The sequence below is a fragment of the Pseudomonas rosaeacicularis genome (assembly GCF_057128745.1).
Genome location: NZ_JBSKHT010000017.1, coordinates 134,758 through 192,073, shown reverse-complemented (window position 1 = coordinate 192,073; position 57,316 = coordinate 134,758). Strand labels below are relative to the sequence as shown.

The 57,316-nt window shown below is 58.5% G+C and carries 52 protein-coding genes (1 of these 52 cut by a window edge); 41 read left to right on the top strand and 11 right to left on the bottom strand.

From position 1 onward, the window contains the following. On the top strand, positions 1-950 hold the 3' portion of the coding sequence (locus ACWKWM_RS22195; protein ID WP_483848200.1) for a tRNA dihydrouridine synthase. 10 nt of this gene lie to the left of the window's left edge; only the last 950 of its 960 coding nucleotides appear in the window; the start codon falls outside the window, past its left edge; its stop codon occupies positions 948-950. 55 nt (positions 951-1,005) lie between these two features. Here the strand turns inward: ACWKWM_RS22195 and ACWKWM_RS22190 are convergent, their stop codons facing one another. Then, positions 1,006-1,890 (bottom strand): LysR family transcriptional regulator, encoded by an 885-nt coding sequence (locus ACWKWM_RS22190; RefSeq protein ID WP_483848199.1) that lies wholly within the window; start codon positions 1,888-1,890, stop codon positions 1,006-1,008. Between the two features lie 157 nt (positions 1,891-2,047). On the opposite strand from ACWKWM_RS22190, the gene leuC reads away from it, so the two are divergent. From leuC to asd, 4 genes are all read left to right on the top strand, one after another. After that, positions 2,048-3,472, top strand: coding sequence for a 3-isopropylmalate dehydratase large subunit (leuC, locus tag ACWKWM_RS22185; RefSeq protein WP_483838467.1), 1,425 nt, complete (start codon positions 2,048-2,050; stop codon positions 3,470-3,472). Between the two features lie 10 nt (positions 3,473-3,482). Further along, a complete protein-coding gene (leuD, locus tag ACWKWM_RS22180; RefSeq protein ID WP_483848198.1) occupies positions 3,483-4,121 on the top strand; it encodes a 3-isopropylmalate dehydratase small subunit in 639 nt (212 codons plus the stop codon). 166 nt (positions 4,122-4,287) lie between these two features. Further along, positions 4,288-5,370 (top strand): 3-isopropylmalate dehydrogenase, encoded by a 1,083-nt coding sequence (gene leuB, locus ACWKWM_RS22175; protein WP_483848197.1) that lies wholly within the window; start codon positions 4,288-4,290, stop codon positions 5,368-5,370. A 103-nt stretch (positions 5,371-5,473) separates the two neighbouring features. Then, entirely contained in the window at positions 5,474-6,586 is a 1,113-nt protein-coding gene (asd, locus tag ACWKWM_RS22170; protein ID WP_483838470.1) for an aspartate-semialdehyde dehydrogenase, read from the top strand. A gap of 69 nt (positions 6,587-6,655) precedes the next feature. On the opposite strand, the gene ACWKWM_RS22165 is transcribed toward asd, so the two are convergent. Continuing rightward, positions 6,656-7,819: an acyltransferase family protein gene (locus tag ACWKWM_RS22165; RefSeq protein ID WP_483848196.1), complete on the bottom strand. Its 1,164-nt coding sequence runs from the start codon at positions 7,817-7,819 to the stop codon at positions 6,656-6,658. Between the two features lie 325 nt (positions 7,820-8,144). On the opposite strand from ACWKWM_RS22165, the gene ACWKWM_RS22160 reads away from it, so the two are divergent. From ACWKWM_RS22160 to ACWKWM_RS22140, 5 genes are all read left to right on the top strand, one after another. Next, positions 8,145-9,149: a 2-dehydro-3-deoxygalactonokinase gene (locus ACWKWM_RS22160; protein WP_483848195.1), complete on the top strand. Its 1,005-nt coding sequence runs from the start codon at positions 8,145-8,147 to the stop codon at positions 9,147-9,149. Between the two features lies 1 nt (position 9,150). Continuing rightward, positions 9,151-9,789: a 2-dehydro-3-deoxy-6-phosphogalactonate aldolase gene (locus tag ACWKWM_RS22155; RefSeq protein ID WP_483848194.1), complete on the top strand. Its 639-nt coding sequence runs from the start codon at positions 9,151-9,153 to the stop codon at positions 9,787-9,789. Between the two features lie 179 nt (positions 9,790-9,968). Beyond that, a complete protein-coding gene (dgoD, locus tag ACWKWM_RS22150) occupies positions 9,969-11,117 on the top strand; it encodes a galactonate dehydratase (RefSeq protein WP_349802386.1) in 1,149 nt (382 codons plus the stop codon). A gap of 166 nt (positions 11,118-11,283) precedes the next feature. Next, complete coding sequence (locus tag ACWKWM_RS22145) at positions 11,284-12,597, top strand: MFS transporter (RefSeq protein ID WP_483838474.1); 1,314 nt, start codon at positions 11,284-11,286, stop codon at positions 12,595-12,597. A gap of 65 nt (positions 12,598-12,662) precedes the next feature. Beyond that, positions 12,663-13,469: an IclR family transcriptional regulator gene (locus ACWKWM_RS22140; RefSeq protein WP_483848193.1), complete on the top strand. Its 807-nt coding sequence runs from the start codon at positions 12,663-12,665 to the stop codon at positions 13,467-13,469. A gap of 142 nt (positions 13,470-13,611) precedes the next feature. Here the strand turns inward: ACWKWM_RS22140 and ACWKWM_RS22135 are convergent, their stop codons facing one another. Beyond that, the gene (locus ACWKWM_RS22135; RefSeq protein WP_483848192.1) at positions 13,612-14,664 is read right to left on the bottom strand and encodes an NAD(P)-dependent alcohol dehydrogenase; all 1,053 of its coding nucleotides are present in this window, start codon (positions 14,662-14,664) and stop codon (positions 13,612-13,614) included. 177 nt (positions 14,665-14,841) lie between these two features. Between ACWKWM_RS22135 and ACWKWM_RS22130 the strand changes: the two genes are divergently transcribed. Further along, positions 14,842-15,747, top strand: coding sequence for an AraC family transcriptional regulator (locus ACWKWM_RS22130; RefSeq protein WP_483848191.1), 906 nt, complete (start codon positions 14,842-14,844; stop codon positions 15,745-15,747). Between the two features lie 110 nt (positions 15,748-15,857). Here ACWKWM_RS22130 and ACWKWM_RS22125 read toward each other — a convergent pair whose 3' ends face one another. Further along, the gene (locus tag ACWKWM_RS22125) at positions 15,858-17,522 is read right to left on the bottom strand and encodes an electron transfer flavoprotein-ubiquinone oxidoreductase (RefSeq protein ID WP_483848190.1); all 1,665 of its coding nucleotides are present in this window, start codon (positions 17,520-17,522) and stop codon (positions 15,858-15,860) included. A gap of 526 nt (positions 17,523-18,048) precedes the next feature. Here ACWKWM_RS22125 and ACWKWM_RS22120 point away from each other — a divergent pair. From ACWKWM_RS22120 to ACWKWM_RS22080, 9 genes are all read left to right on the top strand, one after another. Continuing rightward, on the top strand, positions 18,049-18,798 hold the full coding sequence (locus ACWKWM_RS22120; RefSeq protein WP_483848189.1) for an electron transfer flavoprotein subunit beta/FixA family protein: 750 nt from the start codon (positions 18,049-18,051) through the stop codon (positions 18,796-18,798). 2 nt (positions 18,799-18,800) lie between these two features. Continuing rightward, positions 18,801-19,730, top strand: coding sequence for an electron transfer flavoprotein subunit alpha/FixB family protein (locus ACWKWM_RS22115; protein WP_483848188.1), 930 nt, complete (start codon positions 18,801-18,803; stop codon positions 19,728-19,730). A 153-nt stretch (positions 19,731-19,883) separates the two neighbouring features. Beyond that, positions 19,884-20,705, top strand: a complete 822-nt coding sequence (locus ACWKWM_RS22110) for a substrate-binding periplasmic protein (RefSeq protein WP_483848187.1) — start codon at positions 19,884-19,886, stop codon at positions 20,703-20,705. Positions 20,706-20,715: 10 nt separating this feature from the next. Continuing rightward, positions 20,716-21,069 (top strand): DUF4398 domain-containing protein, encoded by a 354-nt coding sequence (locus ACWKWM_RS22105; protein WP_483848186.1) that lies wholly within the window; start codon positions 20,716-20,718, stop codon positions 21,067-21,069. Further along, on the top strand, positions 21,066-21,881 hold the full coding sequence (locus ACWKWM_RS22100; RefSeq protein WP_483848185.1) for an OmpA family protein: 816 nt from the start codon (positions 21,066-21,068) through the stop codon (positions 21,879-21,881). Before ACWKWM_RS22105 ends, ACWKWM_RS22100 begins: the two co-directional genes overlap by 4 nt. A gap of 218 nt (positions 21,882-22,099) precedes the next feature. Beyond that, positions 22,100-23,539, top strand: coding sequence for an aminotransferase-like domain-containing protein (locus ACWKWM_RS22095; protein ID WP_483848184.1), 1,440 nt, complete (start codon positions 22,100-22,102; stop codon positions 23,537-23,539). 297 nt (positions 23,540-23,836) lie between these two features. Further along, complete coding sequence (locus ACWKWM_RS22090; RefSeq protein WP_483848183.1) at positions 23,837-24,325, top strand: translation initiation factor 2; 489 nt, start codon at positions 23,837-23,839, stop codon at positions 24,323-24,325. Between the two features lie 93 nt (positions 24,326-24,418). Further along, complete coding sequence (locus ACWKWM_RS22085; RefSeq protein ID WP_483848182.1) at positions 24,419-24,676, top strand: YkgJ family cysteine cluster protein; 258 nt, start codon at positions 24,419-24,421, stop codon at positions 24,674-24,676. Positions 24,677-24,725: 49 nt separating this feature from the next. Then, positions 24,726-25,331: an START domain-containing protein gene (locus ACWKWM_RS22080; protein WP_483848181.1), complete on the top strand. Its 606-nt coding sequence runs from the start codon at positions 24,726-24,728 to the stop codon at positions 25,329-25,331. Between the two features lie 81 nt (positions 25,332-25,412). Here the strand turns inward: ACWKWM_RS22080 and gltA are convergent, their stop codons facing one another. Then, positions 25,413-26,702: a citrate synthase gene (gene gltA, locus ACWKWM_RS22075; protein ID WP_483848180.1), complete on the bottom strand. Its 1,290-nt coding sequence runs from the start codon at positions 26,700-26,702 to the stop codon at positions 25,413-25,415. Between the two features lie 363 nt (positions 26,703-27,065). Between gltA and sdhC the strand changes: the two genes are divergently transcribed. From sdhC to brnQ, 10 genes are all read left to right on the top strand, one after another. Next, entirely contained in the window at positions 27,066-27,440 is a 375-nt protein-coding gene (sdhC, locus tag ACWKWM_RS22070; RefSeq protein WP_483838489.1) for a succinate dehydrogenase, cytochrome b556 subunit, read from the top strand. After that, entirely contained in the window at positions 27,434-27,802 is a 369-nt protein-coding gene (sdhD, locus tag ACWKWM_RS22065) for a succinate dehydrogenase, hydrophobic membrane anchor protein (RefSeq protein WP_483838490.1), read from the top strand. The genes sdhC and sdhD overlap by 7 nt, the downstream gene beginning before the upstream one ends. Positions 27,803-27,805: 3 nt before the next feature. Beyond that, a complete protein-coding gene (sdhA, locus tag ACWKWM_RS22060) occupies positions 27,806-29,578 on the top strand; it encodes a succinate dehydrogenase flavoprotein subunit (protein ID WP_483848179.1) in 1,773 nt (590 codons plus the stop codon). Positions 29,579-29,589: 11 nt separating this feature from the next. Further along, entirely contained in the window at positions 29,590-30,294 is a 705-nt protein-coding gene (locus ACWKWM_RS22055; protein WP_483848178.1) for a succinate dehydrogenase iron-sulfur subunit, read from the top strand. 272 nt (positions 30,295-30,566) lie between these two features. Next, positions 30,567-33,398 carry a 2-oxoglutarate dehydrogenase E1 component gene (locus ACWKWM_RS22050; RefSeq protein WP_483848177.1) on the top strand — a complete coding sequence of 944 codons (2,832 nt, stop codon included), beginning with the start codon at positions 30,567-30,569 and terminating at the stop codon, positions 33,396-33,398. A gap of 41 nt (positions 33,399-33,439) precedes the next feature. Continuing rightward, complete coding sequence (odhB, locus tag ACWKWM_RS22045; protein ID WP_483848176.1) at positions 33,440-34,690, top strand: 2-oxoglutarate dehydrogenase complex dihydrolipoyllysine-residue succinyltransferase; 1,251 nt, start codon at positions 33,440-33,442, stop codon at positions 34,688-34,690. A gap of 173 nt (positions 34,691-34,863) precedes the next feature. After that, positions 34,864-36,300 carry a dihydrolipoyl dehydrogenase gene (gene lpdA, locus ACWKWM_RS22040; RefSeq protein WP_483848175.1) on the top strand — a complete coding sequence of 479 codons (1,437 nt, stop codon included), beginning with the start codon at positions 34,864-34,866 and terminating at the stop codon, positions 36,298-36,300. Between the two features lie 206 nt (positions 36,301-36,506). Continuing rightward, positions 36,507-37,673, top strand: a complete 1,167-nt coding sequence (gene sucC / locus ACWKWM_RS22035; protein WP_483848174.1) for an ADP-forming succinate--CoA ligase subunit beta — start codon at positions 36,507-36,509, stop codon at positions 37,671-37,673. Further along, positions 37,673-38,560, top strand: a complete 888-nt coding sequence (gene sucD, locus ACWKWM_RS22030) for a succinate--CoA ligase subunit alpha (RefSeq protein ID WP_483838497.1) — start codon at positions 37,673-37,675, stop codon at positions 38,558-38,560. Before sucC ends, sucD begins: the two co-directional genes overlap by 1 nt. A 415-nt stretch (positions 38,561-38,975) precedes the next feature. Further along, positions 38,976-40,289 (top strand): branched-chain amino acid transport system II carrier protein, encoded by a 1,314-nt coding sequence (gene brnQ / locus ACWKWM_RS22025; protein WP_483848173.1) that lies wholly within the window; start codon positions 38,976-38,978, stop codon positions 40,287-40,289. 96 nt (positions 40,290-40,385) lie between these two features. Here brnQ and ACWKWM_RS22020 read toward each other — a convergent pair whose 3' ends face one another. Next, the gene (locus tag ACWKWM_RS22020; RefSeq protein WP_483848172.1) at positions 40,386-40,640 is read right to left on the bottom strand and encodes a hypothetical protein; all 255 of its coding nucleotides are present in this window, start codon (positions 40,638-40,640) and stop codon (positions 40,386-40,388) included. A gap of 319 nt (positions 40,641-40,959) precedes the next feature. Between ACWKWM_RS22020 and htpG the strand changes: the two genes are divergently transcribed. Further along, entirely contained in the window at positions 40,960-42,864 is a 1,905-nt protein-coding gene (gene htpG / locus ACWKWM_RS22015; RefSeq protein ID WP_483848171.1) for a molecular chaperone HtpG, read from the top strand. A gap of 86 nt (positions 42,865-42,950) precedes the next feature. Next, positions 42,951-43,676, top strand: a complete 726-nt coding sequence (locus ACWKWM_RS22010) for a dienelactone hydrolase family protein (RefSeq protein ID WP_483848170.1) — start codon at positions 42,951-42,953, stop codon at positions 43,674-43,676. Between the two features lie 104 nt (positions 43,677-43,780). Here the strand turns inward: ACWKWM_RS22010 and ACWKWM_RS22005 are convergent, their stop codons facing one another. From ACWKWM_RS22005 to ACWKWM_RS21990, 4 genes are all read right to left on the bottom strand, one after another. Next, positions 43,781-44,662 carry a pirin family protein gene (locus ACWKWM_RS22005; protein WP_483848169.1) on the bottom strand — a complete coding sequence of 294 codons (882 nt, stop codon included), beginning with the start codon at positions 44,660-44,662 and terminating at the stop codon, positions 43,781-43,783. Between the two features lie 233 nt (positions 44,663-44,895). Then, positions 44,896-46,116, bottom strand: coding sequence for a beta-ketoacyl-ACP synthase I (gene fabB, locus ACWKWM_RS22000; RefSeq protein WP_483848168.1), 1,221 nt, complete (start codon positions 46,114-46,116; stop codon positions 44,896-44,898). Positions 46,117-46,126: 10 nt separating this feature from the next. Beyond that, positions 46,127-46,642 (bottom strand): 3-hydroxyacyl-[acyl-carrier-protein] dehydratase FabA, encoded by a 516-nt coding sequence (gene fabA, locus ACWKWM_RS21995; RefSeq protein WP_483848167.1) that lies wholly within the window; start codon positions 46,640-46,642, stop codon positions 46,127-46,129. Positions 46,643-46,855: 213 nt separating this feature from the next. Next, positions 46,856-48,778: an ATP-binding protein gene (locus ACWKWM_RS21990; protein ID WP_483848166.1), complete on the bottom strand. Its 1,923-nt coding sequence runs from the start codon at positions 48,776-48,778 to the stop codon at positions 46,856-46,858. A gap of 315 nt (positions 48,779-49,093) precedes the next feature. Here ACWKWM_RS21990 and ACWKWM_RS21985 point away from each other — a divergent pair, with 315 nt between their 5' ends. The 9 genes from ACWKWM_RS21985 (at position 49,094) to ACWKWM_RS21945 (ending at position 55,965) form a co-directional block, all read left to right on the top strand. Beyond that, positions 49,094-50,119, top strand: coding sequence for an NAD(P)H-dependent glycerol-3-phosphate dehydrogenase (locus ACWKWM_RS21985; RefSeq protein WP_483848165.1), 1,026 nt, complete (start codon positions 49,094-49,096; stop codon positions 50,117-50,119). A gap of 22 nt (positions 50,120-50,141) precedes the next feature. Then, positions 50,142-50,486, top strand: a complete 345-nt coding sequence (locus tag ACWKWM_RS21980; protein WP_483848164.1) for a DUF4389 domain-containing protein — start codon at positions 50,142-50,144, stop codon at positions 50,484-50,486. Continuing rightward, complete coding sequence (gene sixA / locus ACWKWM_RS21975; protein ID WP_483848163.1) at positions 50,483-50,941, top strand: phosphohistidine phosphatase SixA; 459 nt, start codon at positions 50,483-50,485, stop codon at positions 50,939-50,941. Before ACWKWM_RS21980 ends, sixA begins: the two co-directional genes overlap by 4 nt. A gap of 190 nt (positions 50,942-51,131) precedes the next feature. After that, the gene (locus ACWKWM_RS21970; RefSeq protein ID WP_483848162.1) at positions 51,132-51,575 is read left to right on the top strand and encodes a hotdog fold thioesterase; all 444 of its coding nucleotides are present in this window, start codon (positions 51,132-51,134) and stop codon (positions 51,573-51,575) included. A 119-nt stretch (positions 51,576-51,694) separates the two neighbouring features. Next, on the top strand, positions 51,695-52,015 hold the full coding sequence (locus tag ACWKWM_RS21965; protein WP_483848161.1) for a hypothetical protein: 321 nt from the start codon (positions 51,695-51,697) through the stop codon (positions 52,013-52,015). A 120-nt stretch (positions 52,016-52,135) separates the two neighbouring features. Beyond that, positions 52,136-52,969 (top strand): alpha/beta fold hydrolase, encoded by an 834-nt coding sequence (locus ACWKWM_RS21960; protein WP_483848160.1) that lies wholly within the window; start codon positions 52,136-52,138, stop codon positions 52,967-52,969. Beyond that, positions 52,966-53,820, top strand: a complete 855-nt coding sequence (locus tag ACWKWM_RS21955) for an alpha/beta fold hydrolase (RefSeq protein WP_483848159.1) — start codon at positions 52,966-52,968, stop codon at positions 53,818-53,820. The genes ACWKWM_RS21960 and ACWKWM_RS21955 overlap by 4 nt, the downstream gene beginning before the upstream one ends. A gap of 151 nt (positions 53,821-53,971) precedes the next feature. Then, on the top strand, positions 53,972-54,802 hold the full coding sequence (locus ACWKWM_RS21950; RefSeq protein WP_483848158.1) for a DUF4892 domain-containing protein: 831 nt from the start codon (positions 53,972-53,974) through the stop codon (positions 54,800-54,802). Between the two features lie 110 nt (positions 54,803-54,912). Further along, a complete protein-coding gene (locus ACWKWM_RS21945; protein WP_483848157.1) occupies positions 54,913-55,965 on the top strand; it encodes an AI-2E family transporter in 1,053 nt (350 codons plus the stop codon). A gap of 76 nt (positions 55,966-56,041) precedes the next feature. Here ACWKWM_RS21945 and xopAW read toward each other — a convergent pair whose 3' ends face one another. After that, positions 56,042-56,800 carry a XopAW family type III secretion system calcium-binding effector gene (gene xopAW / locus ACWKWM_RS21940; protein ID WP_483848156.1) on the bottom strand — a complete coding sequence of 253 codons (759 nt, stop codon included), beginning with the start codon at positions 56,798-56,800 and terminating at the stop codon, positions 56,042-56,044. Positions 56,801-57,316 lie beyond the last annotated feature (516 nt).

Here is a 57,316-nt window from a genome sequence, read left to right as displayed (position 1 = left end):
CCCTGGCGCCCATGGAAGGCCTGGTCGACGATATCCTGCGCGATGTGCTGACCCAGGTCGGCGGTATCGACTGGTGCGTGACCGAATTCATCCGGGTGACCGAGCGTTTGCTGCCGGCTCACTATTTTCACAAATTCGCTTCTGAACTCCTGACCGACGCCAAGACCCGCGCCGGCGTGCCGTTACGTGTCCAGCTGCTGGGTTCCGACCCCGTGTGCCTGGCAGAAAACGCGGCCTTCGCTGCCGAATTAGGCGCACCGGTGATTGACCTGAACTTCGGTTGCCCCGCCAAAACCGTCAATCGCTCCCGTGGCGGGGCGGTGCTGCTCAAAGAGCCCGATCTGCTTCACGACATCATCAGTCAGGTCCGTCGTGCGGTCCCTGCGCACATTCCGGTCACGGCCAAAATGCGTCTGGGCTTTGAGAACACCGATCCGGCGCTCGATTGCGCGAGGGCTCTGGAAGCCGGCGGCGCCGAGCATATCGTGGTGCATGCCCGCACCAAGGTCGACGGCTACAAACCACCTGCGCATTGGGAATGGATCGGCAAGATTCAGGACGTGGTAAAGATCCCGATCATCGCCAACGGCGAAATCTGGACGGTCGACGACTGGCGCCGCTGCAAGGAAATCTGTGGCGCGCGGGACATCATGATCGGTCGTGGTCTGGTGGCACGTCCCGATCTGGCGCGACAGATCGCCGCCGCCCAAGCGGGCAGGGAAGTGGTCCCAATGACTTGGGAGCAATTGCAGCCGTTGATGCGCGAGTTCTGGCAGCAGGCCATGGACAAGATGACGCGCGTTCAAGCGCCGGGCCGTCTGAAGCAATGGGTGGTGCTGCTGACCAAAAGCTACCCGCAAGCGGTGGTGTTGTTCGACGCCTTGCGCCGTGAGACTGACTGCGAGCGCATTAGCCAGATGCTCGGGGTCGAGCAACGGGAAGTTGCGTAACGCACCTGGCCGCTAACCCTGGCGTTGGCGCAACACCTCGAATAATCCCATCCGTTCACAACGGCCGGCTGTCGACCTGCCCATCGAGCAGCGCCATAAATGCCCGGGCGGCGTTCGACAGCGTGCGTTCTGTGTGAACGATGTAACCCAGCTGGCGATTGAGCTGAATGCCCGGCAATGGAATACGCGCCACTTGCTCGTCCAGCATGGTCCGGGGCAGTACGCTCCAGGCCAGGCCGATGGAGACCATCATCTTGATCGTCTCCATATAGTTGGTGCTCATGGCAATGTTTGGCTTGATCCCCTGCGCTTCGCACAGCCCGCTGACGATGTGATGGGTGAAAGTGTTGGAGCCGGGAAACACCGCCGGATAGGCGGCAACGTCCGCCAGGGTCACTTCGCCGCTGTTGACCAGCGGGTGCTCGGGCGCAGCGACGAAATCCAGCGGGTCATCCCAGACCGGCACGGCCTTGACCAGCCCATGGGGTTGCGGCGCCAGGGTGATGACAGCCAGTTCCGCGCGGCCATGGAGGATTTCTTCGTAGGCCACTTCCGAATCGAGGAACTGAATATCCAGCGCGACCTCGGGATAAAGTCGGGTGAAAGCACGTAACAACGGTGGCAAGCGGTGCAGGCCAATGTGATGACTGGTCGCCAGCGTCAGGCGCCCGCTGACTTCGCCCGTCAGATTGGTCAGGGCGCGGCGGGTATCATCCAGTACGTTGAGGATCTGGTAGGCCCGGGGCAGCAAGGCCCGGCCAGCCTCGGTCAAACTCACTTCCCGGCCCAGGCGGTCGAACAGTCTGACTTTCAATTGCTGCTCAAGCCCGGCAATGCGTTTGCTCACTGCAGGTTGGGTCAGGAACAAGCGTTCGGCCGCTGCCGAAAAGCTTCCGGTTTCAGCGATGGCGATAAAGGCGTTGAGGTTGGCCAGGTCCATTCTCGGATTCCAGTTGGTTATGCAAAGCATAAAAAATATGAATTTGAGTTATTTAAGCATATTCCTTAGGATCTCCCTCACAAGCCAAGGGTTATTGTTCAGCGATGCGTTCAGCAACGACCGCGGCATAGAAACAAGCTGATGAGGAATACGTCTGATGGCCGGCAAAACGCTCTACGACAAGCTCTGGGATTCGCATTTGGTCAAGCAGCGCGACGACGGTTCGGCGCTGCTTTATATCGATCGTCACATCATTCATGAAGTGACCTCGCCGCAAGCCTTCGAAGGCCTGCGTCTGGCAGGGCGCAAGCCTTGGCGCATCGATGCCAACATCGCGACCGCAGACCACAACGTACCGACTACCCCTGAGCGCAAGGGCGGCGTAGAAGCGATTGTCGATCTGGTTTCGCGTCTGCAGGTCAAGACCCTTGACGACAACTGCGACGAGTACGGCATCACCGAATTCAAGATGAACGACGTGCGTCAGGGCATCGTTCATGTCATCGGCCCCGAGCAGGGCGCCACGTTGCCGGGCATGACCGTGGTCTGCGGTGACTCTCACACCTCGACTCACGGCGCGTTCGGCGCACTGGCTCACGGCATCGGTACCTCCGAAGTCGAGCATGTGCTCGCCACCCAGTGCCTGGTCGCCAAGAAAATGAAAAACATGCTGGTGCGCGTCGAAGGCAAACTGCCGTTTGGCGTCACCGCAAAAGACATCGTCCTGGCGATCATCGGCAAGATCGGCACCGCTGGCGGCAATGGCCACGCCATCGAATTCGCGGGCAGCGCGATTCGTGATCTGTCGGTCGAAGGCCGCATGACCATCTGCAACATGTCCATCGAAGGCGGCGCCCGTGTCGGGCTGGTTGCGACCGACGAGAAAACCATTGCCTACGTCAAAGGCCGTCCGTTCGCGCCAAAAGGCGAGCAGTGGGACATGGCGGTAGAAAACTGGAAAGACCTGGTCTCCGATGACGATGCTGTGTTCGATACAGTGGTCGAGCTCGACGCTACCCAAATCAAGCCGCAAGTCAGCTGGGGCACTTCCCCGGAAATGGTTTTGGCGGTCGATCAGAATGTGCCCGATCCTGCGCAAGAAGCCGATTTGGTCAAGCGCGGTTCCATCGAGCGCGCCCTGAAGTACATGGGCCTCAAGGCTAATCAGGCGATCACCGATATTCAGCTGGACCGTGTGTTCATTGGCTCCTGCACCAACTCGCGGATCGAAGATTTGCGCGCTGCGGCAGACATCGCCAAGGGCCGCAAAGTGGCCTCGACCATCAAGCAGGCCATCGTGGTGCCGGGTTCAGGGCTGGTGAAGCAGCAAGCCGAAGACGAAGGCCTGGACAAGATCTTTATCGAAGCCGGTTTTGAATGGCGTGAGCCGGGCTGTTCGATGTGCCTGGCGATGAACCCGGACCGCCTGGAAAGCGGCGAGCATTGCGCGTCCACCTCCAACCGTAACTTCGAAGGCCGTCAGGGCGCCGGTGGTCGTACGCATCTGGTCAGCCCGGCGATGGCGGCAGCGGCTGCGGTCAATGGTCGTTTCGTCGATGTTCGCAGTATGACCCAGGCATAAGGAGCCCAGCATGAAAGCCTTTACTCAACACACCGGCATGGTGGCTCCGCTGGATCGTGCCAACGTCGACACCGATCAGATCATTCCCAAGCAGTTCTTGAAGTCGATCAAACGCACGGGTTTCGGCCCGAACCTGTTCGATGAGTGGCGCTATCTGGATGTGGGTCAGCCGTATCAGGACAACTCCAAGCGTCCACTGAACCCTGATTTCGTGCTCAACAACGCCCGCTATCTTGGCGCCAGCGTACTGCTGGCCCGAGAGAACTTCGGTTGCGGTTCGAGCCGTGAACACGCGCCTTGGGCACTGGAAGAGTATGGTTTCCGGGCGATCATCGCGCCGAGCTACGCCGATATCTTCTTTAACAACAGTTTCAAAAACGGCTTGCTGCCGATCATTCTCGATGAAGCGGACGTGGACGAGCTGTTCAAGCAGGTCGAAGCCAACCCCGGCTACGAGCTGAATGTGGACCTGGCGTCGCAAACCGTGACCCGTCCCGACGGCAAGGTGCTGAGCTTTGAGATCGATGCGTTTCGCAAGCACTGCCTGTTGAACGGCCTGGATGACATCGGCTTGACGCTGATTGATGGCGACTCCATCGCGACGTTCGAAACCAGGCATCGCGCAAGTCAGCCGTGGTTGTTCCGGTGACGTGGATGCACTCAAAAATCGTTCTGTAGGAGCCAACTTGTTGGCGAGGCGTTAGGGGTGGCGTGTCAGATCCATCGTCTCGCGAATAAATTCGCTCCTACAGATCCAGGTATTCGCAGTTTGTCGGCGCTCTTTGCAGCGCCGCAGTAATTTCAAAGAGGACATTATGAGCAAGCAGATTCTGATTCTCCCCGGCGACGGCATTGGTCCGGAAATCATGGCCGAAGCGGTCAAGGTGCTTACCCTTGCCAACGACAAGTACGCCCTGGATTTCGAACTGACCCATGACGTGATCGGCGGCGCGGCCATCGACAAGCATGGGGTGCCGTTGGCTGATGAGACGCTGGATCGCGCACGTCAATCCGACGCTGTGCTGCTGGGCGCTGTCGGCGGACCGAAGTGGGATGCCATCGAGCGTGACATTCGTCCGGAGCGCGGCCTGCTGAAGATTCGCTCGCAACTGGGCCTGTTCGCCAACCTGCGCCCGGCCATTCTGTATCCGCAACTGGCTGATGCTTCGAGCCTGAAACCGGAAATCGTCGCAGGCCTGGACATCCTCATCGTTCGCGAACTGACCGGCGGCATCTATTTCGGCTCGCCACGGGGCACCCGTGAGCTGGAGAATGGCGAGCGTCAGGCGTACGACACGCTGCCGTACAGCGAAAGCGAAATCCGCCGTATCGCCCGCGTCGGCTTCGACATGGCCCGCGTGCGTGGCAAGAAGCTGTGTTCGGTCGACAAAGCCAACGTGCTGGCCTCAAGCCAACTCTGGCGTGAAGTGGTCGTGGAACTGGCCAAGGATTACCCGGATGTCGAACTGAGCCACATGTACGTCGATAACGCCGCCATGCAACTGGTGCGCGCTCCCAAGCAGTTCGATGTGATGGTCACCGACAACATGTTCGGCGACATCTTGTCGGACGAGGCCTCGATGCTCACCGGCTCCATCGGCATGCTGCCATCGGCGTCGCTGGATTCGAACAACAAGGGCATGTACGAGCCTTGTCACGGTTCGGCGCCGGACATCGCGGGCAAAGGCGTGGCCAACCCGTTGGCGACCATCTTGTCGGTGTCGATGATGTTGCGTTACAGCTTCAATCAGCACACCGCAGCGGATGCCATCGAAAAGGCGGTCAGTCTGGTGCTGGACCAGGGCTTGCGCACCGGCGACATTTGGTCGGCGGGCAATGCCAAAGTCGGTACGCAGGAAATGGGCGATGCCGTAGTCGCCGCGCTGCGCAATCTGTAATATCCCGGGCCCACTACCACGAGTTCGAGTCGAGGCGGCGGAACACAAGCGCATTTCGATTCGCTCCGTAAGGGGCCCCACTTTTAGTTAAGGTGTAGTTGCGATGAAACGTGTAGGTCTGGTCGGTTGGCGCGGTATGGTTGGTTCCGTGCTCATGCAGCGGATGCTGGAAGAGCAGGATTTCGATCTGATCGAGCCGGTTTTTTTCACCACCTCTAACGTCGGTGGGCAGGGTCCATCGGTGGGCAAGGACATTGCGCCGCTCAAAGATGCTTACAGCATCGACGATCTAAAGACTCTCGACGTAGTGTTGACCTGCCAGGGCGGCGACTACACCAGCGAGGTATTCCCCAAGCTGCGTGAAGCAGGCTGGAAGGGTTACTGGATCGACGCAGCCTCTTCCCTGCGCATGCAGGACGACGCGGTGATCGTGCTGGACCCGGTGAATCGCAAGGTTATCGATCAGCAACTGGACGCCGGCACCAAGAACTACATCGGCGGCAACTGCACCGTCAGTCTGATGCTGATGGGGCTGGGCGGTCTGTTTGAAGCTGGTCTGATCGAGTGGATGAACGTGATGACTTATCAGGCGGCCTCAGGGGCTGGCGCGCAGAATATGCGTGAACTGATCAAGCAGATGGGCGCGATCAACGCATCGGTAGCCGATGAGCTGGCCAACCCTGCGAGCGCGATTCTGGACATCGACCGCAAAGTGGCCGAAGCCATGCGCAGCGAAGGTTTCCCGACCGAGAACTTCGGCGTGCCATTGGCCGGCAGCCTGATCCCTTGGATCGACAAGGAACTGCCTAACGGCCAGAGCCGCGAAGAGTGGAAAGGCCAGGCCGAGACCAACAAAATTCTCGGTCGCTTCAAGAGTGCGATTCCGGTTGACGGCATCTGCGTGCGCATCGGCGCCATGCGTTGCCACAGCCAGGCGCTGACCATCAAGCTCAACAAAGATGTGCCGATTGCCGACATCGAAGGCATCATCAGCCAGCACAACCCGTGGGTGAAGCTGGTGCCGAACAACCGTGAAGCCAGCATTCAGGAACTGAGCCCGACGTCAGTCACCGGCACCCTGAACATTCCGGTCGGTCGTCTGCGCAAGCTGAACATGGGCTCGCAATACCTTGGCGCGTTCACTGTCGGTGATCAGCTGCTATGGGGCGCTGCAGAGCCACTGCGCCGTATGTTGCGGATCCTGCTGGAGCGTTGATTCAACGCCCTGCGCCAGAGACAAAAAAACCGCCTCAAGGGGCGGTTTTTTTGTGCGTATAAAACGTATTCAGACAGAACTGCTGGCGTCCGGGGCCTGGCGCCTGTCATGCAATCTTCCGGCCTTCCAGCGCTTGCCGAAATCAATGCCCCATAGCTCGACATGGCGATAAGTGAACATCGACGCCACGACCACCGCCACCATCACCAATACCAGAAGCAGGTTGTCATTCACCGCCGACCCCGTGCTCACGTAGCGCATCACTATGCCTGCCGTTTCGCCGGGCACGTCGGCGAACAGCGTGACGCCGGTGCGCTTGGCGATGACCTGCAGGGCGGTGCCGACCACGAAGATCACCGCTGCGTGGGTCATGTAGATCGAGAACCACAGCTTGCCGACGCTGGTGAAGACTTTGAGCCGCAGTAACTGCGAGACGGCTCCGGCTTCGAACGCGAAGATCAGGATGGCCGCGCAGGACAGTATCGCGACGTTGAGGGTCTGTGGTTTTTCGCCCTCGGTGAGGACGAAGTAAAGCGCGCCGAGAACAGCTACTTCCAGCAGGCTCGCCAGTGTGCGCCCGGGCATCAGGTCATGCAGCCGGGCATACAAGCGATAGGTCATCGCCCCGCCGAAGAAAGCAGCCGCGCCCCACAGCACGTTGGGCGTAAGCAGCGGACTTTGGTTGAACAACGCTGCGCAGGCCACGAGCGCCAGCACAGCAACCGCGACGCGAGCCAGGCTGGGCAGTGCAAACACGATCAGCGCGAAAAGCAATGCCAGGTAGTACTGCACGCTGACAATCCACGATGGGTAATTGAAAGACAGCGCATTGAAGCCCGACCACCAGGACTGGATCAGCAGCAGGTTCGGCAGGATTTCCTGAGGCGCGCGGTCGCCACTGAACGCCGGGCCGTTGAGCAGCAGGCCCTTGCGTTCAAGTATCAGCTTGGCGCACTCAAAACCGATGAACACCAGCAGCATCAAAACATGCAGCGGATAGACCCTGCATGTCTGCGTGATCGCAAAGTCACGTAACTGACGGGGTGTGGCGAGACGGTTCATGTATTGCCGATAGAGCAGAAAGCCGGTGATGGCGAAGAACAACTCGACCAGATAACTGGCATTTTTGAACAGCGCCAACTCGGAAAAGCTGCGCTCGATATGAGTGTGGTGAGCAATCAGCGCCAATGCGCACAGCCCGCGCAAACTGTCGAATACGGGAAATCGCTTCATCTTACGGGTCCTTTTGCAGATGGAGCCCAGCCGATTGCACAGCACGACGACTCGCAACGAGCGAATGGCTCATCACAAGCAGCAGGAATACGGAGGGGGTGAGGAATGCAGCGGGGTAGTTACCACCTTCCGCACTGAAGGCGGATGGACAAGAGGTGGCTGACGCAGTATGCCCCAGCGCACTTCAAAGCGGTGTATTGATCTGACGATCTGCAGCATTGGCGATATCCCATAATATGAGACGCAAAGTTATATATTGAGATTTCTCGCCAATCAGGTTTATAGTCGTCACGCACTCACTCAAAAAAACAAATCAGGTGAAGCGATGCAGGCGCAATTGATCGCGCTCGATTGGGGGACGACCTCCCTTCGTGCTTATCGTCTCGGCGAACATGGCCGGGTATTGGAACAACGGGCGTTCAGCGCGGGCATCATGCAATTGCCCACCGCGCCTCGCGAAATCGCAGGCCAGATGTGCAGCAACGGCTTTGAGCTGGCGTTTGATGACGCATGCGGCGACTGGCTCGACGCACAGCCGGATCTTCCGGTCATCGCCTGCGGCATGGTCGGCAGCGCCCAGGGTTGGCGCGAAGCGGTGTACCGCGAAACACCGGCCAGTGTTGCAGCGCTCAGTTCGGCACTGGTCACCGTGCGCAGCGTGCGTGGCGTTGACGTGCACATCATCCCCGGCGTGCTTCAGCGCTCGGCCTTGCCCAATGTCATGCGCGGCGAAGAAACGCAAGTACTTGGCATCCTCAGTTCGCTCGGTGGTCAAGCCGCGAACACCCCTCTATTGATCGGCCTGCCGGGCAGTCACTCGAAGTGGGTGAGGGCCGTCGACGGTTGCATCGTTCATTTCGACACCTTCATGACCGGTGAGGTCTTCGCTGCGTTATCTGCCCATACCATTCTTGGCCGCACGATGCAGCGCAGCGAGGTCTTCGACCAGGCAGCGTTCGACCGTGGCGTGGCGGTGGCGTTATCGCCCAACGTCGCTGCCGGGCCGCTGTCTACCATCTTCAGTTGCCGCACGCTGGGCCTCACGGGCGAGCTGTCCGGCAGCGCCCAGCCTGATTACTTGTCCGGCCTGTTGATCGGTCACGAACTGGTCGCCCTGCGCACGATGCTGCAAGTCTCGGGCGAGCCATTGCCTGCGGTCATCCTGATCGGCAGCGACCAGTTACTGGCGCGGTATCAGCGCGCGCTGCAAGCCTGTGGCTTTGCGCACGTCACTCAAGCGCAACAAGCCACCGAACACGGTCTCTGGCAGGTCGCGGTTCAAGCCGGCTTGCTAGCCTCCACTCAACAGCCTTATCACGTAGAGAACTGACATGCTCAAGCAAGCCCTCGTGCAAAACGGTCTGGTGGCCATCCTTCGCGGCCTGCGCCCTGAAGAGGCCCCGGCCATTGGCGACGTCCTGTATCAAGCCGGTTTTCGGGTCATCGAAGTCCCGCTCAATTCTCCACAGCCGTACGACAGCATCCGACTGCTGCGCCAGAGCCTTCCTGCTGATTGCCTGATTGGCGCGGGCACGGTGTTGACGCCTGAGCAAGTGCGGCTGGTGAAAGAGGCGGGCGGGCAAGTCATCGTCATGCCCCACAGTGACCCTGAAGTGCTGCGAGCGGCCAAAGCCGAAGGGTTGTTTCTGTCTCCAGGCGTCGCCACACCGACCGAAGCCTTCGCCGCGCTGGCCAATGGCGCCGACGTGCTGAAGTTGTTCCCGGCAGAGCAAATGGGCCCGGCTGTGGTCAAGGCCTGGCTGGCGGTGTTGCCGGCGGGCACGGCGTTGATTCCGGTGGGCGGCATCACCCCCGACAACATGAAACCGTTTCTGGACGCAGGCGTTTCGGGCTTCGGCCTCGGCTCCGGGCTGTTCAAGCCGGGCATGAGCGCCGACGACGTGGCCGAACGCGCCAAGGCGTACGTCGCCGGCTGGAAGCAGTCGCGCAGCGGCAAAGACAACTCGTAATCGAGCGGCACTGTGCCGTCCCCTTCGCGAGCAAGCTCCCTCCCACGGTCGCACTGGATAGTCAGGACATTTGTGGGAGGGAGCTTGCTCGCGAGGGCCGGTTCGGTCAGCACGCAACAGCGGCTTGGCCGAAGAGCTTAATCACCAGAATTAGCGTCATTGAATAAGAGAGATAAGAGATGAAAATCACCAAACTTACGACCTTCATCGTCCCACCTCGCTGGTGCTTCCTGAAAGTTGAAACCGACCAGGGCGTCACTGGCTGGGGCGAACCCGTTGTCGAAGGGCGAGCACACACGGTCGCCGCTGCCGTTGAAGAATTATCCGACTATCTGATCGGCAAAGACCCACGCAATATCGAAGACATTTGGACCGTGCTGTATCGCGGCGGCTTCTACCGGGGTGGCGCTATTCACATGAGCGCGCTGGCCGGCATCGACCAGGCGTTGTGGGACATCAAGGGCAAGGCGCTGGGCGTGTCGGTCAGTGATCTGTTGGGCGGCCAGGTGCGTGACAAGATCCGCGTGTACTCGTGGATTGGCGGCGACCGTCCTGCCGATACGGCGCGTGCTGCGAAAGAAGCGGTCGAACGCGGTTTCACCGCCGTGAAGATGAACGGCACCGAAGAGCTGCAGTTCCTCGATACCTTCGACAAGGTCGATCTGGCGCTGGCCAACGTCGCGGCCGTGCGTGATGCCGTCGGCCCGAACGTCGGGATTGGCGTCGATTTCCATGGCCGGGTGCACAAGCCCATGGCCAAGGTCCTGATGAAAGAGCTGGACCCGTACAAGCTGATGTTCATCGAGGAACCGGTGCTCAGCGAGAACTACGAAGCGTTAAAAGAGCTGGCGCCGTTGACCAGCACGCCGATTGCCCTGGGCGAGCGTTTGTTTTCGCGCTGGGATTTCAAGCGCGTGTTGAGTGAAGGCTACGTTGACATCATTCAGCCCGATGCCTCCCACGCAGGCGGTATCACCGAAACCCGCAAGATTGCCAACATGGCCGAAGCGTACGACGTCGCGCTCGCCTTGCATTGCCCGTTGGGCCCGATTGCGCTGGCGGCGTGCCTGCAACTGGATGCGGTTTGCTACAACGCGTTCATTCAGGAGCAGAGCCTGGGCATCCATTACAACGAGAGCAACGATCTGCTCGATTACATCAAGAATCCGGAAGTGTTCGACTACGACAAGGGCATGGTGAAGATCCCCAACGGTCCGGGCCTGGGCATCGAGATCAACGAGGAATACGTCAAGGAGCGCGCCGCCATCGGCCACCGCTGGCGCAACCCGATCTGGCGTCATGCCGATGGCAGTTTTGCCGAGTGGTGATATGCGGCTAGTTGCATAATCCTTGTAGGAGCTGCCGAAGGCTGCGATCAGGCTTGGCCGCGACAGCGAGTTTGAAGCCTATCGCAGCCTTCGGCAGCTCTTACAGGTTTACCTCCGATTTCCTGCTGTACCTGACCTCAGATAAACATAAAAAGAGGCACGACCCATGCGCACACAGACCCTTGCACAGGCGCGGGCCACGACCGCCACGCCGACCCGAAAACGCTTCTTCATCATGGTGCTGCTGTTCATCACCGTGGTCATCAACTATCTGGACCGCAGCAACCTGTCCATCGCCGCGCCCGCCCTGACCAGCGAGCTGGGCATCGACCCGGTGCACGTCGGCCTGATCTTCTCCGCATTCGGCTGGACCTACGTCGCCATGCAGTTGCCCGGCGGCTGGCTGGTGGATCGCGTGCCGCCGCGCATTCTCTATACCGTCGCCCTGGCCCTATGGTCACTGGCGACCATCATGCTGGGATTCGTCGGCAGCTTTATCGGCCTGTTCATTCTGCGGATGCTGGTCGGTGCGCTTGAAGCCCCGGCCTATCCAATCAACAGCCGGGTCGTCACCACCTGGTTTCCGGAGCGCGAGCGGGCGACAGCGGTGGGTTTCTACACCTCGGGCCAGTTCGTGGGTCTGGCGTTTCTCACGCCAGTACTGGCCTGGCTGCAAGCCACCTATGGTTGGCACATGGTGTTCGTTGCAACCGGCGCGGTCGGTGTGATCTGGGCCGCGATCTGGTACGCCGTGTATCGTGAACCCCGAGATTTCAAAGGCGCGAATCAGGCAGAAATCGACCTCATTACCGAAGGTGGCGGACTGGTGGATATCCAGGCCGACACCGACAAAGCCAAGCCGGGTTTCAGCTGGATGGATCTGGGCATCGTCCTGACCAAGCGCAAGCTGTGGGGCATCTATCTGGGCCAGTTCTGCCTGAACTCGACGCTGTGGTTCTTCCTGACCTGGTTCCCGACCTACCTGGTGAAATACCGCGGCATGGACTTCATCAAATCCGGCTTGCTGGCGTCGCTTCCGTTTCTTGCGGCCTTTGTCGGCGTGCTGTGCTCGGGATTCTTTTCAGACTGGCTGATCCGTCGCGGCCACACCGTGGGTTTTGCGCGCAAGCTGCCGATCATTGCCGGGCTGTTGATTTCCACCTCGATCATCGGCGCCAATTTCGTTGAATCGACGCCACTGGTGATTGCGTTCCTGGCGTTGGCGTTCTTCGGTAATGGCCTGGCGTCCATCACGTGGTCGCTGGTGTCGACCCTGGCCCCCGCGCGTTTGCTAGGTTTGACCGGAGGCACGTTCAACCTGATCGGCAACCTGGCGGCCATTGCCACGCCGATCGTGATCGGCTTTCTGGCGACAGGCGATTCGTTCGCGCCTGCGATCACTTACATCGCCGTATTGGCGCTGCTTGGGGCGCTGTCCTACATCCTGCTGGTGGGCAAGGTGGAGCGCATCGAGTTGTAACGACTGGCACGCTCCGAAGCTGGCGACGATAATGCCGCCAGCTCTCCGATTCGATAAGGCGCGATATGCACGACACTTCCGATATCCCAGGCATTGCCAGCAAAGATGCCGCGCCCACCGGGACGCAAACCTTGCTTCGCGGGCTGGGCGTTGTTCAGGCGGTGGCCGGTGGCGCGCGTGACCTCAAGGAAATCGCCCGACTGATCGGCACCACGCGCAGCACTACGCATCGCCTTGCCAGTTGCCTGGTGGAGGAGCGTTACCTGCGCGTGCTGCCGCAAGTGGGTTATCTGCTGGGGCCCAAGCTGATCGAGCTGGGGTTTCAGGCGCGCGAAGAAGTACCGCTGGCAATGCTGGCGCGACCGTTTCTTGATGAGTTGTCGACGTTGACCGGAGACACGGTGCACCTGGCGGTGCGTGATGGCGACGAGGTGCTATATCTGCACAAGAATCCGGGTCGTAACGGTCCGGAAATGCGTTCTCGGGTGGGCCATCGGATGCCCTTGGCGCGCACGGGCATTGGCAAGGCGTTGCTGCTGGACAGTGCCGAAAGTGAGTGGCTGCGGCTGTATGAAATCAGCCTCCCGGACGTCGCCCGTAACCCTTTATGGCCAGCGCATCAGGAACAATCCTGGGAGCAGATTCGTCAGCGCATGCATGAGTACGTGCAGGGCGGCTACGCGTTTGATCTGGAAGACAACGAACCGTCAATCCGCTGCGTGGCAGCGCCGATTCGTGATGCAAGCAAGCACATCGTGGCCGGGATCAGCATCGCCAGTACCGTGCCCTATATGCCGCTGGAAAAGATGACCGAACTGGTGCCACTGATTAAAGAGACGGCGGCGCGGTTGTCGGCGGAGTTGGGAGGGTGAGTTTGCGGTTTTGTGTCTGATGGAGATCAAAGTGGGAGCGGACCTGTCCGCGAAGAGGCCGGTACATTCGATACATTGCTGCCGTCTGTACTATCGCCTTCGCGGGCAGGTCCGCTCCCACAGTTGAGGTTTGACGCTGCCGTTACGCCTTCAACGTCGCCATATCAATCACGAAACGGTACTTCACATCGCCGGCAATCATCCGCGTGTAAGCCTCGTTGATGTTCTTGATATCAAGCATTTCGATGTCGCAGGTGATGTCATGCTCGGCGCAGAAATCCAGCACTTCCTGGGTTTCGGCAATACCGCCGATCAACGAGCCTGCCAGCACACGGCGCTTCATCACCAGGTTGGCTGCGTGCAGCGCCGGGTCAACCGGTTCGATCAGACCCACCAGAATATGCACGCCGTCAAAGCGCAGGGTTTCCAGGTACGGGTTCAAATCGTGCTGCACCGGAATGGTGTCCAGCAAGAAATCGAAGTGCCCGGCAGCCGCTTTCATCTGTTCGGCGTCGGTGGACACGATCACATGATCGGCACCCTGACGGCGCGCTTCTTCAGCCTTGCTGGCCGAACGAGTGAACAGCGTGACTTCAGCGCCCATGGCTTTGGCGAACTTGATGCCCATGTGGCCCAGACCGCCCATCCCCAGGATGCCGACCTTGTCGCCCGGTTCTACGCCATAGTGCTTGAGAGGCGAGTAAGTGGTGATGCCGGCGCAGAGAATCGGCGCAGCGGCTGCCAGGTCCAGCTTCTCGGGAATGCGCACCACGAAGTGCTCGCTGACCACGATGCTGTTTGAATAGCCGCCCATGGTATTGCTACCGTCGATGCGGTCCGGGGTGGCGTATGTCAGCGTCGGGCCTTCCAGGCAGTACTGCTCCAGATCCTGCGCGCAGGCTTCGCAATGACGGCATGAATCGACCATGCAGCCGACGCCGACCAGATCACCGATCTTGTGTTTGGTGACGTTGGCACCGACCGCGGTGACTTTGCCGACGATTTCGTGGCCCGGCATCAGCGGATAAACCGCGATGCCCCATTCGTTGCGCGCCTGGTGAATGTCGGAGTGGCAAACGCCGCAGTACATGATTTCGATCGCCACGTCGTCGACACGCGGGCTGCGGCGCTCGAAAGTCATGGGGGCGAGAGGAGTGGTGGCCGATTTGGCGGCGTAACCGATAGCTGTATACATGTAGAGCCTCGCGAGGAGATGACGAAAGAGACTCGCCATTGTCCGGATGCGAGTGGTGGTCGACCATGACCATTCCTACGGGTGTCATGCTCAATCCTCCGATGTTCGTCAGATCACCATCGTCAGAGCACGCTTATCTGCGATGATGCCAGTGTCTAATCCTCTGTCCGGTTACCCATGTCGTCCTCCCAAATCTCCGCACCCAATGCCACCCTCGTTTCATTGATCAAACCTTTGGCCGTGCGGCCGGGTTTCGTCCAGACGCATCTGTCAGGGGTGCAAGTGCTGTCTTGGGATCACTACGTCGCCAGCAGCCCGCAGATCTATGAGCCGAGCCTGATCATTCTCGCGCAAGGCAGCAAACTGGCCCGTCTCGGACCGCGCACGCTTGAGTACGGCGCCGGTCATTATCTGGTGCAAGCGCTGTCGGTCCCATTCATGTGCGAGACCTTTGCCACCGTCGATGCGCCGTTGTATGGCGTATCGGTATCCATCGACCGTCTGGTGCTGGGCGAGTTGGTGCAGTCGATGGGGCTGCTGCCAGATTCGGCGGTGAAGGCGCAGACGCCAGAATCGATGACCTCGGCGCAGCTGGATATTCGGATGCGTGAAAGTGTCGAGGGCCTGCTGCGTTGCCTGCACGATCCGCTGGATTGTCAGGTAATGGGTGCAGCGCGGGTGCGGGAGGTTTTGTACGTCGCCTTGCGCGGGCCGCAGGCTGGGGTGTTGCGGGCGTTGGTTGAACAGCAGGGGCATTTCGCCCGGATCGCGGCGTCGTTGCAGCACCTGCGCGATCATTACGATCAGGCGCTGAGCGTCGATCAACTGGCGAGCTGCGCCAACATGAGCGCGTCGACTTTTCACGAGCATTTCAAACGCAGCACCCTGTTGTCACCGGTGCAGTATCTCAAGCGTCTGCGCCTGATCAAGGCCCAGCAAATGCTGGTCGGGGAGGGGTTGGGCGTGGCGCAGGTGGCGCACAGCGTGGGCTATCAAAGCACGTCGCAATTCAGTCGCGAATACAAACGCTACTTCGAGCGCAGTCCGGGGGAGGAGGCTGCGCAAATGCGCATTCCTGCATGATGAAGGACGCCTGTAGGAGCGCGCTTGCCCGCGAAAGCGATTATTCATTCACCACATCGTGAAAGTTCTAATGCAATCGCGGGCAAGCGCGCTCCTACAAAGTCGGGGACTCACATATTCGGGTAAGTAGGTCCGCCCGAGCCTTCCGGTGCCACCCAGGTAATGTTCTGCGAAGGGTCCTTGATGTCACAGGTCTTGCAGTGCACACAGTTTTGCGCGTTGATCTGGAAACGCTTCTCGCCGTTTTCCTGGGTTACCACTTCGTACACGCCAGCCGGGCAATAACGCTGCGCCGGTTCATCCCACTTGGGCAGGTTGACGCTGATCGGGATGCTCGGGTCTTTTAGCTTCAGGTGGCAGGGTTGTTCTTCTTCATGGTTGGTGCCGGAAATGAACACCGAACTCAACTTGTCGAAGCTCAATTTGCCGTCAGGGCGCGGGTACTCGATTTTCTTAGAATCAGCCGCCAGCTTCATGCAGGCATAGTCTGGCGTAGTGTCGTGCAGCGTGAACGGGATCTTGCCGGCGAAGAGGTTCTGGTCGATGAAGTTGAACGCACCGCCCACGATCGCGCCGAACTTATGGATCGCCGGGCCAAAGTTGCGGCTGGCGAACAGTTCTTCGTGCAGCCAGCTGCCTTTGAACGCCTCGACGTACGTATTCAGTGCATCGCCGCCTTCATTGCCAGCGAACAGCGAGTCCGCCACAGCTTCGGCAGCCAGCATGCCCGACTTCATTGCGGTGTGGCTGCCCTTGATCTTGGCGAAGTTCAGCGTGCCGAGGTCGCAGCCGATCAGCGCGCCACCGGGGAAAACCATTTTCGGCAACGAGTTCAGGCCGCCTTTGCAAATCGCGCGGGCGCCGTAGCTGATGCGCTTGCCACCTTCGAGGTACTGCTTGAGCACCGGATGGTGCTTCATGCGCTGGAATTCATCGAACGGTGACAGGTACGGGTTGCTGTAAGAAAGATCGACGATCAACCCGACCACCACCTGATTGTTTTCCAGGTGATAAAGGAAGGAGCCGCCTGTGTTCTCGGTGCCGACGATATCCAGCGGCCAGCCCGCGGTGTGAACCACCAGGCCTGGCTCGTGTTTGGACGGATCAACTTCCCATATTTCCTTCAGGCCGATGCCGTAATGCTGGGCATCGGCTTCGCTGTCGAGGTTGAAGCGCTTGATCAATTGCTTGCCAATGTGGCCGCGGCAGCCTTCGGCGAACAAGGTGTACTTGCCGCGCAACTCCATGCCGGGGGTGTAGAGACCTTCCTTCGGATTGCCTTCGCGATCAACGCCCAGATCGCCAGTGAGGATGCCGCGCACCACACCGTTCTCGTCAATCAGCGCTTCCTGAGCCGCGAAGCCAGGGTAGATTTCTACGCCCAGGTTTTCAGCCTGCTGGGCCAGCCAGCGGCACAGATTGCCCAGGGAGATGATGTAGTTGCCGTCGTTGTGCATGGTCTTGGGCACAAAAAAGCCCGGCACTTTATTAGAAGCTTCCGGGTTTTTCAGGACGTAGATGTCATCGCGCTTGACCGGCGTGTTGAGCGGGGCGCCGAGTTCTTTCCAGTCGGGGAACAACTCATTGAGTGCGCGAGGTTCGAAGATAGCACCGGATAGGATATGGGCGCCGACTTCGGAGCCTTTTTCCACCACGCAGACGCTGATTTCCTGGCCAGCCTGAGCCGCCTTTTGTTTCAGGCGGCAGGCGGCAGAAAGCCCGGCGGGCCCGGCTCCGACGATGACGACGTCGAATTCCATGTATTCGCGTTCCACAGGCTATCTCCTACTCAGGGCTCAACAGTATTTTTTTATATGAAGCAAAAATCGACACACGGAACGATGTTTCCCCGGGTGTCATCTCAAAGGGGCGCATTATATCTACACCACCCGGCAGGTCCAATACAAACGTTTGTTTGAAATGGCCGCAGGGCGGATAAAACATGGCGGCGCGGCTTGCGACTGGCGTTTTTGTCGTATTGACCCGACTAGGTGTTCCGGTCAAGATACGGGCGGTTTTGCGCTCGCCGTAGGCTGACCGTCAGAACAGGAACACCTCTAAAGACGTTGCAGGCGTCGTGCGACCAATCACATCCAATTGGCGCAGTTGCAGGCGGGGTGCAGTTTACACACCCTCCCGACGTCTGGCTTGGAATGCGGGGTTTGAGCGTCTGTTTTTGTCGAACTCACCTTTCAGCAAGCACCAATACAGGGTTTTCAGAGGTGTTCTTTACACTGACGCGTACTTTTCGCCGGGCATGACCTGGCGACTTTCTTTTCACCGGAGAGTAACGAGGAATCCATGAAGGTTCTTGTAGCTGTCAAACGAGTGGTCGACTACAACGTCAAGGTTCGCGTCAAAGCGGACAACTCCGGCGTCGATCTCGCTAACGTCAAAATGTCGATGAACCCCTTCTGCGAAATCGCTGTAGAAGAAGCCGTTCGCCTGAAAGAGAAGGGCGTCGCCACCGAGATCGTCGTTGTTTCCATCGGCCCGACCACTGCTCAGGAGCAACTGCGTACCGCGTTGGCACTGGGTGCTGATCGTGCCATCCTCGTTGAATCCACTGAGGAGCTGACCTCGCTTGCCATCGCCAAGCTGCTCAAGGCTGTGGTTGATAAAGAGCAGCCGCAGCTGGTGATCCTCGGCAAGCAGGCCATCGACAGCGATAACAACCAGACCGGCCAGATGCTCGCCGCGCTGAGCGGTTACGCTCAAGGCACCTTTGCCTCCAAAGTCGAAGTATCCGGTGACAGCGTCAGCGTGACCCGTGAAGTCGATGCCGGCGCGCAAACCGTTTCCCTGAAGTTGCCAGCGATCGTGACCACAGACCTGCGTCTGAACGAGCCACGCTACGCTTCGCTGCCCAACATCATGAAAGCCAAGAAGAAGCCGCTTGAAGTGCTGACGCCTGATGCGCTGGGTGTTTCCACTGCCTCGACCAACAAGACACTCAAGGTTGAAGCGCCGGCTGCTCGCAGCGCGGGCATCAAGGTCAAGTCGGTTGCCGAACTGGTCGAGAAACTGAAAAACGAAGCGAAGGTAATCTGATTATGACTATCTTGGTAATCGCTGAGCATGAAAATGGCGTGGTCGCTCCCGCTACTCTAAATACCGTTGCTGCGGCCTCAAAAATCGGTGGCGACATCCACGTTCTCGTCGCGGGCCAAAGTGTCGGCGCTGTGGGCGAAGCCGCTGCGAAAATCGCTGGCGTGAGCAAAGTCCTCGTTGCCGACAACGCTGCTTACGCGCACCAGTTGCCGGAAAACGTTGCGCCGCTGGTGGTTGAGCTTGCGTCTGCTTACAGCCACGTTCTGGCTGCTGCTACGTCCAACGGCAAGAACATTCTGCCGCGCGTCGCTGCGCAACTGGATGTCGATCAGATCTCCGAGATCATTTCCGTTGAAAGCGCTGACACTTTCAAGCGTCCGATCTACGCCGGTAACGCCATCGCCACTGTGCAATCGTCGGCTCCGATCAAAGTCATCACCGTACGTGCAACCGGTTTCGACGCCGTTGCTGCCGAAGGTGGCTCAGCCGCAGTCGAATCAGTGTCTGCTGCACATGATGCAGGCAAGTCGTCTTTCGTCAGCGAAGAGCTGGCCAAGTCGGATCGCCCAGAACTGACCGCAGCCAAGATCGTCGTTTCCGGCGGTCGCGGCATGCAAAATGGCGACAACTTCAAGCACCTGTACGCCCTGGCCGACAAGCTTGGCGCTGCGGTCGGCGCATCTCGCGCTGCAGTGGACGCAGGCTTTGTCCCCAACGACATGCAGGTCGGTCAGACCGGCAAGATTGTCGCGCCACAGCTGTACATTGCTGTCGGTATCTCCGGCGCGATCCAGCATCTGGCCGGCATGAAGGATTCCAAAGTGATCGTTGCGATCAACAAGGATGAAGAGGCGCCAATCTTCCAGGTGGCTGATTACGGTCTGGTGGCTGATCTGTTCGAAGCGATCCCCGAGTTGGAGAAGCTGGTTTAATCCAGTCGCCTGACTTATAAAGAGACCCGTTTGTTTCGGGCTGTTCGCAAGTGTTCTGCCGTCGGGGTTACTGATGGCATGCGCTTTGATCAGTCAGTGATGAGCGGGTTTTTTATTGGCCAGCTTTTATAAAGAAAAGAAAGGAATTTACCCATGTCGTCACGGCTGACGCTGACATTGCTGCTTGCGGGTCTGGCCGCGTTGCCTGCGCTGTCCATGGCTGGCGGAAAGTGCGAGCGGCTGATCATTACTGGCAGCCCGGATGCGCCGCCCTACTTGTGGCGCGATCCGCAGGACCAGAAACACCTGATGGGCGCAAACGCTGACTTGCTTAAAGAAGCCGCGCAGCAGATGGGCGTAAAAATCGAGGTGGTGTATGCCGGCAAGCGCAGCCAGGCACTCGATGAAGTGCGCAGCGGACGCATGGATATTCTGGCCGACGCGCCGTTGAACGCCGCCGAACTCGAATCGCTGGATTTCATTCATCCGCCCATCGTTCAAAACGAAATAATGGTCTGGACCCACAAGGACCATGCAGTGCCGTTCAATCTGATGGCTGATCTGCAGGGCCACCGGGGCGCTCTGTCCGAGAAGACCCGAATCACGGCGTCCTTTGAAGCGTCGATCAAAGAGCATCTGACCCTCGACAAACAGCCGAACCTGACCCAGACCTTTCAACAGTTGCTGGCAGGGAAGGTCGAATACGTCCTGGCGGGGCGTTATGCCGGGATGGCGATGGCGCAGACTTTAAGCCCGGCGGGTGAGTGGGTGGCTCAGCCTTTGGCGCTGGACAAGCCCGGTCTCTATCTCGCGTTGTCATTCAATTCAGCCTGCAACGATCCTTGGCTACGCGGACAGCTCGCAAAAAGAATGACAGAATTGGCCGCTTCGGGTCGTGCCGCTGAAGCCATCAGACGCAATGTCGAGCTGTGGAAAGCCCAGCTTCAACAGCCAGCCAGCACCACAAACCAGTAGGAATGTTGTTTTGAGAATTCGACCTTTATTCGCAGCCATGGCGCTTGCCAGTCTGTTTGGCTGCGCGAATGATCCCGCACCGACCGAGCAGCTGAAACTCACCGAGCAAGCGGTAGCTCAGGCAAGTGCCGTGGGCGCCACCGATGATGAGCCGGATATGGGGATGGCACAGGCCAAGCTCATCCAGGCTCGCGCAGATATGCAAGACAAGTCCTACAAGGATGCGCGGATGCAGGCTGAACAGGCAGAACTTGATGCCCGGCTGGCCGAGGCTCGGGTGTTGACGTTGAAAAGTGAAGAGCAGTTGACCCAGGTGAATACCCGGCTCAATCGTCTGCGCAAGCAGTTGGGGGAGCCGCAGTGAATGCTATTCCTCGAGCGTTGAGCGTCTGCCTCCTGCTAGGCACGGCTGGACTCTATGGTTGCGCGGGCCACCAGAGCAATGACAGTGCATTGCAGTCTGCCAGCGCTGATTTCCAAAAGGTCAAAGAAGACACCAACGTGCTGCGCAGCGCGCCGAAGGATGTCATCCGCGCTGGCGAATTGCTGGGCCGGGCGGAGCGTCTTTCGGGCTATATCGGCAGCGGTGAAGACGTCAGTCATTATGCTTATCTGAGCAGTCGCTACAGTGCGATCGCCCAGGAGCACAGTAAATTGCTGCTCAATCAGGAGCGCCTCGCCCGGTTGGAACTAGAGCGTCAGCGTCTGCAATTGGCCCTTCGCGAGCAGAAACTGGCGGGGGCACAAGAGCAGGGGAAATGGGCAGAAGGTCAGATAATGAGCCTGTCGACCAATCAGACCGAGCGCGGGCTGGTGATGACGTTGGGTGACATGTTGTTTGATACGGGGCGCGCCGAGCTCAAACGCTCCGCCAATCGCACGGTTCTCAAGGTCGTGCAGTTTCTGCAGCTCAATCCCAAGCGGGTAGTGCGCATCGAGGGTTACACCGACAGCACCGGAGACAGCCAGGAAAATCAACAACTGGCCAAAGATCGCGCGCAATCGGTGGCTGATGTGCTGTCTGACCTGGGAATAGAAGATGAACGCATTCAGGTGGAAGGTTATGGCGATCAGTTTGCTGTCGCTGCAAACACCTCTGAACGCGGCAGGGCGCAAAATCGGCGGGTTGAGCTGGTTTTTTCGGATGAAAAAGGCCGACTAAGCGCGCCAAGGTAAAATATTTTTGCAACTGCCCGGCACGTTACTCCGATGCCGGACTTTTTTATGCCGATACGTCAGTGACGTTGGCGCATATGGCGCATTAAACTTTTCTGCACTCACACTTATTGCTGGTGAAGACCACAACTGTCCCCGTACACTTTGCGACTGTTCTGGCAGTTATTCATATTGATTGCTGGTGCAATTGATCATGAGCCGGATCGAGGGACGCAATAATGACCAATCTTCTGTTGTATCAACGCATCGCTCAGCAACTGGCCGAGGACATTCGGCGTGGTGTTTATCAGCCAGGAGAGCGAGTGCCGTCGGTACGCAAGATGAGTTCGCAGCTCAATGTGAGTCATGCCACCGTATTGCAGGCATACGCGAATCTCGAAGATCAGGGCCTCATTCGGGCGCGGCCCCAATCCGGCTATTACGTCCATCAGACCCCCGCACTCACTGCGCCGACCCCCGATATCGCGCGTGTTGAACGCCCAGGTCTTGTGACTCGCGCCAGTATTATCCAGCAGGTATTGGTGGAATCCCGCCGCGAAGGGGTTTTTGCGTTTGGTGCTGCGGTGCCTCACGTCGACTACCTGCCGGTTCGGGCACTTCACCAACAATTGGCAAAGGTGACGCGTTTTCAGAGTCCGCGCGCCTTCAGCTACATGTTCAGTCCCGGATTCGAACCCCTGCGCCGCCAAGTGGCTATTCGTATGCGCGATGCCGGTGTCGTGATCGATCCTTCCGAGGTCGTCATCACCCATGGCTGCGTCGATGCGTTACAGATGTCGCTGCGGGTGCTCACAAGTCCGGGGGATCTGATCGCCGCCGAGTCACCCACGTACTACGGCCTGCTGCAATTGGCCGACCTGCTGGGCCTGAAAGTCATCGAAATACCCAGCGACCCCACCACCGGCATCAGTCTGGAAGCGCTGCAACTGGCGGCCAATCAATGGTCGATCAAGGCGTTGGTGTTGACCTCGCGCCTGAGTAATCCGCTGGGTAGCACGATGCCAGAAGAGCGGCAAAAGCATTTGCTGCGGCTGGCGTCGGACTTCGATATTCAGATCGTCGAGGATGATATCTACGGCGAGCTCATGTACGAGCAAGGCAAGACCAAGTCCCTCAAGGCGTTCGACCGACTCGGGCGCGTCATCTACTGTTCGAGCTTTTCCAAGACCTTGTCGCCGGGTGTGCGCATTGGCTGGATGATCGCGGGAAAATATCAGGCTGAGATCCAGCGTCTGCAGACCTTCAGTACACACTCGGCGTGCAGCGTGACGCAGATGGCGGTAGCGTCCTACCTGGAAAACGGCGGCTACGACCGTCACCTGCGCTATATCCGCCAGGAGCATCGGAAAAACCTCAGCGCTTTCCAACTGGCAGTGCAACAGATGTTCCCGGAAGGCACCCAGATCAGCCGTCCGCTGGGTGGGTTTATTTTGTGGATCAGTCTGCCGGGGAGGGTCAATACGCAAGAGTTGCACGTGCGCGCGCTGGAACAGGGCATCAGCATTGCCCCCGGTTTAATATTTAGTAACACAGAACAATTCAACCACTGCATCCGCCTCAATTGCGGGATGCCCTGGAATCGCGAGGCTGAGCGGGCACTGATGACGCTGGGGATGCTGGCCAAACAGCTTTGTCAGGAAGCCGTGCAGGCTTGGTGAACCCTTTGCGAACTCAGGTTTCTACAGTTTGAGACAGCTCGGTTGGTACCTGTGGGCTTGCCACAGGGCCTGCATGGGGCCAGCATATGGCCTCTAACATTTTTGCCGTTTTGATCTATGAACTCATTGCGTTGTGTTGGCCTGTTAATGTTGGTGCTAATGAGCGGATGCGATGCTGACAAGCAGCCGCCACCCGCGCCTAAAGTTGCTTCCGAAGCCGTAGCTCCTGTGCCTCCCGCCACGCAAACTGTGGCGCCGGTAAGTGTTCCTGAGGCGAAAGCATCTGTTGCTGCTGAGGTGGCTAAGCCCCAACCCGTTGTCCATGAGCTGGCGCCCAATGTTTCAGCGGTGTCTGTGGTAGCAGCGAGCAAATCAACCCCTGTGGCGGCCAAGCCCTCCGTTGCCAGTGCGCCACCAAAAAGTGCGACGGGCAATGCAAAGTCGGCGAAGATCAAAGAAGACAATTCAGAAATAGCACGCCGCGCCCCTGTTGCCAGCAAGAGCAAGACCCCGGCCCAAGTGGTGAAAGATACGCGCTTGCCCAAGGCCGCTCTGGATTTGAGCCTGCCACCGGATATGGTCAAGCAGCTCACACCGCCCAGCAAAGTCATTACAGCTGCGCCTCATGCCAAGCCGTTGCTGCCAAAAATGTTTCCGGACGCTCAGGGCGATCCAGATTTCCAGCTCAATGGCCGATTGCTGAGCAACGAAATGCAGCTACAGCTGCGTAACGAATCGCGTCGCGACATCGAAGGCGCGGCTGTGGACTTCACCTTCAAACAGTAGTCGAGCATCGATACGCTAATCCCTGCGTTTTCAAACGGACGTTTTAGCGGTTAGTATCCTGCTGTCACTCATCACCTTTCAAGAGAATCCCTCATGGATTGTCGTCCGGGCTGTGGCGCTTGTTGCATCGCGCCGTCTATTTCTTCGCCGATTCCAGGTATGCCCAACGGCAAGCCTGCGGGAGAGCGCTGCCTGCATCTCTCGGTCGAAATGCTCTGTGCGCTGTTCGGGTTGGCTGGCCGTCCGGAGGTTTGCAGTCAGTTCAAGGCTGATCCCGAAGTCTGTGGGACCAATCAGCAAGAGGCGATTCGCTTGATTGGCTGGTGGGAGCAGGCCACCACCGCTGCTTAAGCGCGGGGCTGGATGATTCATCTGAACTTACGACAATAAGGAATAAAACATGGGTTCGCTGCATCGGATTGCGTTTGGACTGGGTTTTGCGATGTTGGTGGCTTGCGCCGCCCACGCAGAAGACTGGCAGGTTGCCAAGGACGAGGACGGGATCAAGATTTCACTGAGCGAGGTGGCAGGCTCCAAGTACAAGGCTTACCGCGGGGTAACGACCATTAAGGCCGATATCGCCAAATTGCGCGCCCTGCAGGAAGACGTCGCGGCCGCGTGTGCATGGATTCACGAATGCAAGTCGCAGAAGGTCCTCAAGCATGAGGGCGACAAGGTTTGGACCTACACCCAATTCAACACGCCTTGGCCGGTTACGCCCCGTGACTCGGTGTTGCAGGTCACAACCATTTCGTCCGCCGATGGCAGCCTGACACGCAATCTGGAGGGTCAACCGAAGTTCATCCCTGAAGAGCAGGGGTTCGTGCGTGTCGCTCAGGTGGAGGGGTTCTGGAAGTTCGTACCCAAAGGCGCGGGCGTTACGGAGGTCACCTACCAGGTACATACAGAGCCTGGTGGAAGCGTGCCATCTTGGCTGGCGAACAAATTTGTGGTGGATGCGCCTTTCAATACGCTGAAAGCGTTGAAAGATCGCGCTGAGAAGTAAACGTAGCGCCGCTGGCAGTACAGTTTCTGCAAATCACAAAAAAGGCTGCCACTGGCAGCCTTTTTTACATTCAGCGTTCGCTTATTTGCGATCGGCCAAGGGCACGATGTCGCGCGATACTTCGCCGGTGTACAGCTGGCGCGGACGGCCAATCTTGTAAGGGCTGGAGAGCATTTCTTTCCAGTGGGAGATCCAGCCGACGGTACGCGCCAGGGCGAAGATCACTGTGAACATGCTGGTTGGAATGCCGATCGCCTTGAGGATAATCCCCGAGTAGAAGTCCACATTCGGGTACAGCGAGCGCTCGATGAAATACGGATCGGTCAACGCGATCTCTTCCAGACGCATCGCCAGCTCCAACTGCGGATCGTTGGTGATGCCCAGCTCGCGCAGAACCTCATCGCAGGTCTGCTTCATCACGGTGGCGCGTGGGTCGCGGTTTTTGTAGACGCGGTGACCAAAGCCCATGAGCTTGAACGGGTCGTTCTTGTCCTTGGCCTTGGCGATGTAAGTGTCGATGTTCGAGACATCGCCAATTTCATCGAGCATGGTCAGAACGGCTTCGTTGGCGCCGCCGTGAGCCGGGCCCCAAAGCGCTGCGATACCGGCTGCGATACAGGCGAACGGGTTGGCACCCGAAGAACCAGCCATCCGGACGGTGGACGTCGAGGCATTTTGTTCGTGGTCGGCGTGGAGGATGAAGATTCGGTCCATTGCCTTGGCTAGCGTCGGGCTGATCGGTTTGATCTCGCACGGCGTGTTGAACATCATGTGCAGGAAGTTTTCCGCGTAGCTGAGGTCGTTGCGCGGGTACATCATGGGTTGGCCCATGGAGTACTTGTAAACCATTGCTGCCAGCGTCGGCATCTTGGCGACCAGGCGGATCGCCGAGATTTCCCGATGCTGCGGGTTATTGATGTCCAGGGAGTCGTGGTAGAACGCCGAGAGGGCGCCGACCACACCGCACATGACGGCCATCGGGTGGGCATCGCGGCGGAAGCCGTTGAAGAAGGTCTTCAACTGCTCGTGCACCATGGTGTGGTTCTTCACGGTGACAACGAATTGGGCCTTTTGCTCGGCAGTCGGCAGTTCGCCGTTGAGCAGCAGGTAACAGGTTTCCAGATAGTCCGATTGTTCGGCCAGTTGCTCGATCGGGTAGCCACGATGCAACAGAATGCCGTTGTCGCCATCGATGTAAGTGATCTTGGATTCGCATGAGGCCGTGGACATGAAGCCCGGGTCGAATGTGAAGCGCCCGGTGGCGGTCAGGCCGCGTACGTCGATTACATCGGGACCAACTGTGCCGGTCAGAATGGGCAGCTCGACGGGGGCTACGCCCTCGATGATCAACTGCGCTTTTTTGTCAGCCATGTGGCCTCCTATTTATGCTTCAAATCATCAGACAGACCCCCCACGCAGGGCCCGCACCACTATAGTGAGATAAATTCTAAAGTCAATTTGCCTAAAGTCCCGTCACAGAAGGGTTTAAGCAATGGTTTTCCGCGAATTTCCCTGCCATTTACGCCTTTTATCCTGCTAAAGCAATCCGCCATTGGGGTGGGGTCTGCGCGTTGTCATTAGTAACCTAACTGTCTATACTCGGCGTCCGACCGCCAGGGGCTTTGAGGCCCGTTTTTCTGGGGGTCGTCACTTCCTGGGTAGTGGGTACCTGACCAGTGCACTTCCCAATAATTTGCCCTGATTGTTAGGGGCTCTTCAGTGTGAAAAAAAGCCGTGAAAAGCCAACGACCTGTAAACCTAGACCTAAGGACCATCAAACTCCCCATCACCGGCGTAACGTCATTTCTTCATCGCGTTTCCGGCATCATCCTCTTCCTCGGCATTGCCATCATGCTTTACGCATTGAGCAAGTCGTTGGGTTCAGAGGAAGGTTTTGCCGAGGTGAAGGCATGCTTGACCAGCCCGCTGGCCAAGATCGTTGTGTGGGGTCTCCTGTCCTCCTTGCTGTATCACCTCGTGGCGGGCATTCGTCACTTGATCATGGATGCGGGTGTCGGTGAGACGCTGGAAGGCGGAAAACTGGGCTCGAAAATCATCATCGCCGTTTCCCTGGTGTTGATTGTTCTCGCGGGAGTTTGGATATGGTAACCAGTGTTACGAACCTGTCACGTTCGGGGCTTTATGACTGGATGGCACAGCGTGTGTCCGCGGTCGTGCTCGCGGCTTATTTCATTTTCCTGATCGGATACCTGATCGCGCACCCGGGCATCGATTTTGCCACGTGGCACGGTCTCTTTTCTCACACCGGGATGCGTATCTTCAGTCTGTTGGCGTTCGTTGCTCTGGGCGCTCACGCCTGGGTCGGCATGTGGACCATCGCCACTGACTACCTGACGCCAATGGCGCTGGGTTCGTCTGCAACGGCGGTGCGTTTCCTTTTCCAGGCAGTCTGCGGCATTGCGATGTTCGCGTACTTCGTCTGGGGTGTGCAGATTCTTTGGGGTATCTGATTCATGGCTAACATTAATACACTTTCATTCGACGCCATCATCATCGGCGGCGGCGGTGCAGGTATGCGTGCCGCACTGCAACTGGCTCAGGGCGGCCACAAGACCGCTGTAGTCACCAAGGTGTTTCCGACCCGTTCCCATACCGTTTCGGCTCAAGGCGGCATTACCTGCGCCATTGCTTCCGCCGATCCAAACGACGACTGGCGCTGGCACATGTACGATACCGTCAAAGGCTCCGATTACATCGGTGATCAGGACGCTATCGAGTACATGTGTTCCGTAGGCCCGGAAGCTGTGTTCGAACTCGAGCACATGGGTCTGCCGTTCTCCCGTACCGAGCAAGGGCGCATCTATCAGCGTCCATTCGGCGGTCAGTCCAAGGACTTCGGTAAAGGCGGACAGGCTGCGCGTACGTGCGCCGCTGCCGACCGTACCGGTCACGCGCTGCTGCACACTCTTTATCAGGCGAACCTGAAAGCTGGCACCGTATTCCTCAATGAATACTACGCAGTCGATCTGGTGAAGAACCAGGATGGTGCGTTCGTCGGCATCATCGCTATCTGCATCGAAACCGGTGAAACCTCCTACATTCGCGCTAGCGCGACTGTATTGGCTACCGGCGGCGCAGGCCGTATCTACTCCTCTACCACCAATGCGCTTATCAACACCGGCGACGGCGTTGGCATGGCATTGCGTGCAGGTGTTCCGGTCCAGGACATCGAAATGTGGCAGTTCCACCCAACCGGCATTGCTGGCGCGGGTGTACTGGTCACCGAAGGTTGCCGTGGTGAAGGCGGCTACCTGATCAACAAGCACGGTGAGCGTTTCATGGAGCGTTATGCTCCGAACGCGAAAGACCTTGCGGGTCGTGACGTAGTAGCGCGTTCGATGGTTAAAGAGATCATTGCCGGTAACGGCTGTGGTCCTGACGGCGATCACGTGATGCTCAAGCTCGATCACTTGGGCGAAGAAGTGCTGCACAGCCGTCTGCCAGGCATCATGGAGCTGTCGAAGACATTCGCTCACGTCGATCCGGCCGTCGCGCCGATCCCGGTTGTTCCAACCTGCCACTACATGATGGGCGGCGTGGCCACCAACATTCACGGTCAGGCGATCACTCAGGACGCTGCTGGCGTTGACACCATTATTCCGGGCCTGTTTGCGGTCGGTGAAGTGGCTTGCGTATCGGTCCACGGCGCCAATCGCCTGGGCGGCAACTCGCTGCTCGACCTGGTGGTCTTCGGTCGTGCTGCCGGTCTGCACCTGGAGCAAGCACTCAACGAAGGCATCGACTACCGTCGCGCCTCCGAAACCGACATCGACGTCGCCCTGGCTCGCCTCAGCAGCCTGAACGAACGCACCGATGGCGAAGACGTAGCAACCCTGCGCAAAGAGCTGCAAAGCTGCATGCAGAACTACTTCGGTGTATTCCGCACTGGCGAATACATGCAGAAGGGTATTGCTCAGCTGGCCGACCTGCGCACGCGCATCGCCAACGTCAAGATCAACGACAAGAGCCAGGCGTTCAACACTGCCCGGATCGAAGCGCTGGAGCTGCAAAACCTGCTGGAAGTGGCTGAGGCCACGGCAATCGCCGCCGAGCATCGCAAGGAATCCCGTGGCGCTCATGCCCGTGAAGACTTCGAAGATCGCGACGACATCAACTGGCTGTGCCACACCCTGTATTTCCCGGGTGAAAAACGCGTAGCCAAGCGTGCCGTGAACTTCTCACCGAAGACTGTTCCGACTTTCGAACCCATGATTCGGACTTACTAAGGGTGGCCGATATGTTGCAAGTCAGTGTTTATCGCTACAACCCGGATCAAGACGCTGCACCGTTCATGCAGGAGTTCCAGGTCAATACCAACGGCAAAGACCTGATGGTGCTGGACGTGCTTGCGCTGATCAAAGAGCAGGACGAAGGTTTCTCCTATCGTCGCTCTTGCCGCGAGGGTGTTTGCGGCTCCGATGGCATGAATATCAACGGCAAGAATGGTCTGGCGTGCATCACGCCGTTGTCGGCTGTGATCAAAGGCAACAAGCTGGTGGTTCGCCCACTGCCTGGTTTGCCGGTCATCCGTGACCTGGTCGTCGATATGAGCATCTTCTACAAGCAGTACGAGAAGGTGAAGCCATTCTTGCTGAACGACACGCCAGCTCCGGCTATCGAACGTCTGCAGACGCCGGAAGAGCGTGAAAAGCTTGACGGTCTGTACGAGTGCATCCTGTGCGCTTGCTGCTCGACGTCGTGCCCGTCCTTCTGGTGGAACCCTGACAAATTCCTGGGCCCTGCTGCATTGCTGCAAGCGTATCGCTTCCTGGCAGACAGCCGTGACACCAAGACACAGGAGCGTCTGGCGTCGCTGGATGATCCGTTCAGCGTGTTCCGTTGCCGCGGGATCATGAACTGCGTGAACGTGTGCCCTAAAGGTCTTAATCCGACCAAGGCGATCGGCCACGTACGCAGCATGCTTCTCAAAAGCGGTATCTGATTGTGTTGCACCTGTAACATCGATACATGTGTAAAGGCAGTACCGAAATCGCTGCGGCGCAGGCTTCAACCGGCGCCGTAGTTTTAACCTGAGCAGCAGCTGCTGTGGCTGCGGCTCTTATTTTGAAGAAATGAGACCAGCAGGGGCATCCGGGCTGGTACCCGGACTATCTGCGTGATCCCTAGTGGCTTGTTACAGTCGCTGCACATGGACTATTCAAGCTCGCTGTGGCGTCTGCGCCGGTGGTGTCCCCTTACCGAGGGTGACCAAGCATGCAAGAAAGCGTGATGCAGCGCATGTGGAACAGTGCCCACCTATCCGGTGGTAACGCTGCCTATGTGGAAGAGCTCTACGAGCTCTACCTGCACGACCCTAACGCTGTGCCAGAAGAGTGGCGCACCTACTTTCAGAAGTTGCCAGCTGATGGCAGCACTGCCACCGATGTATCGCATTCGACGATTCGCGATCATTTCGTGTTGCTGGGTAAAAACCAGCGCCGCGCTCAACCGGTCTCTGCCGGCAGCGTGAGCAGCGAGCACGAGAAGAAGCAAGTTGAAGTACTGCGGCTTATCCAGGCATTCCGTATGCGCGGCCATCAGGGTGCGCAACTCGATCCTCTGGGTTTGTGGAAGCGCACTGCGCCAGCTGACCTGTCGATCAACCATTACGGTTTGACCGACGCTGACCTCGACACCACGTTCCGTGCCGGAGACCTGTACATCGGCAAGGAGGAGTCGAGCCTACGCGAAATCGTTGACGCCTTGCAGAAGACATATTGCCGCACCATCGGCGCCGAGTTCACGCACATCGTCGATTCGACCCAGCGCAACTGGTTCATGCAGCGCCTCGAAAGCGTGCGCGGCCGTCCAGCATTCTCCGCCGACATTCAGAGCCATCTGCTCGAGCGTGTCACCGCGGCTGAGGGTCTGGAAAAATACCTGGGCACCAAATACCCGGGCACCAAGCGTTTCGGTCTGGAAGGCGGCGAAAGCCTGATTCCTATGCTCGATGAACTGATCCAGCGTTCCGGTTCCTACGGCACCAAGGAAATCGTCATCGGCATGGCTCACCGTGGCCGTCTGAACGTACTGGTCAACACCTTCGGCAAGAACCCTCGTGATTTGTTCGACGAGTTCGAAGGCAAGAAGAAAGTCGAGCTGGGTTCCGGTGACGTTAAATATCACCAGGGCTTCTCCTCCAACGTCATGACCACCGGTGGCGAAGTTCACCTGGCGATGGCATTCAACCCGTCTCACCTGGAGATCGTCTCTCCGGTGGTTGAGGGGTCGGTGCGTGCGCGTCAGGACCGTCGCAACGATGCGACCGGCGAAAAAGTCCTGCCGATCTCGCTCCATGGCGATGCTGCATTCGCGGGTCAGGGCGTCGTGCTCGAAACCTTCCAGATGTCGCAGACTCGTGGCTTCAAGACGGGCGGCACGATCCACATCGTGATCAACAACCAGGTTGGCTTCACTATCAGCAACCAGGAAGACTCGCGCTCCACCGAGTACGCGACCGACGTTGCCAAGATGATTCAGGCGCCGATTCTCCATGTGAATGGCGATGACCCTGAAGCAGTCGTGTTCGTGACGCAGCTGGCCATCGACTACCGCATGCAGTTCAAGCGTGACGTGGTGATCGATCTGGTTTGCTACCGTCGTCGCGGTCACAACGAAGCGGACGAGCCTAGTGGCACTCAGCCGCTGATGTATCAGCAGATCGCCAAGCAGCGCACTACTCGCGAGCTGTACGCCGAGTTTCTGGCCAACGCCGGCATTCTCGACGCCGCCGCTGCGCAAGCGAAAGTCGACGAATACCGCAATGCGCTCGACAACGGCATGCACGTTGTCAAAAGCCTGGTTAAAGAGCCGAACAAAGAGCTGTTCGTTGACTGGCGTCCTTATCTGGGCCACGCCTGGACTGCGCGTCACGACACCAGCTTCGACCTCAAGACCCTGCAGGAGCTGTCAGCCAAGCTGATGGAGTTGCCAGAAGGTTTCGTGGTTCAGCGTCAGGTTCAGAAGATCTACGAAGACCGTCAGAAAATGCAGCAGGGCGGCTTGCCGATCAACTGGGGTTACGCCGAAACCATGGCGTACGCGACCCTGGCGTTCGAAGGCCACCAGGTGCGTCTCACCGGTCAGGACGTTGGTCGTGGCACGTTCTCGCACCGTCATGCCGTTCTGCACAACCAGAAGGATGCAAGTACTTATATCCCTCTGCAGAACCTGTATGCCGGACAGCCGCGCTTCGATCTGTACGACTCATTCCTGTCGGAAGAGGCCGTGCTGGCGTTCGAATACGGTTATTCGACCACTCAGCCAAGCGCGCTGGTTATCTGGGAGGCTCAGTTCGGCGACTTCGCGAACGGTGCTCAGGTTGTCATCGACCAGTTCATCACCAGCGGCGAGCACAAGTGGGGCCGTCTATGCGGTCTGACCATGTTGCTGCCTCACGGTTATGAAGGGCAGGGGCCTGAACACTCGTCGGCACGTCTTGAGCGTTACTTGCAAGGCTGCGCCGAGCACAACATTCAGGTCTGCGTACCGACCACTCCAGCTCAGATCTACCATCTGCTGCGCCGTCAGGTGATCCGTCCGCTGCGCAAGCCGTTGATCGTGCTGACGCCCAAGTCGTTGCTGCGCCACAAGTTGGCCATCTCGACGCTGGAAGACCTCGCTCACGGCTCCTTCCAGACGGTCATCCCGGAAATCGACACCCTCGATGCCGCCAAAGTGACCCGTCTTGTGATGTGCAGCGGCAAGGTTTACTACGACCTGCTGGAAAAACGTCGTGCCGAAGGCCGTGAAGATATCGCCATCGTGCGTATCGAACAGCTCTACCCGTTCCCGGAAGACGACCTGATGGACGCGATTGCGTCGTACACCAACCTGACGAACGTCGTCTGGTGTCAGGAAGAACCGATGAACCAGGGCGCCTGGTACAGCAGTCAGCATCACTTGCGCCGTAGCATCGGCAACCACAATCGCAATCTCGTGCTCGAGTATGCCGGTCGTGACGCCTCTGCTGCTCCAGCTTGTGGCTACGCATCGATGCACGCCGAACAGCAGGAAAAACTGCTGAAAGACGCGTTCACTGTTTAACGCCTTCGCGCATTTGAAACCGAATTAAGGAATTTTGAATAATGGCTATTGAGATCAAAGCCCCCTCTTTCCCGGAATCTGTTGCCGACGGCACCATTTCCAAATGGCACAAGCAACCGGGCGAAGCGGTAAAACGTGACGAGCTGCTGGTCGACATCGAGACTGACAAAGTCGTTCTCGAAGTTCTGGCCGAAGCCGATGGCGTGTTGGCATCGATCGTAAAAGGCGAGGGCGAGACTGTCCTTTCCAATGAGTTGATTGCAACGCTGGACGCGGGTGGCACTGCTTCTGCTGCTCCGGCTGCCGCTGCCGCACCTGCCGCTGCACCTGCTGCAAATTCCGCTCCTGCTCAGGCTGCTTCGGCGCCAGCTGCTCCGGCTTCTGACGACGACGCAATCGGTGGCCCTGCTGCTCGCAAGCTGGCTGAAGAAAACGGCATCAACCTGGCCAGCGTCAAGGGCACAGGCAAAGACGGCCGTATCACGAAGGAAGACATCGTTGCCGCTGTAGAAGCGAAGAAATCCGCTCCTGCTGCTGCACCGGCTGCCAAACCTGCGGCTGCGGCTGCTCCTGTGGCTGCCGCTGGCGACCGCACCGAGAAACGCGTGCCGATGACTCGCGTTCGTGCCACCGTGGCCAAGCGTCTGGTTGAAGCACAGTCGAACATGGCCATGTTGACCACCTTCAACGAAGTCGACATGACCGAAGTCATGGCTCTGCGTTCGAAGTACAAGGATCTGTTCGAGAAGTCTCACAACGGCGTGCGCCTGGGCTTCATGTCATTCTTCGTCAAGGCCGCCACCGAAGCGCTGAAACGTTTCCCGGCAGTCAACGCGTCGATCGACGGTTCGGACATCGTTTACCACGGCTATGCCGACGTCGGTGTTGCCGTTTCCAGCGACCGTGGCCTGGTGGTTCCGGTCCTGCGTAACGCAGAACACATGAGCCTGGCTGAAATCGAAGGCGGCATCGCTGCATACGGCAAGAAAGCTCGTGACGGCAAGCTGTCCATCGACGAGATGACTGGCGGCACGTTCACCATCACCAACGGCGGCACCTTCGGCTCGATGATGTCGACCCCGATCGTCAACCCGCCGCAGGCCGCGATCCTTGGCATGCACAACATCCTGCAGCGCCCGATGGCGATCAACGGTCAGGTTGTGATTCGTCCGATGATGTATCTGGCTCTGTCCTACGATCACCGTTTGATCGATGGTAAAGAAGCCGTGACGTTCCTGGTGACCATCAAGAACCTGCTGGAAGATCCGGCTCGTCTGTTGCTGGACATCTAATGAAACAGCCTCAAGCTGCAAGCCGTAAGCTTCAAGTCAGAAGCGGTCCGGTGAGCAGTTTGAGGCTGGTGGTTGGTATCCAATGAATAAGTCGCAAGCCGATTCTGCAGTTCAACGCGGATCAGCTTGTAGCTTGCAGCTTAAAGCTCGCAGCTAAAGAGGAACTCTTTGTTATGTCCCAGAAATTCGACGTGGTAGTGATTGGCGCAGGCCCTGGCGGTTATGTTGCCGCCATCAAGGCTGCGCAACTTGGTCTCAAGACTGCCTGCATCGAGAAATATCAGGACAAGGAGGGCAAGCTGGCCCTAGGCGGCACTTGCCTGAACGTGGGTTGCATTCCATCCAAGGCGCTGCTGGACAGCTCCTGGAAATTTTACGAAGCCAAGAATGGCTTCGCTGTTCACGGTATCACCACGTCTGAAGTGAAGATGGACGTGACAGCCATGATTGGCCGCAAGTCGCAAATCGTCAAAGGCCTGACCGGTGGCGTTGCCAGCCTGTTCAAAGCCAACGGCGTTACTTCCCTGCAAGGCCACGGCAAGCTGCTGGCCGGCAAGAAAGTCGAACTGACCGGCGTTGACGGCACCGTTGAAATCATCGAAGCCGATCACGTGATCCTGGCCTCGGGCTCGCGCCCGATCGACATTCCGCCTGCACCGGTCAACCAGGTCACCATCGTCGATTCGACGGGTGCTCTGGAATTCCCCTCCGTGCCTGAGCGTCTTTGCGTGATCGGCGCCGGCGTTATCGGCCTGGAACTGGGTTCGGTCTGGGCTCGTCTGGGTTCCAAGGTCACTGTTCTCGAAGCCCTGGAGAAATTCCTGCCAGCCGCTGACGAAGCCGTTGCCAAGGAAGCGCAGAAGACGTTCACCAAGCAGGGTCTGGACATCAAGCTGGGCGCTCGCGTCACCGGTTCGAAAGTCAACGGCGACGAAGTCGTTGTGACCTACACCGACAAGGACGGCGAGCAGAACATTACGTTCGATCGCGTTATCGTCGCTGTTGGCCGTCGTCCTGTGACCACTGACCTGCTGGCTTCGGACAGCGGTGTGGATATCGACGAACGCGGCTTCATCTTCGTCAATGATCAGTGCGAAACCAGCGTTCCCGGCGTTTACGCGATCGGTGACGTGGTCCGTGGTCTGATGCTGGCCCACAAGGCTTCTGAAGAAGGCATCATGGTCGTCGAGCGAATCAAGGGTCACAAGACCCAGATGAACTACGACCTGATCCCGTCTGTTATTTACACTCACCCGGAAATCGCCTGGGTAGGCAAGACCGAGCAGACCTTGAAGGCCGAAGGCGTTGAAGTTAATGTCGGCAGCTTCCCGTTCGCGGCAAGTGGTCGTGCAATGGCCGCCAACGACACCGGTGGTTTCGTCAAAGTTATCGCTGATGCCAAGACTGACCGCGTACTGGGTGTTCACGTGATCGGTCCGGGCGCAGCAGAACTGGTACAGCAAGGCGCGATCGGTATGGAGTTCGGCACCAGTGCCGAAGATATCGGCATGATGGTCTTCTCCCACCCGACGTTGTCTGAGGCGCTGCACGAAGCAGCGCTGGCAGTGAATGGCGGCGCCATCCACATCCAGAACAAGAAAAAACGCTAAGACAAAAAGAAACCACGACGCGCAGCCCGTCGTGAGCCCTGCGAGCAGGGTTCACCGCGGAAAGTTCGTCGGACTCGACCCTTCGGAAGGCCCCTGGCACGTATGCGTATGTGTCCGGGGCGTCCGGGAGTAGCGGTCACAGGTGGTGCGGCACGTTTCGACGCGCAGCACCGAATGCGCAGTACCTAACGAAGACGGTAATAAGCATGAATCTTCATGAGTATCAGGGTAAGCAGCTGTTCGCTGAGTACGGCCTGCCAGTATCCAAAGGCTACGCGGTAGACACCCCGGAAGCGGCAGCAGAAGCTTGCGACAAGATTGGCGGAACCGAGTGGGTCGTCAAAGCCCAGGTTCACGCTGGTGGTCGCGGTAAAGCGGGCGGCGTCAAGCTGGTTCGCAGCAAAGAAGACGCAGCGGCATTCGCTCAGCAATGGCTGGGCAAGCGTCTGGTGACTTACCAGACTGATGCGGCCGGTCAGCCAGTTACCAAGATCCTGGTTGAATCCTGCACTGACATCGCCAAAGAGCTGTACCTGGGCGCTGTAGTTGATCGCTCGAGCCGTCGCATTGTGTTCATGGCGTCCACCGAAGGTGGCGTGGACATCGAGAAAATCGCTCACGACACGCCTGAGAAAATCCTCAAGGCCACCATCGATCCACTGGTTGGCGCTCAGCCATTCCAGGGTCGCGATCTGGCATTCCAGCTGGGTCTGGAAGGCAAGCAGGTCACTCAGTTCGCCAAGATCTTCACCGGTCTTGCCAAGCTGTTCCAAGACCACGACCTGGCTCTGCTGGAAGTGAACCCACTGGTGATCAAGGCTGACGGCGATCTGCATTGCCTCGACGCCAAGATCAACATCGACGCCAACGCCATGTACCGTCAGCCAAAGCTGAAGGCTTTCCACGACCCATCGCAAGATGACCCACGTGAAGCCCACGCTGCCAAGTTCGAACTGAACTACGTGGCACTGGAAGGCAACATCGGCTGCATGGTCAACGGTGCCGGTCTGGCCATGGGTACCATGGACATCGTCAACCTGCATGGCGGCAAGCCAGCCAACTTCCTTGACGTTGGCGGCGGTGCTACCAAAGAACGCGTTACCGAAGCGTTCAAGATCATCCTGTCCGACACCAATGTTGCCGCGGTTCTGGTCAACATCTTCGGCGGTATAGTTCGTTGCGACATGATTGCTGAAGGCATCATCGGCGCAGTGAAGGAAGTAGGCGTGAAAATCCCGGTCGTTGTGCGTCTTGAAGGCAACAACGCGGACCTGGGCGCTAAAGTACTGGCAGAAAGCGGCTTGAACATCATTGCAGCTACCAGCCTGACCGACGCTGCTCAACAAGTCGTCAAAGCTGCGGAGGGCAAATAATGAGCGTCCTGATCAACAAAGACACCAAAGTTATCTGCCAGGGTTTCACTGGTTCGCAAGGTACTTTCCACTCCGAACAAGCCATTGCCTACGGCACTAAGATGGTTGGCGGCGTGACTCCAGGCAAAGGCGGCACCACGCACCTGAACCTGCCGGTGTTCAACACCGTTCGCGAAGCTGTAGAGAAAACCGGCGCAACCGCTTCGGTCATCTACGTTCCGGCTCCTTTCTGCAAAGATTCGATCCTGGAAGCAGCGTTCGGCGGCATCAAGCTGATCATCTGCATCACCGAAGGCATTCCTACCCTGGATATGCTGGATGCCAAGGTCAAGTGCGACGAGCTGGGTGTAGTTCTGATCGGTCCTAACTGCCCAGGCGTTATCACTCCGGGCGAGTGCAAGATCGGCATCATGCCAGGTCACATTCACTTGCCAGGCAAAGTCGGTATCGTGTCGCGCTCCGGCACCCTGACTTACGAAGCTGTGAAGCAGACCACTGACGCCGGTTTCGGTCAGTCGACTTGCGTCGGTATCGGTGGTGACCCGATTCCGGGTTCGAACTTCATCGACATCCTGAAGCTGTTCCAGGAAGACCCAAAGACCGAAGCGATCGTCATGATCGGCGAGATCGGTGGTTCGGCTGAAGAAGAAGCGGCTGCCTACATCAAGGCACACGTGACCAAGCCGGTTGTTTCCTACATCGCTGGTGTGACTGCTCCTCCGGGCAAGCGCATGGGCCATGCTGGCGCAATCATCTCTGGCGGCAAAGGCACTGCAGACGAGAAATTCGCTGCACTGCAAGACGCAGGCGTAAAAACCGTGCGTTCGCTGGCAGATATCGGCAAAGCCTTGGCTGAGCTGACTGGTTGGGAAGTGAAGAAGGCTTAATCGCCCTCTGATGACTGTCTGATCGACAAAAGCCACCTTCGGGTGGCTTTTGTGTTTCTGATGCGCCGGTTTCACTGCTGTGACGCCGAACCTGTTGGAGCGAGGCTTGCCCGCGAAGCTCAAAATGAGCTGTATCAGGTAACTGAGGTGCTGACTTCGCGGGCAAGCCGAGCTCCAACAGGTTTCAGCCTCTTCATTTGTAAGACATGTCCGAGATGCGACACGAACGTGCAGACATCGGTCGGCGCGCCCTGTATCGGTGCGGAAAATAAGGTAGGCTAGCCGCCATTTTGCGCAGCAGGTCCCACAAGGCCCCGTATCGCGCATTGGGCCAACTCTAAAAGAGTCGGCAGCATTTCCCTCACCCTTCGGGAAATCCTCTCCTTAATTCCGATTCAGCAGTGTGGTTTCTTTGATGAAAGTGTTGAAAGGTCAGGACATCCTGGCATTGGGTTTCATGACGTTCGCGTTGTTTGTAGGCGCTGGCAATATCATCTTCCCCCCGATCGTTGGCTTGCAGGCAGGTCCCCATGTGTGGATGGCTGCATTGGGCTTTCTGGTCACGGCAGTAGGCCTTCCCGTTGTGACCGTCATCGCGCTCGCAAAGGTCGGCGGTGCCATGGACGCGTTGAGCAGTCCGATCGGCAAGGTCGCAGGCGGCGTCCTTGCAGCCGTTGCCTATCTTGCAGTGGGCCCGCTGTTCGCGACACCGCGCACCGCGACGGTGTCTTTTGAGGTAGGTCTGGCGCCGTTGACCGGCGAAAGCCCCCTGGCACTGTTTCTCTACAGTCTGGTTTATTTCCTGTTGGTGTTTTGGGTGTCGCTCTATCCCGGCCGGCTGCTGGACACCGTCGGACGCTTTCTCGCGCCGCTGAAAATCATCGCGCTGGCGGCACTGGGCATCGCAGCGTTTGCGTTGCCGGCGGGCGATATCGGAACGGCAGAACCTGCCTACGTTGCAGCGCCGTTTTCCCAAGGCTTCATCAACGGCTACCTGACCATGGACACGCTGGGGGCTTTGGTTTTCGGCATCGTGATCGTCAACGCGATTCGCTCACGAGGGGTTGAATCGCCCAAGCTGATCACCCGTTACGCCATCATTGCGGGCCTGATTGCCGGCGTTGGTCTGGCGTTGGTGTACATCAGCCTGTTCCGCCTGGGGTCAGGCAGCCATGCAGTCGCTGCCGGTGCGAGCAATGGCGCCGCCGTGCTGCATGCTTATGTGCAGCATACCTTCGGCTCGCTGGGCAGTGGCTTCCTCGCGGTGCTTATTTCGCTCGCATGTCTGGTCACGGCAGTGGGCCTGACCTGCGCCTGTGCCGAATACTTCAGCCGGGTACTGCCGCTGTCCTACAAGACTTTGGTAGTCATCCTGGCAGTGTTCTCGCTGCTGGTATCCAACCTTGGGCTGACCAACCTGATCCAGTTCTCGATTCCCGTGCTCACCGCTATTTATCCGCCGTGCATCGCGCTGGTGGCGTTGAGCTTCTGCAAGGATTTCTGGTCCGAGCAAGGTCGCATCGTGGCGCCGGTAATGCTGGTTTCGCTGCTGTTCGGGATGGTCGATGCGTGCAAAGGCGCAGGGTTTGGCGAATACCTGCCGGCGACATTCACCCATCTGCCACTGAGTGAGCAAGGTCTGGCCTGGCTGGTACCTGCGCTGATTACGTTGTTCTGTGCGTTCGTGGTAGATCGGGTGCTGGGCAAGCGAGCCGAGGCGCTGGCTTGAAGGGAGGGTGGTCAAATTAACGTTGGCCATTTGACCTTCTGCTGAAAATAATAAAGCCCGCTGAGTGCGGGCTTCATTATTTGGAAACTTGTAAGCTTACTGCTTAGTTGGTGCAGGCGCTTGCTGGTTGGCCTCTTTAGCGCGCTCTTGCGCAGCTTCGGCGTTTTTCTGAGCAGCTTCCTGACTTTCTTTGGCGGCGTCGTTTACTTTGTCCTGAGCCTTTTGCATCGACTCCTGGGATTCTTGAGCGGCCTTGTTGGCATCTTGTTGTTTGTCCTCGGATTTTTTATCGCAGGCAGCGAGACCAAGGGTGGCAGAAAGCATCAGGGCGATAGCTAAAGTTTTACGCATGGGGTGTTTCTCCTTATTGAATATCTACGAGCCTTCGAGCACGGGCCCATAAATTAAGTTCCACATTTTGCGTATAGAAATGAATAAGTGTTTCCGCGCTCTTACGCTACGCTTAGTTTGCTGCGCAGGCTAAACGTTTTCGCTCTATTGACTGGCCGCCGTTATTGCGAATACAGCCAGCCAGACTGCTGAATCAACGATCCGGTTTTTATGCCTCTTGAAATCCGTCGCCCAGCCCCCACCTTGATGACAACCCGCTGCCAAGCTCAGGGCTGCCTTGACTTGGTGACTAATGCCATCTGATCGGAGTTTGATGACCATGAGTGTGGAAACTCAAAAGGAAACCCTGGGCTTCCAGACCGAGGTAAAGCAACTGCTGCACCTCATGATCCATTCGCTGTATTCGAACAAGGAGATTTTTCTCCGCGAATTGATCTCGAACGCCTCTGACGCTGTCGACAAATTGCGCTTTGAAGCGTTGTCCCATCCGGACCTGCTTGAAGGCGGCGCAGAGCTGAAAATCCGCGTGAGCTTCGACAAGGACGCCAATACCGTCACCCTCGAAGACAACGGTATCGGCATGAGCCGCGAAGACGCCGTCACCCATTTGGGCACGATCGCCAAATCCGGTACAGCTGACTTCATGAAGCATCTGTCGGGCGATCAGAAAAAAGACTCGCACCTGATTGGCCAGTTCGGCGTCGGTTTCTACTCGGCGTTCATCGTTGCAGACCAAGTGGATGTATTCAGTCGCCGTGCCGGCCTCGCTGCCAGCGAAGGCGTGCATTGGTCGTCCAAGGGCGAAGGCGAGTTCGAAATAGCGACCGTTGAGAAAGCTGAGCGCGGTACGCGTATCGTGCTGCACCTCAAGTCGGGCGAAAACGAATTTGCCGACGGCTACCGTCTGCGCAACATCATCAAGAAGTACTCCGACCACATCGCATTGCCAATCGAGCTGCCAAAAGAACAGGCCGCCGTCGAAGGTGAGGAGGCGCCAGCCACTGACTGGGAAACCGTCAACCGCGCAAGCGCCTTGTGGACCCGTCCTCGCAGCGAAGTCAAAGACGAGGAATACCAGGAGTTCTACAAGCACGTCGCCCACGATTTCGAGAACCCGCTGAGCTGGAGCCATAACAAGGTTGAAGGCAAGCTGGAATACAATTCGCTGCTGTACGTGCCGGCACGCGCACCGTTCGATCTTTACCAGCGTGAAGCACCACGCGGGCTGAAGCTTTACGTTCAGCGTGTATTTGTCATGGATCAGGCTGAGTCTTTCTTGCCGCTCTACCTGCGCTTCGTCAAGGGTGTGGTCGATTCCAACGATCTGTCGTTGAACGTCTCCCGTGAGATCCTGCAGAAAGACCCGATCATCGACTCGATGAAGTCGGCGCTGACCAAGCGCGTGCTGGACATGCTGGAAAAACTGGCCAAGAACGAGCCCGAGCAATACAAAGGCTTCTGGAAAAACTTCGGTCAGGTCATGAAAGAAGGCCCGGCGGAAGACTTCGCCAACAAGGAAAAAATCGCTGGCCTGTTGCGTTTCGCATCTACCTCCAGCGAAGACGGCGAGCAAAGCGTGTCTCTGGCTGAATACCTGGCGCGCGCCAAGGAAGGTCAGGACAAGATTTACTACCTTACGGGCGAAAGCTACGCGCAGGTCAAGAACAGCCCGCACTTGGAAGTCTTCCGCAAGAAAGGCATCGAAGTGCTGCTGCTGACAGACCGTATCGATGAGTGGCTGATGAGCTATGTCACCGACTTCGACGGCAAGGGTTTTGTCGACGTGGCACGTGGTGACCTGGACTTGGGCAAGCTTGACTCCGAAGAGGACAAGAAGGCTCAGGAAGAGGTCGCCAAGGACAAAGAAGGGCTTATCGAACGCCTGAAAGCTGCGCTGGGTGAGGCTGTCAGTGAGGTGCGGGTTTCGCACCGCCTGACCGATTCGCCTGCGATTCTGGCCATCGGTGAGCAGGATCTCGGGCTGCAAATGCGTCAGATCCTTGAGGCCAGTGGTCAGAAGGTGCCGGATTCGAAACCGATTTTCGAGTTCAACCCAAGTCACCCGCTGATCGGCAAGCTGGACAACGAGCAGAACGAGGAGCGCTTTGGCGATCTGTCGCACATTCTGTTTGATCAGGCTGCATTGGCCGCAGGCGATAGCTTGAAAGATCCGGCTGCCTACGTGCGCCGTTTGAACAAGTTATTAGTCGAGCTGTCGGTTTAACATCAGGTGAACGCAAAACCCGCTTCGGCGGGTTTTGTCATTTTACAGAATCCATTTTCAGTCTTTCATTAACGCAGGAGTCAGTAATGAGCAACGTTACCGTTCGTTCCGTGGTGTATCAGGTTGATGGCGTGAGCTACGAAAGCCGCCTGGCTTTCACTGAAGGTGCAGCCGCCGCGCCCGGTCTGGTGATGGCGCCAAACTGGATGGGTGTCAGCGAAGGCGCTGAGCAAATCGCAAAGAACGTCGCGGCTCAGGGTTACGTCGTGCTGCTCGCCGATCTATATGGTCAGAGCGTTCGCCCGCAGAACGGCGACGAAGCACTCGCTGCGATGATGCCGTTGAAAAACGACCGCGCGCTGCTGAACAAGCGCATGCAGGCTGCGTTGGAACAACTGACTGCGCAGACTGAAGCAGCCGTTGACGCTGGCAAGCTGGCGACCTTCGGTTTCTGTTTTGGCGGTTGCTGCTCGCTGGAACTGGCGCGCACCGGCGCTCCGTTGAAAGCTGCAGTTTCATTCCACGGCACGCTCGACACGCCGAACCCTGCTGATGCCAAGAACATCAAAGGCTCGGTGCTGGTCATGCACGGTGCTTCGGATCCATTGGTACCCAAAGAGCAGCTGCCGGCGTTTGAAGACGAGATGAATGCTGCGAACGTGGACTGGCAGCTGTTGAGTTATGGCGGCGCTTACCACTCGTTCACTGATCCTGAAGCCAACAATCCTGGCAAGCAGATGTACAACAAGAAAGTCTCGGATCGAGCGTTCCAGTCGATGTACAACTTGCTCAACGAAGTCTTCGCCAAGTAAACGCCAAACCCTGTAGGAGCGAACTTGTTCGCGAGGCGTTATTGCAGGCGTCCACGATGCATTGAACGCGCCGCCGTCTCGCGAACAAGTTCGCTCCTACAGGTTTACAACGGCTGTGGTTTAGCTTTCGGACCCGCTGGCAACTCAATCCGCTCCGTTTCGCCCGGCACCGTCGGCCAATCTCCGGCTGCCCAATTCGACCGAGCCTGATCGATCAGCGCCTGATCGCTGGCGACGAAATTCCAGTTCATTCTTCTTGGCCCATCCAGAGCGGCGCCGCCAATCAATACCGCGTGACACTCGCTTTCTGCGCACACTGTCGGCTCCTCGCCAGGGGTCAGAACCACCAGACTGCGCGCTTCAATCGGTTCGCCGTCCAGTAGCATGTCGCCCTCGATCACATACAGCGCGCGCTGGTCGTGCTCATTGGGGATCAACAGCGTTGTAGCGTTCTGCAGGTGCAATTCGGCATACAGCGTCGGTGACAGCACCGGTACGGGCGACGTCAGGCAGAAGCCGCTACCGGCGATCATGCGAATCCTGATGCCCATGTTGTTGCTGACGGGCAGTTCGTCTGCCGGGTGATGGCTGTAGTGCCCTTCGCCTTGCTCGTGAGTCTTGGGTGACGCCAGCCAGACTTGCAGGCCATGCAGCGTTGAGCCGCTGTGCAGCAACTCCTCTGGCGTGCGCTCGACATGTGCGATCGCGCGTCCGGCGGTCATCCAGCTGACCTCGCCGGACTGCACGTGCTGATCGCTGCCCAGGCTGTCCTTGTGCTGGATCTGCCCCTCGAACAAATACGTCAGCGTCGAAAGACCGATGTGCGGGTGCTGACGGATGTCCATGCCCCGACCGGGTGCGTAGGCCGTTTCCAGCATATGATCGAAGAACACGAAAGGCCCCACGCTGCGGCATTGAGCGGAGGGCAGGGGACGCAGAATCGGCTGTCCTTCGACATCTTCCGCCCGGGGTTTGATTGTCAGCATGTCATGGCTCTCGACGGGTTAGGTGGCATGGACAGAGCTTAAACCGTGGAGCGCGCTCTTTGTAGGAGCCGACGAGCGGAGTGATGCTGCGATGCGCTTCGTCAGACTTACCGCAATCGCAGCCTCGCTCCGCTCGTCAGCTCCTACAGTTCAGGCCAGATAAAGATGGGTGTTTTTCCAAACAAAAAAGGCGCCTCGAAAGGCGCCTTTTTCAGGTGCTGCGTGTGCTCGACTTATTTGCCGGTCCAGCGCTTGAGCACCAGAGTGGCGTTGGTGCCGCCGAAGCCGAAGCTGTTGCTCATGACCTGGTTGATCTGCACGTCTTCGCGGGTCTTGGTCAGGATCGGCATGTCAGCGACAGCTGGGTCCAGCTCGTCGATGTTGGCCGAACCTGCCATGAAGTTGCCTTCCATCATCAGCAGGCAGTAGATCGCTTCGTGAACGCCAGCGGCGCCCAGGGAGTGACCGGACAAGCTTTTGGTGGAGCTGATGGCTGGAGCGTTGCCGCCGAACACTTCGCGCACGCCTTCCATTTCTTTGGCGTCGCCGACAGGTGTGGAAGTGCCGTGGGTGTTGAGGTAGTCGATCGGGCCTTCAACAGTGGACAAGGCCTGCTGCATGCAGCGGATTGCGCCTTCGCCGCTTGGGGCGACCATGTCGTAGCCATCGGAAGTTGCGCCGTAACCGACCAGTTCCGCGTAGATCTTCGCGCCACGGGCCAGGGCGTGCTCCAGCTCCTCGACCACGACCATGCCGCCGCCGCCAGCGATGACGAAGCCATCACGGTCAGCGTCGTAGGCGCGCGAAGCTTGTTCCGGGGTGTCGTTGCGCTTGCTGGACAGTGCGCCCATCGCGTCGAACAGGAAGGACTGGCTCCAGTGTTCTTCTTCACCGCCGCCCGCGAACACGATGTCCTGTTTACCCATCTGGATCTGTTCCATCGCAGTACCGATGCAGTGAGCACTGGTCGCGCAGGCAGAGGCGATGGAGTAATTCAGGCCTTTGATCTTGAAAGGCGTCGCAAGACACGCCGAAACAGTGCTGCTCATGGTGCGGGTCACGCGGTACGGACCGACACGCTTGACGCCTTTTTCACGCAGGATATCCAGCGCTTCCATTTGGTTGAGCGTCGAAGCGCCACCCGAACCTGCTACCAGACCGGTGCGCGGGTTGGAGACCTGCTCTTCGGTCAGGCCGGAGTCGGCAACGGCGTCTTTCATAGCCAGGTAGGCATAGGCCGCAGCATGACCGACGAAGCGATAGATCTTGCGATCGATCAGTTCTTCCAGGTTGAGGTCGATGGAACCGGATACCTGGCTGCGCAGACCCATTTCGGCGTATTCCGGGTTAAAGCGGATACCAGGGCGGCTTGCACGCAGGTTGGCAGAGACAGTGTCTTTGTCATTGCCCAAGCAGGAAACAATGCCCAGACCAGTGATAACGACGCGGCGCATGCGAATACCCTTAGAAATTTTCAGTGGAAGTGAACACGCCGACGCGAAGGCCTTCGGCAGTGTAGATCTCGCGACCGTCAACGCTGACCGAACCATCGGCGATGGCCAGGTTCAGCTTGCCTTTGAGGACGCGTTTGATCTGAATGTTATAGGTGACTTTCTTGGCGGTCGGGAGGACCTGACCAAAGAACTTCACTTCGCCGGAGCCCAGTGCGCGACCGCGGCCCGGCAGGCCTTGCCAGCCCAGAAAGAAACCGACCAGTTGCCACATGGCATCAAGACCCAGGCAGCCTGGCATCACCGGATCACCTTCGAAGTGACAGGCGAAGAACCACAGGTCCGGAGTGATATCCAGTTCGGCGACCAATTCACCTTTGCCGAACTTGCCGCCTTCTTCACTGATATGGGTGATGCGATCAACCATCAGCATGTTGGGGGCGGGCAGTTGCGCGTTACCTGGGCCAAACAGCTCGCCGCGACTGCAACGCAGCAGGTCTTCCCGGGTAAAGGCGTTTTGTTTGGTCATGCAAGCTCCTCGATAATCCTGTGCGGCAGGGTGCAGGTTGTAGAAGTGCTACCCAATCTGACCAGCGGGTCATTTCTCTGCTGGCAGCCTACTCATAGACTATGTCGTTGTAGTGAAAGTCACAGCACCGGCGAAATGAATGTACACCTGTGCACTGAAATTTTTCGTCCGCAGCTTTCCACGGGTCGAATCGGCACATAAGACTGCCGCAATTTAGCATTTATCGCCAGTCGCAGATGCCTTCGTGTTCAACCAGCGCTGCAAAACCTGCTGTAAATCAGTACGTTTGAATGGCTTGGCCAGGTAATCGTTCATTCCCGCTTGCAGGCAAATGTCACGGTCACCCTGCCGTGCGTTGGCGGTCAGGGCAATAATCGGCAGCGTTTCGAGCCCCGGCATTTCCCGAATCCGCCGTGTCGCCTCATAGCCGTCCATGACCGGCAGTCGGCAATCCATCAGCACCAGCGCGAATTTTTCCTTGCTCACCCTGCTCACGGCCTGTGCGCCATCACCGGCGAAGCTGACCTGCAACCCCAGACTGCGCAACATGGCTTCAACCACGGTACGGTTGACCGGATTGTCTTCGACCAGCAGGACGCTGGCATCAGGACTGTGCTGCGGATCGGTCGACGACAGCACCTCAGGAGCCGCCTCTGACTCATGCACCCGTTGCAACGGGATATTCAGGGTGAACACCGATCCCAGGCCTTCATGGCTTTCGGCGGTCAGTGTGCCACCCATTCGCTCCGCCAGATTACGTGCGATAGGCAGACCCAGCCCCGTGCCGCCGTAGCGCCGGGAGATCGAGTTATCGGCCTGCTGAAAAGGGTCAAACATCAGCTCAAGCAGTTGTGCGGAGATACCTATGCCGCTGTCCCTCACCGCGCAAGTGAAATCGATGTGTCCGGCATCGATTGGGGTCCACAGGGTCTCGATGCGCACGCTGCCGAACTCGGTGAACTTGAGCGCGTTGCCGATCAGGTTGACCAGCACTTGGCGAATCCGCGTCGGATCGCCCTTGACCTTCAGCCGCTCAATGCCCGGCTGCAGTTCAAGGTCCAGCGCCAGACCGCGTTGCTGAGCATCATGAGCGAATGCCTGTACGGAGGTCGCAAGCAGCTCGGCAAGGCTGAAGGAAATGTTCTCCAGTTCCAGCGCATCGCGTTCGAAGCGTGAAAAATCGAGGATGTCGTTGATGACGCGCAGCAGGTGTTCGGTGGATTCGGTGGCAAGCGCCGAATACTCGGCCTGCTCATCGGTCATCTTGGTGGTTTCCATCAACTGCAACATGCCCAGCACGCCGTTCATGGGCGTTCGCAACTCGTGGCTCATCATGGCAAGGAAATCCGACTTGGCGCTGTTCGCCCGTTCAGCTTCCTCTCGGGTTCTGATCAACTCGTCCATGGCCTGTTTCTGTTCACGGCTGGCCTTTTCCAGGTCGAACGCCAGGTTATTGATGTGCCGCGCAAGGTCTCCCAGTTCGGCGTCGTCGGCTACCGGCAGCGGCGTTGTGTACTCGCCGTTCTGGATCGCCTTGACCGCTTTACTCATGGCGCTGATGGGTTGGGAGAGGCTAAGCGCCAAACGGCGCGCCAGTATGTAAGTGAACAACAAGGCGAAGAGCGCGAGGATCCCGGCCTTCAACAGGATTTCCTGTTCGCGCTGATTAAAGGCTTCGCTGGACATCCCGACCAACACCCGCCCCAAGTAATCTTCGGTCAGCGCGTTATTGTCTCCGGAAACCATGACGCCGCCGAGCCCGGTCCGTTGCAAGCGGATAGGCGACTGGAAAACCTCGATTTGCCGGGGTGGCGAGCGTTTGCTGCCGGTTTGCTCGACGTGCACCAGCACCTGCCCGCTGTTGTCCTGAACTTCAAGAAAGCGTACGTGGGGCGTCGCCATCGTGGCCTTCATCAGGTTTTCCAGCACGCCATTGTTGCCAACGATCACGCCGTATTCGCAGGCCGGGGCCAGTTGATTGGCGATAAGTTGGCCGGTGTGGTTGAGCTCCTGGCGCAGGTCTTGAATCCGTACCACAGTAAAAAAGCTGATCAACAGCAGCGTCAGCAGCAGTGCAGGCCCGAGGCTGAGGATTTGCGTGCGGGTGCTAATGCTCCAGTTACGCCGCAACGTCATCGCACAATACCTGCGTGCGTCCGCCCTTTCACGGAGCGTGGACCTTGCGACGCCGCGCCAGAAATGGCCGGCTGAAAGCATACGTTCGGGTCATCGAGTCAGGTCTCGTTGGGCGGCGTCGTAACCATAGCTCATGGGCAGATAACAGGAATTTTCATCGCGCAGGGGAATCTTAACCGAGCTGTAGTTGTTTTCCTCCCTCGCCGTAGGCCTTGGACGAGATGTCTGCTGCCGTGTTTTTGTCGCTGGTCGCATCCGCAGCGCTCCGTATAATGCTGCCATCGCCAGATGTGATGGCTCTCACTGGATTGTTTTATGACCCGACAGCAACCTATCGCAGTGCTTGGCGGCGGCAGCTTCGGTACAGCCGTGGCCAACCTCTTGGCGGAGAACGGCCACCGGGTGGTGCAATGGATGCGCGACCCCGAGCAGGCCGAGGCGATTCGCGTAAACCGCGAAAACCCGCGCTACCTCAAGGGTATCAAGGTGCTCGACGGCGTTGAGCCTGTCACTGATCTAAAAGCAACGCTTGAAGCCTGCGAACTGATTTTCGTAGCGCTGCCCTCCAGCGCCCTGCGCTCAGTCCTGACCCCTCATGTGCAACTGCTCGCCGGCAAGATGTTGGTCAGCCTGACCAAGGGCATCGAAGCGCACACCTTTAAACTGATGAGCGAAATCCTCCAGGACATCGCGCCACAAGCGCGCATCGGCGTGCTGTCCGGACCCAATCTTGCGAGGGAAATCGCCGAACACGCATTGACCGCCACGGTCGTCGCCAGCGAGGACGAAGACTTGTGCCAGCAGGTGCAGGCCGCGCTGCACGGTCGCACGTTCCGGGTCTACGCCAGTGCTGACCGGTTCGGTGTCGAATTGGGCGGCGCGCTGAAAAACGTCTACGCCATTATTTCTGGCATGGCGGTGGCACTGGGCATGGGGGAGAACACTAAAAGCATGCTGATCACCCGTGCGCTGGCCGAGATGACCCGTTTCGCCGTGAGCCAGGGCGCCAACCCGATGACGTTTCTGGGGCTCGCCGGGGTGGGCGACCTGATAGTCACCTGTTCATCACCCAAGAGTCGCAACTATCAAGTCGGTTTTGCGCTGGGCCAGGGCTTGAGTCTGGACGAAGCCGTGACTCGTCTTGGCGAAGTCGCCGAAGGCGTCAATACGCTCAAGGTGCTCAAGGTCAAGGCGCAGGAGCTGCAGGTCTACATGCCGCTGGTCGCGGGTCTGCATGCGATTCTGTTCGAAGGTCGTACCCTCGAACAGGTGATCGAATTGCTGATGCGTGCCGAACCCAAAACCGATGTCGATTTCATTTCGACCAGCGGTTTCAACTGAATCAACTCAGCTGGAGAAGCTCTTGAACGAGTCCAAATTCAAGCAAAACGAATCGCTGCTGCTGCGCATCCTGTGGATGGTCGTGTTCGTGGTGGTGTGGCAAGTCGCCGAACTGGTGTTGGCGGTGGTTGTACTGGTGCAGTTGGCGTATCGCCTGTTCTACGGCGCCCCGAGCCTGAGCATGATGCAGTTCGGCGATAGCTTGAGCCAGTTTCTCGCACAGATCGGTCGGTTCGGCACGTTCCACACCGATCAGAAGCCGTGGCCATTCGCCGATTGGCCAGCCCCGCGTGCGCCTGAAGGCGAAGCGCCGCACACCGTTCCTGCCGCCGCTCATCCGGTACGGGAAGAGGAACCAAAACTATGACGTTGTGGATTCTGCGTCATGGCGAGGCTCAAAACCGGGCACGCACTGACGCCGAGCGCGAGTTGACCGACAACGGTCGTGAAGAGGTGTTGAGCAGCGCTGCACATCTGTTGGGACGTCCGCTGCGCTGGATCATTGCCAGTCCCTATGTACGCGCTCAGCAGACCGCCGAACTGGTGCGTCAGGCCTTGGGTTTCAGTGACTCGATCGTCACAGTCCCGTGGCTGACGCCAGACAGCGACCCCCGTAAAGTGCTCGATAACCTGGACCTGTATGCCGGCGATGAAGTGCTGCTCGTCAGCCATCAGCCGCTGGTGGGTACGCTGATTGGTTTGGCCGTGCACGGCAACATGCAACAGCCGCAGGCAATGCAAACTGCCAGCCTTGCAGAGCTGCAAGGAGACTTCCCTCTGGCCGGGGCGATGGATCTGGTAAGCGTGAACCACGTCCATTGACACGCCAAACGCCCCATGAACTGGCTCAATGAACCACGAACCGTGGGAGCGGACCTGTCCGCGAATGCTGCGGCTCATGCGATAACGCTTCATCGAATGTACCGACGTCTTCGCGGACAGGTCTGCTCCCACGGGGCCGATTCGTCCGAGCGTTGGGTGTGCGTACAAGACAGACAACAAAGGAATGAACATGACGATATGGCGTAACCCTCCCAGCATCGATGCCCTCAACACGATGCAAAAAAACACCATTGGCGAGGTGCTCGACATTCGCTTTGAAAGTGTCGACGACGACTCCCTCACTGCCAGCATGGTGGTCGATCACCGTACGCATCAGCCCTACGGATTGCTGCACGGCGGTGCATCCGTAGTGTTGGCTGAAACGGTGGGCTCTACCGCCAGCTACCTGATCATCGACACCAGCAAATACTTCTGTGTGGGCCTTGAAATCAACGCCAATCACCTGCGTGGTTTGCGCCGCGGACGCGTGACCGCCGTCGCCAGGCCCGTCCACATCGGTCGTACTACCCATGTCTGGGATATTCGTCTGACCAGCGACGAGGGCAAGGCCAGCTGTATCTCTCGGCTGACCATTGCGGTGGTGCCCCATGGGGAGCAGCCGCCGGGGCGGTAATTTCGATTCGCTATTTGCAGTCCATTCTTTCTCGCAATTCGGTCTTTGCCGCCTATTTCCTTCGCGTCTACTGTGAACACGTCTCATGGTGAGACACACATTGTTCCAGGAGGAAGGAAATGGCTAATCAACCTGTAGGGCTTGAGGGGTGGGTGACGGCTATCTACGCAGACAAAATGCTGACCAACACTGAATTTCAGGCCTTTCGAGACGAGGCGGACACGGTCTATGAAGGGATGAGCGCGGCGCTGCCGGGCATGCCTGATCTGCCCGCGTTTCAGAAGCTTGCCGACGAAACAGTCCAGTCCATGCAGAGAAGCATTCTTGCAGTGAAGAAAACCAAGCCATCCGAGGAAGTTAAAGCGCAGGTCAAGGAGGGTTTTGGTTTTCAGGTGGCCTACATCAAGGCGTGCCTTGACCGGTTCACTCAAGCGTTGTAAATCCCAAGTAACTCACCCTATGACCGGAGTGCCACTGTCGATGGCGCTTCCGGTCATTGCGGGGTGAGTGGCGCGTGCCCACAATTGCAGCCTGATCTGCACTCACCGGGATGCGCTGGCATGACTCAACCTGTCTTTTTCGCTCACGCCAATGGCTTTCCGTCTGCTACCTACGGCAAATTGTTTGCCGCGTTGGGCACTGAATTTCAGGTGATGCACCTGGATCAGCACGCCCATGACCCGCGCTTTCCGGTGACCGACAACTGGGCTGAACTGGTAGACGAGCTGATTCACCATCTGCGCGAACTGGCCGAACCGGTCTGGGGTGTCGGCCATTCCTTGGGCGGCGTGCTGCATTACCACGCCGCGCTGCGCTGCCCGGAGCTGTATCTGGGTGTGGTGATGCTTGATTCTCCGGTGTTGACCCTGTTTGATCAGTGGATGATCCGCGCCGCCAAGCGCTTCGGGTTCATCGATCGCATTACCCCGGCCGGTCGCACGCTGGGACGTCGTGAAGAGTTTTCCGACATCGACGCAGCCCGGCATTATTTTTCGGGAAAAACCCTGTTTCGTCGCTTCGACCCTGAATGCTTCGAGGCCTATCTGCTGCACGGTCTGCAAGCAGATGGCGACAGATTGCGGCTGCGTTTTGACCCTGCCACGGAAATCAGCATTTATCGCAGCGTGCCCCACACCAGCCCTGGTCTGGCGCGGCAGTTGCGCGTCCCGCTGGCGATGGTGCGCGGCGAACATAGCCAGGTGGTGCGGCGTCACCACGCGTATTCGGTGAAAAGCATGCGCGAAGGGGAGTACCTTTCTATGCCGGGCGGGCACATGTTTCCGCTCGAGCACCCCGAGGACACAGCGCGCATGCTCAAGACCCTGTTTGCCCGCTGGACATTGCGGCGTGACTCAGCCAACAACCTGCCGATCAGCGAGCGTGTCAGCGCATGAGTTGCAGCGTCGAAGAAGTCCGGCTGAGCCTGCCGCACATTGAATTGGCCGCTCATCTGTTCGGCCCGCAGGACGGTCTGCCGGTGATTGCACTGCACGGCTGGCTCGACAACGCCAACAGCTTCGCTCGATTGGCGCCCAAGCTTGAAGGGCTGCGCATTGTCGCACTGGACCTGGCGGGCCACGGCCACTCGGACCATCGGCCAGCCGGTGCCGGTTATGGCCTGCCGGATTACGCCCATGACGTGCTGCAAGTCGCGGAGCAATTGGGCTGGGAGAAGTTCTCCCTGCTGGGGCACTCTCTGGGCGCAATCGTTTCGGTGATCATTGCGGGCGCGTTGCCGCAACGGATCAACCGCCTGGCCTTGATCGATGGATTGATTCCTCCGCTGGGCGAATCAAACAGCGCTGCCGAACGCATGGGTACTGCGTTGCAGGCGCAACTGCATCAATCCGCCAAGCGCAAACCGGTTTACTCCGAAATCGACCGGGCCGTGGAAGCGCGCATGAAGGGTGCGGTGGCGGTCAGCCGCGAAGCAGCTGAACTGCTAGCGCAGCGTGGCCTGATGCCAGTGCCGGGCGGCTACACCTGGCGCAGTGACAGCCGGCTCACCCTGGTGTCGCCAATTCGCTTTACCCGCGCTCAGGCCATGGGGTTTGTCGAAGCCATTACCTGTCCGACGCAACTGATCGTGGCCGAAGACGGCATTCTGGCGAAAAATCATGAGCTGTTGTCCGGACTACCATTTGAGGTCAAACACCTGGCCGGCGGGCATCACCTGCACCTCAACGACGAGGCTGGCGCGCGCTCTGTTGCAGACTGTTTCAATCGGTTCTTCGCTGTTCCTTGACTTGCGACCGGCAACTGTCGAGGCTGAGCGGGTTGAGACAGGAGACACCCATGACGGACCAACACCGCGCCGCCCCTGGCAACCCTGCCGGTATTTCACATAGCGCTGTTATCAGCGCCTTTCCCAATCTTCCTTTTTTGACATCGAGCCGATGAGCACGCCCTCAGGTTTCACCCGTGCGTTCGGGTTGCTGTTCTGTTTGTGTACATTCAGCGCGTTCAGCCATGCCGATGATGTTTCCGGTAGTCAGGATCTGGCCAATCTGCCACGGCTGCCCGATGCCGAGATCGTCGACTATCGGCCCAGCGCCGAACTGGAACGGGTCTATCCCATGGGCTCGATCCGCAAGATCAGCGGCCAGCTGCGCTTTGACGGACAGGTGAGCGCGCGAGGCAACGTCACGGCCATCACCTATCAAATCCCCTCCGAACACACTTCCGATGAAGCCTTCACCGACGCCCGTAAAGCGCTGCAAAAGCAGGGCGCCCAGCTGTTGTTCTGGTGTCAGGCGCGCGATTGCGGTGAAAGCAGCCTGTGGGCCAACGAGGTGTTCGGCAACGCCAAGTTGTATGGCGCCGATGATCAGCAAGCCTATTTGCTGTTGCGTCTGGCGGCACCGAACAACGATACGCTGGTGGCGCTGTACGGCATCACCCGTGGCAATCGTCGGGCTTATCTGCATGTCGAGCAATTCCGGGCGCTCGCGCCGTTGGGTGAGCTGCTGCCGACGTCGGCGACCCTTTTGCGTCAACTACGAAGCACCGGCGAGCTGGATCTGCCGATGCTGACAGCGGCCCCCGTCGAACCCTGGATCACGTTGTTGTCCCGGGGTTTGAACCTGGACAGCAGCCTGCGAGTGACGGTCTCCGGCAAGCAAGCCGAAGACTGGCGTCAAGCGCTGGTGGGCAAAGGGGTGCGCGCCGCACGACTCGAAGCGGGCAATGCTGATGCAACGGGGCTGGTGATCGAACTCATACGCTGAGTCGTGATCTGTATCAGGTTTTTGTTTATCAAGCGCGAACAGGCGAATGCTGGCACAGCCGGTGTTCGCCGTTATGCTTTGTGCCTTCATGTTTTTCTGCGGGATGGACCATGCTCAATAACGATCGCCTGTTGGTGCAGATTCTGCTCCTGGCGTTGCTCGGTGCTTGCCTGTGGGTGATGGCGCCGTTCTGGTCGGCGCTGTTCTGGGGCGCGGTGCTGGCGTTTGCTAGCTGGCCGCTGATGCGTCTGCTGACGCGCTGGCTCAAGGGGCGTGAGTCTCTGGCAGCGGCGCTGTTGACCCTCGGTTGGGCAGTGCTGGTCCTGGCGCCGCTGGTGTGGCTGGGGTTCAACCTGGCGGATCACGTTCGCGATGCCACGGTGTTCATCAAGGATGTGCAGGTCGATGGCCTGCCAGACCCGCCCGCCTGGCTTGCGAGTGTGCCGTTTGTGGGCGAGCGTCTGGTGAGTTTCTGGAGCACCATCGACCAGCAAGGCGCGGCATTGTTGACCACCGTGCGGCCTTATCTGGGGCAGGTCGGCAATTTCCTGCTGGCGCGCAGTGCGCAGATCGGCGGCGGGATTCTGGAGCTGACGCTGAGTATCGTATTCGTGTTCTTTTTCTATCGTGATGGCCCACGACTGGCGGCGTTTGTCCTCAGCCTGCTCGAGCGTCTGATCGGCGACCGTGCGCAGTATTACGTCGACTTGGTCGCGGGTACTGTGCAGCGGGTGGTCAACGGGGTGATTGGCACCGCCGCAGCTCAGGCGGTGCTGGCTTTGATCGGCTTCCTGATTGCCGGGGTGCCGGGCGCGCTGGTTTTGGGGATTGGTACGTTTCTGCTGAGTCTGGTGCCGATGGGGCCGCCGCTGATCTGGATTCCGGCCACCGCGTGGCTGGCCTGGAAAGGCGATTACGGGATGGCGATCTTCCTTGGCCTTTGGGGTACGTTCATCGTCAGCGGCGTGGATAACGTGCTCAAACCGTACCTGATCAGCCGTGGCGGCAACTTGCCGCTGGTGATCGTGCTTCTTGGCGTGTTTGGCGGCCTGCTGGCGTTCGGTTTCATTGGGCTGTTCATCGGGCCAACGTTGTTGGCAGTGGCCTACAGCCTGCTGCTGGACTGGGTAGGCAGCAATCGGGTGCAAGCGCCGCGCGCTTGAAGTCTCCCCCATAAAAACCGCCGCTGGACTCACGTCAGCGGCGGTTTTTTTATGGCTTGAAGGTCAGGTGGCCTCTTCAGGCAGAGACGCTTACGTACTTGCCGGAGGTCGCGCTGCTGGTGAGGTTGTAACTGTCGCTGATGGCCGCGACGATGCGGCTCAAGGCTTCGGCCGACTGGTTGCTGCTCTGTTGCTGACTGTCGCTGTCGGAAGACAGTGCCGAGGTCAGTTCGCTGGCGCTAATCCCGCCATTGCCGTCGGTGTCCAGAGCACTGAACAGCTGCTCGGCGGACTGCTCGGTAGAGGGTGGCGGCGGTGGAGGCGGTTGTTGGGTCTGCAGGCTGGCGGTCAGTTCGTCGAGGCTGACGGTGCCGTCTTCGTTGGTGTCCAGCGCGTCGAACACCTGCGAGCTGTCGGCCGTGCTGCCGGCGCTGCTCAGGGCAGAGGTCAGTTCATCGGTGCTGACGGCGCCGTCGCCGTCGGTGTCCAGCGCGCTCAGCAAACTTTGCGCGTCATCGGCTGTTGAAGATGGGTCCATTTGCATCGGTGGCGGAGGCGGTGGCGTCAGTGTCGCCAGTTCATCGGCGCTGAGACTGTCACTGTCGTCGCTGTCCAGGTCGCCGAATGCCTTGCTCAGGCTGACAGTGATGCCGTCTTTGGAGTCCGAAGACAGCGCGCTGCTCAACTCGTCCTTGTCGATGCTGCCATCGCCGTTGGTGTCGAGTTTGCTCAGGAGCTGTTCTGCGAACTTCTTGCTTTTGTCGGTTGCGGTGGTGCTGGTACTTGAGCTGATGTAACTGGAATAACTGCTGCTGCCGCTGACGCCATTGACCATCGGACTGACTCCCCATCAGATTGATAAAGCCGTGACAGTGCACCGGCTTATGCAGCGTCACGCACGAAAGTGTCGTAGGTGTGTGGGGTTTGTATCGGCGGACTTACGCAGAGCCCTGTAGGAGCGAACTTGTTCGCGAGGCGGAGTACCTGACGGACCGCATACACCAGTTTTGCTGCCGGTGCCCGGCAGATCGTCGGCAAGCCGGACTCCTACGCCTTCGGCAGAAGCGGGTTCGAGGGCAACGGTGTTTTTGATTCTGCCCGAAGGGCGTAGGAGCCTGACTTGTCGGCGATGGGCTGCGCAGCAGTCCTGAATCCAGGCGGCGTAGTTTTGCCTGACGGACCGCATGCGCTGGTTTTGCTGCCGGTGCCCGGCAGATCGCGAGCAAGCTACGCTCCTACGCCCTCCGGGCAGAAGCAGGTTTGCGCCGAACACCGTGTTTTTGATTCTGCCCGAAGGGCGTAGGAGCCTGACTTGTCGGCGATGGGCTGCGCAGCAGTCCTGAATCCAGGC

Bases quoted from the DNA above. Each gene is read 5' to 3' on its own strand.
- ACWKWM_RS22190 (WP_483848199.1), bottom strand. From the start codon at position 1,890: ATGGACCTGGCCAACCTCAACGCCTTTATCGCCATCGCTGAAACCGGA.
- leuC (WP_483838467.1), top strand. From the start codon at position 2,048: ATGGCCGGCAAAACGCTCTACGACAAGCTCTGGGATTCGCATTTGGTC.
- leuD (WP_483848198.1), top strand. From the start codon at position 3,483: ATGAAAGCCTTTACTCAACACACCGGCATGGTGGCTCCGCTGGATCGT.
- leuB (WP_483848197.1), top strand. From the start codon at position 4,288: ATGAGCAAGCAGATTCTGATTCTCCCCGGCGACGGCATTGGTCCGGAA.
- asd (WP_483838470.1), top strand. From the start codon at position 5,474: ATGAAACGTGTAGGTCTGGTCGGTTGGCGCGGTATGGTTGGTTCCGTG.
- ACWKWM_RS22165 (WP_483848196.1), bottom strand. From the start codon at position 7,819: ATGAAGCGATTTCCCGTATTCGACAGTTTGCGCGGGCTGTGCGCATTG.
- ACWKWM_RS22160 (WP_483848195.1), top strand. From the start codon at position 8,145: ATGCAGGCGCAATTGATCGCGCTCGATTGGGGGACGACCTCCCTTCGT.
- ACWKWM_RS22155 (WP_483848194.1), top strand. From the start codon at position 9,151: ATGCTCAAGCAAGCCCTCGTGCAAAACGGTCTGGTGGCCATCCTTCGC.
- dgoD (WP_349802386.1), top strand. From the start codon at position 9,969: ATGAAAATCACCAAACTTACGACCTTCATCGTCCCACCTCGCTGGTGC.
- ACWKWM_RS22145 (WP_483838474.1), top strand. From the start codon at position 11,284: ATGCGCACACAGACCCTTGCACAGGCGCGGGCCACGACCGCCACGCCG.
- ACWKWM_RS22140 (WP_483848193.1), top strand. From the start codon at position 12,663: ATGCACGACACTTCCGATATCCCAGGCATTGCCAGCAAAGATGCCGCG.
- ACWKWM_RS22135 (WP_483848192.1), bottom strand. From the start codon at position 14,664: ATGTATACAGCTATCGGTTACGCCGCCAAATCGGCCACCACTCCTCTC.
- ACWKWM_RS22130 (WP_483848191.1), top strand. From the start codon at position 14,842: ATGTCGTCCTCCCAAATCTCCGCACCCAATGCCACCCTCGTTTCATTG.
- ACWKWM_RS22120 (WP_483848189.1), top strand. From the start codon at position 18,049: ATGAAGGTTCTTGTAGCTGTCAAACGAGTGGTCGACTACAACGTCAAG.
- ACWKWM_RS22115 (WP_483848188.1), top strand. From the start codon at position 18,801: ATGACTATCTTGGTAATCGCTGAGCATGAAAATGGCGTGGTCGCTCCC.
- ACWKWM_RS22110 (WP_483848187.1), top strand. From the start codon at position 19,884: ATGTCGTCACGGCTGACGCTGACATTGCTGCTTGCGGGTCTGGCCGCG.
- ACWKWM_RS22095 (WP_483848184.1), top strand. From the start codon at position 22,100: ATGACCAATCTTCTGTTGTATCAACGCATCGCTCAGCAACTGGCCGAG.
- ACWKWM_RS22085 (WP_483848182.1), top strand. From the start codon at position 24,419: ATGGATTGTCGTCCGGGCTGTGGCGCTTGTTGCATCGCGCCGTCTATT.
- ACWKWM_RS22080 (WP_483848181.1), top strand. From the start codon at position 24,726: ATGGGTTCGCTGCATCGGATTGCGTTTGGACTGGGTTTTGCGATGTTG.
- gltA (WP_483848180.1), bottom strand. From the start codon at position 26,702: ATGGCTGACAAAAAAGCGCAGTTGATCATCGAGGGCGTAGCCCCCGTC.
- sdhD (WP_483838490.1), top strand. From the start codon at position 27,434: ATGGTAACCAGTGTTACGAACCTGTCACGTTCGGGGCTTTATGACTGG.
- sdhA (WP_483848179.1), top strand. From the start codon at position 27,806: ATGGCTAACATTAATACACTTTCATTCGACGCCATCATCATCGGCGGC.
- ACWKWM_RS22055 (WP_483848178.1), top strand. From the start codon at position 29,590: ATGTTGCAAGTCAGTGTTTATCGCTACAACCCGGATCAAGACGCTGCA.
- ACWKWM_RS22050 (WP_483848177.1), top strand. From the start codon at position 30,567: ATGCAAGAAAGCGTGATGCAGCGCATGTGGAACAGTGCCCACCTATCC.
- odhB (WP_483848176.1), top strand. From the start codon at position 33,440: ATGGCTATTGAGATCAAAGCCCCCTCTTTCCCGGAATCTGTTGCCGAC.
- lpdA (WP_483848175.1), top strand. From the start codon at position 34,864: ATGTCCCAGAAATTCGACGTGGTAGTGATTGGCGCAGGCCCTGGCGGT.
- sucC (WP_483848174.1), top strand. From the start codon at position 36,507: ATGAATCTTCATGAGTATCAGGGTAAGCAGCTGTTCGCTGAGTACGGC.
- sucD (WP_483838497.1), top strand. From the start codon at position 37,673: ATGAGCGTCCTGATCAACAAAGACACCAAAGTTATCTGCCAGGGTTTC.
- brnQ (WP_483848173.1), top strand. From the start codon at position 38,976: ATGAAAGTGTTGAAAGGTCAGGACATCCTGGCATTGGGTTTCATGACG.
- ACWKWM_RS22020 (WP_483848172.1), bottom strand. From the start codon at position 40,640: ATGCGTAAAACTTTAGCTATCGCCCTGATGCTTTCTGCCACCCTTGGT.
- htpG (WP_483848171.1), top strand. From the start codon at position 40,960: ATGAGTGTGGAAACTCAAAAGGAAACCCTGGGCTTCCAGACCGAGGTA.
- ACWKWM_RS22010 (WP_483848170.1), top strand. From the start codon at position 42,951: ATGAGCAACGTTACCGTTCGTTCCGTGGTGTATCAGGTTGATGGCGTG.
- ACWKWM_RS22005 (WP_483848169.1), bottom strand. From the start codon at position 44,662: ATGCTGACAATCAAACCCCGGGCGGAAGATGTCGAAGGACAGCCGATT.
- fabB (WP_483848168.1), bottom strand. From the start codon at position 46,116: ATGCGCCGCGTCGTTATCACTGGTCTGGGCATTGTTTCCTGCTTGGGC.
- fabA (WP_483848167.1), bottom strand. From the start codon at position 46,642: ATGACCAAACAAAACGCCTTTACCCGGGAAGACCTGCTGCGTTGCAGT.
- ACWKWM_RS21990 (WP_483848166.1), bottom strand. From the start codon at position 48,778: ATGACGTTGCGGCGTAACTGGAGCATTAGCACCCGCACGCAAATCCTC.
- ACWKWM_RS21985 (WP_483848165.1), top strand. From the start codon at position 49,094: ATGACCCGACAGCAACCTATCGCAGTGCTTGGCGGCGGCAGCTTCGGT.
- sixA (WP_483848163.1), top strand. From the start codon at position 50,483: ATGACGTTGTGGATTCTGCGTCATGGCGAGGCTCAAAACCGGGCACGC.
- ACWKWM_RS21970 (WP_483848162.1), top strand. From the start codon at position 51,132: ATGACGATATGGCGTAACCCTCCCAGCATCGATGCCCTCAACACGATG.
- ACWKWM_RS21965 (WP_483848161.1), top strand. From the start codon at position 51,695: ATGGCTAATCAACCTGTAGGGCTTGAGGGGTGGGTGACGGCTATCTAC.
- ACWKWM_RS21960 (WP_483848160.1), top strand. From the start codon at position 52,136: ATGACTCAACCTGTCTTTTTCGCTCACGCCAATGGCTTTCCGTCTGCT.
- ACWKWM_RS21955 (WP_483848159.1), top strand. From the start codon at position 52,966: ATGAGTTGCAGCGTCGAAGAAGTCCGGCTGAGCCTGCCGCACATTGAA.
- ACWKWM_RS21950 (WP_483848158.1), top strand. From the start codon at position 53,972: ATGAGCACGCCCTCAGGTTTCACCCGTGCGTTCGGGTTGCTGTTCTGT.
- ACWKWM_RS21945 (WP_483848157.1), top strand. From the start codon at position 54,913: ATGCTCAATAACGATCGCCTGTTGGTGCAGATTCTGCTCCTGGCGTTG.
- xopAW (WP_483848156.1), bottom strand. From the start codon at position 56,800: ATGGTCAATGGCGTCAGCGGCAGCAGCAGTTATTCCAGTTACATCAGC.